The sequence below is a fragment of the uncultured Litoreibacter sp. genome (genome assembly GCF_947487515.1).
GTDB lineage: Bacteria > Pseudomonadota > Alphaproteobacteria > Rhodobacterales > Rhodobacteraceae > Litoreibacter.
In genome coordinates, this window is sequence record NZ_CANKWO010000001.1 from 113,016 (window position 1) to 169,252 (window position 56,237).

Below are 56,237 nucleotides of genomic sequence, written 5' to 3' on the forward strand. Positions count from 1 at the left end.
CTCTCTTCCTGCTCTTCGCTCAGAGCGGGCGCAGACCCTGTTCAAGCGGGTTTTCCCGTCAATTTTGCGCCAGATGGGGCAGGCCAGTAAACCCGTGGAGGCCATGGTTGAGTTCGAACGTTTCTTAACCGGATTGCCCTCAGGGGTGCAGGTGTTTTCCTTGTTTGAAGCCAACCCCTTGTTAACAAAACTGATCGTGGACATCTGTGCGACGTCCCCCGCATTGGCGACCTATCTGTCGCAAAATGCTGGCGTGTTGGACGCCGTAATTGGCGGCGGGTTCTTTGCGCCGTGGCCGACAGAAGAAGGGCTGGCTGAACTTCTGTCCCACCAAATGGCGCGGCTTTCAGATTATGAAGGCCAGCTTGATGCCGCCCGCCGCTGGCAAAAGGAATGGCATTTCCGCATTGGCGTGCATCATCTTCAAGGCTTGCTATCCGCGCAAGATGCCAGCGCCCAGTACAGTGATCTGGCGCGGGCTACATTGGCCGCACTTTTGCCCGTGGTCGAAGCCGAATTCGCCCGCAAGCATGGCGCCGCTCCCGGGCGCGGGGCCATGATTTTGGGAATGGGGTCTGTCGGGGCGGGAAGTCTCACGGCGCAATCCGATCTGGATTTGATCGTGATCTATGACGCGCAAGGAAAAGAGGCCAGCGACGGGCGACGCCCGTTGGAAACCAGAACCTATTTCGCGCGGCTCACTCAGGCCCTTGTGACTGCTCTTTCCGCGCCCATGTCGCAGGGGCGATTGTATGAAGTCGATCTGCGCTTGCGCCCGTCAGGGCAATCGGGGCCGGTGGCCACATCACTGCAGGCCTTTGAAAGCTACCAGCTGAACGATGCGTGGGTTTGGGAACATCTGGCCTTAACGCGGGCCACGGCTTTGGCGGGAAATGTAGAGTTGCAGCAAGACGTCGAAGCCGTGCGCCGCAAGGTCTTGTCTGCATCGTTCAACACCGCCCGCATCAAGGAAGAAACCCAAGAGATGCGCGCCCGTTTGGCAGAGGCCGCCGGAACTTATGATCTGTGGGACGTGAAATCCGGCGCAGGCGGGCGGCAGGACATCGAACTATTGAGCCAAGCCCTCAATCTTATTGGGGCCAGCTCAGATCGCGCCATCGAGGATCAGTTGAACCTCGCCCATAGCAAGGGGCTGTTGCAAAGCGCGCAGCTGCAGCATTTGCAACAGGCCTATAACCTGTTTTCCAACGTACAGATGGCCGCGCGTCTGTTATCCGATAAACCCCTTCGACCTGAGGACATGGGGGCAGGGGCCAAAGCCCTTTTACTGCGAGATTGTGACTGCAGCTCCCTTGACGATTTGGCCAGCCAGATCACCGAATGTCGCAAACTGGCCGCCGAAGTGGTGGAACAGGTTCTGTTGTAGGGCGGGATGCGTGATATGGGGGACAGGACAAGGCACAAGATGAGGAGCTGCGCAAATGGACTTAAGTGATATTGACCGCAGGGGCCTGATACGAGAGGCCTACCGCATTGAAGGCATTACCAAAGGAGAATGCCGGTCAATTTTCTTGGATTGGGCGATCAATCTTCCGCAAGAGCATGACAGTCACGCGGCGATACTTTTGTTGATCGAAACCTATAGTGCGGCGCCAGAGGATCATCCGATGACAACCGTTCTGCGAGACGGGCTTGCGGCCAGACCTGAGGCCAAACGGCGTGGCGGACGCAAGGCGCGGTTGGCTGAGTAGCTCAGCGAGGGCCCTGTCGAATGCAAAAGCGCCGCGGCTCTGAATAAGACCCGCGGCGCTTTGTCTATCGGACGTGATCCGAGGGGATCAGTTTGCTTTGCGTGCGGCCTTTACGGCGTCAAACCCAGCGGTGAACCCTGACAGGGACATTGTCAGCTCAACCTTTTGGTCTGGCGCTTGGGCCGGAACCACAACGATCTTCGCAGAGTTGCCAGCCTTGAAGGCGGAAACATCACCCGAAGTGAACCCCACACGGGAGAAACAACCGATCGTCGTGCAGAAGGTGAACGGGTAGACTTTCGCCTTACCGCCATCAACGCTCAGCAGAACGTTTTGTGTCAGAAGTGTTTCCAGCGGCGTCACGATGGTGGCGCCGGCGGCCAATTTGTCGTCATCAGCCAGATTGAAAAGGTTGATCTCGGCGACAGAATTGCCCTGCTGATCTTCTAAAAGTTGATACAATTGGCATGGATCTTTCTTGCCCTCAGGGGCTTTGATGCAGCGCAGTTCCCAATCACCATGGTCGGATACTTTATAGGTTGCACCAACTTCGACCACGTCTTGGCCTGTGCTCAGCCCGTCATTTCGCGGGGCGTTGCCCTCTGCGGCGGGCGCTTCTTCCTGCGCGGTGGCCTCGGCGGCGGGTTCAGCTGCCGGTTCGGTGGTGGTTTGCGCAAAAGCACCAGTTGCTACAAAAGCGCTGAATGTCGCGCCGATCACTAAAGTTTTCAAAAATTCAGACATTTGGTCCTGCTACTCAATTTGGTGTTGGCAGGGGTTTAGCACGCTATGGCAGGGGTGTCAGGTCGGAAAACGCATCATAGGGGGGCGAAGTGGATGATTTTCGCCGATATATGTTTCAATGAAAAAGGGCCTGCAAAGCAGACCCTTTCCCAAATTATTCTCCCCGTCGAACTAGGCCGACTTATGAAGTTAAGCTAGCCGACAAAAGGGAAGCCGGTCAACATAAACCTGCGACATTTTGTTCACCTCTTTTGAGGCCAAAAAAATGGCCGTGCCAATCCGACACGGCCTAGTCAACAGGGAGGAAGTCATGAGACAGGCAGCCAAGACTTGCCCATCAACATGACGAACATACTGGCACATAAACGTTAACAAGCTATTGTAACCTGAACAAAACTCGAGTGATCGACATTGAGAGGCGAATATGGCGGATAAGGATAGTATTTTTGTAGGCGGCGGCGGCGATGGCTACATCGAGCCCCAAGGGCTTTTACTGAAATATGCCAACCGCCACGGGCTGATTGCAGGGGCCACGGGCACTGGTAAAACCGTGACGCTTCAAATCCTCGCCGAAAGCCTGTCCAATGCGGGCGTCCCCGTGTTTATGTCTGACGTGAAGGGCGATCTGTCGGGCTTGGCGGTGGCTGGAACGCCGACGCATAAATTGCACACTCCCTTCATGGAGCGCGCGGCAAAAATCGGTTTTGACGATTTTGATTACGATTCGTTTCCGGTGACCTTCTGGGACTTATACGGCGAAAACGGACATCCGGTGCGCACCACTGTCAGCGAAATGGGCCCGTTGCTGTTATCGCGATTGTTGGAGCTATCGGAAGCTCAGGAGGGGATTCTAAACATCGCCTTCCGTGTGGCGGATGAGGAAGGCTTGCCGCTTCTGGACCTCAAGGACCTGCAATCGCTGTTGGTTTGGATCGGGCAGAATGCCAAATCCTTGGCCCTGCGGTATGGTTTCGTCTCGTCTAAATCCGTTGGGGCAATCCAGCGTCGCCTGTTGGTCTTGGAAAACCAAGGGGCCAGCGACTTCTTCGGCGAGCCCGCCCTTGATCTGGAAGACATGTTCCATATTGACGCCGACGGCCGTGGCCAGATCAACATTTTGGCCGCCGATAAACTGATGTCTGCGCCAAAACTCTATGCGACTTTCCTTCTTTGGATGCTGTCGGAGTTGTTCGAGACACTCCCCGAAGTGGGGGATCCGTCAAAACCGAAGTTCGTCTTTTTCTTTGACGAAGCGCATTTGCTGTTCGACGGCGCCCCGAAGGCGTTGATCGACAAAGTGGAACAGGTCGCGCGTCTCATTCGGTCCAAAGGGGTTGGGGTGTATTTCATCACTCAAAAACCGGCAGACGTCCCCGAAGACATTTTGGGCCAGTTGGGCAACCGCGTGCAGCACGCTTTGCGCGCCTTTACCCGCAAAGATCAAAAGGATCTGCGATCCGCCGCAGATACCTACCGCGAGAACCCGCGCTTTGACGTCGAGGATGCGATTAAGGAAGTCGGCGTGGGCGAGGCTGTGACCTCGTTCCTGATGAAAAAGGGCATTCCAGGAATGGTGGAGCGCACGCTCATTCGTCCGCCATCCTCGCAATTGGGGCCGATTACATCGAAAGAGCGTCGTGCGGTCATGGCCGCGTCACCCGTCGCAGGCAAATACGACACTGCGATGGACCGAAATTCAGCGTTTGAAATGCTGGCCCAACGCGCTGAGGCCGCTGCCAAAGCTGCACAAGACGCCGAAGCTAGAGAAGAAGAGATGGAATCGCGTGAGCGGGAATATCAAACCGGCCGCCGCTATTCCGGTTCCCGTGTGAAGCGCTCCACATCGAAAAAAACGACCACCCGCAAAAGGCGTGGTGACAGTGCCGGAGAGGCGTTTGCCAAATCGATGATGCGCTCTATCGGCACCAAGGCGGGCACGGCGATTGTGCGTGGCATCATGGGCAGCTTGTTTAAGGCGCGCTAGCGGCGGCTTTCTGCTTTCACCTCGTCCCATAGAACGTCCATTTCTTGGAGGTCTGATTGGGACGGGGTTTTTCCACGCGCGGCCAATTTGGCCTCCACGCCTTCGAAACGGCGGATAAACTTGGCGTTGGCCGCACGCAGCGCGGCTTCGGGGTCGATGTTCAAATGACGGCCCAAATTGGCCATAACGAACAGCAAATCGCCGAATTCTTCCTCGATCTCCACCTGTGACAGGCTTTCGCGCGCCTCTACCAATTCCTGAGATTCTTCGACGATTTTATCCAAGACCTGATCTGTTGAGGGCCAGTCAAACCCCACGCGCGCGGCGCGCTTTTGAAGTTTCATCGCACGCAGCAATGCAGGCAACCCCACGGCCACGCCGTCCAAAGTGCCGCCCTGTTCCTTGCCTGCGCGCTCTGCGGCTTTGATCTGTTCCCAATCCGCCACTTGCTGCTCTGCCGATTTATCGCGGCTTTCGTCGCCGAAGACATGAGGATGGCGCGTGATCATCTTGTCGGATATCGCATTGGCCACGGAGGCAAAGTCAAACACGCCGGCCTCGGTGCCCATCTGCGTGTGATAAACAGTTTGCAACAGCAAATCGCCCAGCTCGCCTTCCAGCTCCTTCATGTCACCGCGCTCAATCGCATCGGCGACCTCATAAGCTTCCTCAATTGTATAGGGGGCGATCGAGGCGAAATCCTGCTCAATGTCCCACGGGCAGCCGGTGGACGGGTCCCGCAAGCGGCGCATGATCTCGATCAGGCGGGGCATCGGTTGGTCGGCGTCGTATACAAGATCAGGCATTGCAGTGTCTTTACGTTTGGGGGATCGTTGCGCCTAGATAACCAGAAGGATCGCCTCCATGCCACCCGTGAACCGCATTGCAGACTACGCCGAAGACATGACCGCTTGGCGCCGCTGGCTGCATCAACATCCCGAGTTGCAGTTTGAATGTCATGAAACTGCGTCCTTCGTGGTGGATCGCCTGAAAGAGTTCGGGATCACCGACATCTCGGAAGGGATCGCAACCAGCGGTGTTGTTGCGATTATTGACGGGCAGGGAGACGGCCCCACGATTGGTCTGCGCGCTGATATGGATGCCCTGCCAATGCAGGAAACCACAGGGGTGGACTACGCCTCAAAGGCCGAAGGAAAAATGCACGCCTGCGGTCATGACGGTCACACAACGATGCTTCTGGGGGCGGCGAAATATTTGGCGGAAACACGGAACTTCAAAGGGCGTGTGGCCTTGATCTTTCAGCCCGCAGAAGAGGGCGGCGGCGGTGCAGGCGTCATGGTCGAGGAAGGCATCATGGAGCGCTTTGACATCAGCGAGGTTTACGCGCTGCACAACAATCCAAGCCTGCCCTTTGGGGTCTTTGAAACCACCGCAGGCCCAATCATGGCCGCGGTCGACACGTTCCATATCCATATAGACGGGATTGGCGGGCATGGGGCTTACCCACATGACACCAAGGACCCGATCGTCGCCACCTTGGGCATTTGCAACGCGATCCAGACGATTGTGTCGCGCAACCACCGTTCAATGGATGACTTGGTGGTCTCGGTGACGCAAATCCATACGGGTTCGGCGGATAATGTCATCCCCGATACGGCCTATATCAACGGAACTGTGCGCAGCTTTGATCCTGTGGTGCAGGACATGGTGGAGGCCCGCCTAACAGAGATTGTCGAAGGGCAGGCGGCCAGCTACGGGGTGAGCGCAAGGCTCTCCTATGAACGCGGCTACCCTGCGACGGTGAACACGCCCGATAATACGGCCTTTGCTGCGGATGTGGCACGCGGTGTTGTGGGGGCGCAGGCGGTCAACGATCAAGCAGGGCGCGAGATGGGGGCAGAGGATTTCTCCTACATGTTGGAAAAACGCCCCGGCGCATATTTGTTCCTTGGCCAAGGTGAAGGGGCAGGGCTGCACAACCCCAACTACAATTTCAACGATGAGGTTGCGCCGATCGGGGCGTCATTCTTTGCCAAATTGGTGGAAGCCGCGCAGCCGCTTTAGGCCAGCTTTTGGTAATCCCTGTCGCCGTAAAGCAAGGGCGACCCATCTCGGCGGGCCACGTCACAGACTGAGCCGATCAAAACGTGATGGGTTCCGATTTGCTCATCCGACAGAAGGGTGCAGTCGAACCGCACAAGCGCCGTGCCAAGGCCCGGTGATCCGGTGTGCATGGGTGCAAATGCCCCTGCGCTGAATTTGTTGTCGCCAGGCGCAGGGGTGCGGCTGGCAAAGACATTGGCGATATCCGCCTGATCAGACCCCAAGACATTGATGCAAAAGCAGCGGTTCTTCAGAATAATCGGTGCTGCAGAGGAAGCATGATGCATGCACACCAGCATTGTTGGGGCATCGCCATCTGCGGACACAGAGGTCATGGCCGATACCGTTGCCCCAGCTCGTCCTGCCACGCCATCGGTCGTGACAATGCAAACCGACGAGACAAGCTGACTCATCGCGTCCAAAAATGTGTCGCGAAGGGGCGAGGTCGGTGTTGGCATCATTGTTCTCAGAGTTGCAGCGTTTTCCTTGTTTGCCTGTCCTTTACCCTAGGCGCAAGTCTTGCAATGCGCGGGCGCCGGAGGCAGGCTGGGTAAATGCGAGTGACGTGCTCAGTTTTAAGTCAGGACCCCAAGTGATGCCAAATCAACCTATTTCCGGAAACGATCTTGCGCGGTTTGCGGGGCAAGGAAGCTTTATGCGTCTGCCTAAGGTCGACACGGCCGCCGGTCTGGATGTGGCCTTTGTTGGTATTCCGATGGATCATGGATCCAGTTGGCGCTCTGGTACGCGGTTTGGGCCGGCTCAGGTGCGCAATGAAAGCTCAATGATCCGGCCTTTCGCGGTGCAAACGGGGGCCGCACCATTTGATGCTTTGCAGTGCGCTGACAGAGGTGATGTGGCAATTAACACCTTCAATTTGCGTGAAAGTATTTCAATAATTACAGACTATTACGACGACCTTTTAAAGAATGACGTCATTCCGATGACCATCGGAGGAGATCACACGATTACCCTGCCGATCCTGCGCGCAATTGCCAAGAAACATGGTCCTGTCGGCCTTGTGCATATCGATGCCCATGCGGATGTGAACGACGAAATGTTCGGAGAGCGCGAATGCCATGGTACCGTCTTTCGCCGCGCCTATGAGGAAGGCCTCTTGCGCCCCAGCGACGTCTATCAAATCGGATTGCGGGGCACGGGCTACACGGCAGAGGATTTCGACGAGCCGCGCGAATGGGGCTTCAACCTGACCTTGGCGCAAGAGTTGTGGCATAAATCCGCGGCTCCGCTGGCTGCACAAATCCGGAAAAATATGGGGGCGGGCCCAGTGTATATCAGCTATGATATCGACAGCCTGGATCCATCCATTGCACCTGGAACCGGCACGCCCGAGATCGGTGGTCTAACCACCCCCCAAGCCTTGGAGCTGATCCGAGGGCTGCACGGCCTGCCGATTGTGGGCTGCGATATGGTGGAGGTGGCACCTCCCTATGATACCACGGGAAATACGGCGCTGACTGCCGCAAATATCATGTTTGAGATGCTGTCGATCCTTCCCGGTGTGCCGTATCGCTAGGGCTGACTTTAACCTTAGGGGGGCACTGGCCCATTGGTGAGAGAGGCCGCAAAACTGCAGTCTGAGGGCCGCTGATGTGTATGCGACTGACCACGGCCTAAGCCGTTTTGCAAAGAGCCGAAAGGTACGATGGACTTTTTGCCAAGATCGACATACGAGTTGTCACCCGAACCTCTATCCGAGCTGGACCGCGGCTTTGACCCAGAGGATCGACGGAAGCAATAGAAAGACGGCGCAGGTTCATGGCAGTAGGCATCTTTGATAGTGGGTTGGGCGGATTGACCGTCTATAACCAAATTGCGGAAGATATGCCGGATCTTCCGGTGTGCTATTTTGCCGATAGTGCCAATACCCCTTACGGCGTGCGCACGGCGGATGACATCTACAAGCTAACCTGCGACGCCACGCAATGCCTGTTTGATGCTGGCTGTGATCTGGTGGTTTTGGCCTGCAACACGGCCTCGGCGGCTGCCTTGCGGCGAATGCAGGAATCATGGGTGCCCTCCGACAAGCGCGTTCTTGGGGTGTTCGTTCCGATGATCGAAGCTCTGACCGAGCGCAACTGGGGGGATAACTCTCCTCCGCGCGAAGTCGATGTGCGCGATGTTGCATTGTTTGCAACGCCTGCGACGGTGGCGTCTCGGGCGTTTCAGCGTGAATTGGCGTTTCGCGCGATTGGCGTTGATGTAGAAACCCAACCTTGCGGCGGTTTGGTTGACGCTTTGGAAGACGGTGACGAGATGCTGGCCGAAGCGCTGGTGCGGTCCCATGTGGATGCGCTCAAGCGCCGGATGCCAAACCCGCAAGCCGCAATACTGGGCTGCACCCATTACCCGCTGATGCAACAGGCGTTTCAAGACGCACTTGGCAGCGACGTGAAGGTGTTTTCTCAGGCCAGTTTGGTGTCCGCCAGTCTGATGGACTATCTTAAACGCCACCCGAATATGTTGGGCGAGGGGACGGAAAACAAGTTTCTGACCACGGGTGACCCCGCGACGGTCTCTGATCGGGCCACGCAGTTCTTGCGACGAAACATCCAGTTTACAGCGGCCTGATTGCTGCGCGCGGATCTTTCTTCTAAACAGCCACAAACTACATGGAGTCTCTCATGACCCACAAAATAGCCATCCTTGGTGCGTCAGGATACACTGGCGCAGAACTCGTTCGGTTGATCTCGTCCCACCCGTCAATGACCATTGCCGCCCTGTCTGCCGACCGGAAAGCCGGAATGGAGATGGCCGATGTCTTTCCGCATCTGCGTCACCTAGAGTTGCCGACACTGATAAAAATCGATGACATCGATTTCGACGGCATTGATCTGTGCTTTTGCGCTTTGCCGCATAAAACCTCGCAAGAGGTGATCTCAAAATTGCCTTCAACGATGAAAATCGTCGATCTGTCTGCCGACTTCCGGTTGCGCAGCGCCGAGGATTACAAAACTTGGTACGGCAATGATCACACGGCGTTGGATATCCAAAAAGAAGCCGTCTACGGCTTGACGGAATTCTACCGTGCGGAAATTTCCAAGGCGCGTTTGGTCGCAGGCACAGGGTGCAACGCGGCCACAGGGCAGTTCGCATTGCGGCCTTTGATCGAAGGTGGTGTGATCGATCTGGATGACATCATTATCGACATGAAGGTGGGGGTGTCCGGTGCTGGGCGCTCGCTTAAGGAAAACCTGTTGCACGCCGAACTTTCCGAAGGGGCGAACGCCTATGCGATCGGTGGTACGCATCGGCATCTGGGTGAGTTCGATCAAGAGTTCTCGAAAATAGCAGGGCGGCCGGTAAAGGTGCAGTTTACGCCACATCTGGTGCCGATGAACCGCGGTATCTTGGCCACCGTATATGTCAAAGGTGATGCTTCAGAGATTCATGCCACTTTGGCCGAAGCCTACAGCGGCGAGCCTTTCATCGAGGTTCTGCCCTTTGGTCAGGCTGGGTCCAGCCACGACACGCGCGGATCCAACTTTGTGCATATCGGGGTCACAAATGACCGGATTGAGGGACGCGCCATTGTCATCACGACTTTAGACAATCTGACGAAAGGTTCATCGGGCCAAGCGTTGCAAAACGCCAATCTGATGCTAGGTGTTGAGGAAACCGAGGGGCTGATGATGGCCCCGCTGTTCCCATAAAGGACGCATCATGAAGGGCTTGAAGAAGCAACGCCGCATCCAAGTCATCGCCGTCGCGGCGGTGGCCTTGATCGTCTCGACGGCATTGATCGGCTACGCTTTGCGCGACGGAATTAACTTTTTCCGCTCTCCAACAGAGGTGTCCGAAAGCCCTCCCACTGAAACGGAGGTCTTTCGCATTGGCGGGTTGGTTGAAGAGGGCAGCCTGTTGGTCAATGCCTCTGATGAAATCACCTTTAACGTGACTGATGGAAACGCCGTCATCGCGGTTGCCTACACGGGAATCCTGCCCGATCTATTTGAAGAAGGGCAAGGCATGGTTGGAACCGGACGCTACATTCAAGGTGTCTTCCAAGCCTCTGAAATATTGGCAAAACATGATGAAAAATACATGCCAAAAGAGGTGATTGATGCCCTGAAGGAGCAAGGCATTTACCAAGAAGCGGACGGTAGCTAGAGGCTCTGTTAACTTAATTGAAGCAGTTTGGTGCCGCGTAGCAGCGGAGGCCGTGATGAAAACTGTTCTCGAAATTTCCCAAGATATCGTGCGTCGTGAAGGCGGATATGTGAATGATCCGGATGATCCCGGTGGCCCTACCAACCATGGTGTGACACTCCATACGATGCGCCGATTGGGGTTAGATCTTAACCAAGACGGCGTTGTGACCGCGTCAGATGTGAAGGCGCTTAGTCAGGCCAAAGCGGTCGAAATTTTTATTGACCACTATTACTTTGCACCGCGCATTGACGCACTCCCCCAACCGATTCAAGCATCAGTTTTTGACATGCATGTGAATGCCGGATCAAATGCAATTCGAATTTTACAACGTCTTTTCAACGACATGGGGCAGGATGTCACGGTCGATGGTACAATCGGCCCGCATACGATCCGCGCCGCATATGCGGCCTTTCGTGATGCGCCTGACTATCTTGCGGATGCCTATGCAATCGCGCGTCGTGATTACTACTATGCCTTGGCCGACCGACGTCCAGCATCACGCAAATATGCTCGTCGTCGGGACGGATCAAAAGGCGGCTGGATCAAGCGCGCAGAGGAGTTCTTGTCCAAGCACTACCATTTATCGTCATCGGATCACCGAAAGCGGGTGGCATCATGGGGTTGATTTCTAGGGTTTTGACGGGGGGCGTAAAGGAAGCCGCAGATGCCGCCGTGGATGTGGCGGAAGTTTTCCGCCCGAATGCAACACGCCAAATGGAGCTGAACCACGACGCATACACAGCAGCCCTGACGCAACACGGAGCAGAGTTTCAATACGCCAAAGAAGGGGTATTTGATCAAGTGCTGAACGGGTTTAACCGCTTGCCGCGCCCGTTGCTGGCATTAGGTACATTGGGCCTTTTTGTGTTTGCGATGGTTGATCCCATCGCTTTTTCCGAGCGTATGCAGGGGCTTACCTATGTTCCAGAACCCTTGTGGTGGTTGTTGGGGGCAATCGTGAGCTTTTATTTCGGCGCACGGGAATTGCATTACAAACGAGTAACCCCAAGAAAGCCCAGACGAAGTCCCACTGGCCGTAGCAGCAATCGCGCCTTGGACGCGTGGCGCGCTGAAAGAGGTGGATAAAATTTGAAATGACGGTGCGTTTCGCTTTTCTAAACTGATTGGTTCGTTATCCTACGCGCAGCAATCGATTTGGAGAATTCCGCATGCAATATGAAACCCTTCGCCTGAGTGTCAGCAACAACGTCGCAATCATTGAATTTACCCGTGATGAGGTGATGAACGCGCTGAACACTCAGATGCGCGCAGAAATATTGCACGCGGTTAAGGACGCCGAGAACCGTGCGCGCGTTTTGGTTTTGACGGGCAAGGGGCGGGCGTTTTGCTCTGGTCAGGATCTAGGGGACCGCACGACCGTGGCCTCGACCGATCTGGAGCGGACGTTGCGCGAAGAATACGTGCCGATGTTGATGGCCATTTACAACTGCCGAATCCCCACGATTTCTGCGGTGAATGGACCTGCGGCGGGGGCGGGGGCTAATCTGGCGCTGGCCGCGGATGTCGTGGTGGCCAAGAAGTCCGCCGTGTTTTTGCAGGCGTTTACGCGTATTGGCTTAATACCCGACGCGGGCGGCAGTTACTTCCTGCCGCGTCAAATGGGGATGGCCAAGGCAATGGGGGCGGCGTTGTTCGCTGAGCCAATGACCGCGGATCAAGCAAGCTCCGCTGGTATGATCTGGGAAGCCATACCAGATGACGAATTCGACCAGCATTGGAAGGATCGCGCGGCCTATCTGGCCAATGGCCCGACAGAGGCCTATGCGCGGGTCAAGAAAATCATCCGCGCCAGTTTTGACAATGACCTTGAGAAGCAGCTTTTGTTGGAAGCCAAGCTGCAAGGCGAATGCGGCAAAACCCATGATTTCCGTGAAGGGGTGATGGCCTTTTTGGACAAGCGCGCTGCAAACTACGAGGGGCGCTAAGGCGGGGTGCGCAGCTGTCCTGAAAAGAAAAAGGCCACCCGCTTTGGGGTGGCCTTTCTTTGTTAGCGCTTTTCGATGTCCACATAGTCGCGGGCGGTTTCGCCTTTGTAGAGTTGGCGAGGGCGGCCGATCTTCAGCTTGGGGTCTGAAATCTGCTCTTTCCACTGCGAAATCCACCCAACCGTCCGTGCCAACGCAAAGATTGGCGTGAACATAGATGTTGGGAAGCCCATCGCTTCCAAGATGATGCCGGAATAGAAATCGACATTCGGGAACAGCTTCTTTTCCGCGAAATACGGGTCAGCCAAGGCCTGTTTTTCCAGCTCCATTGCAACTTGCAACAGCGGATTGTCTTCAACGCCCAGCAGCTCCAGAACTTCATCGGCGGATTGCTTCATCACAGTCGCGCGCGGGTCAAAGTTTTTGTAGACGCGGTGCCCAAAGCCCATCAGGCGGTAGCTGTCATTCTTGTCTTTCGCACGCGCGATGAACTCGGGAATGCGGTCGACCGTGCCAATTTCCTTGAGCATTTCCAAGCAAGCTTGGTTCGCCCCGCCATGAGCAGGGCCCCAAAGACAGGCAATGCCAGCGGCGATACACGCGAAGGGGTTCGCACCCGACGACGATGCAAGACGAACCGTTGAAGTAGATGCGTTTTGCTCGTGATCAGCATGCAGGGTGAAAATACGGTCCATTGCACGTGCAAGGATCGGGTTCACCTCATAGTTTTCCGCCGGAACGGAGAAGCACATGTGCAAGAAGTTCGACGCGTAGTCTAGATCATTGCGCGGGTACACAAAAGGCTGACCGATAGAGTATTTGAACGCCATAGCCGCAATCGTTGGCAGCTTGGCAATGAGGCGAATGGCGGCGACTTCGCGCTGCCACTCATCATTGATGTCGGTGCTGTCATGGTAGAATGCGGACATCGCGCCAACCACGCCCACCAAGGTGGCCATTGGGTGTGCGTCGCGGCGGAACCCGCGGAAGAAGTTGTGCATCTGCTCGTGGACCATCGTGTGGTTGGTCACGCGGGTTTCGAAGTCTTCCAACTCGGTGGCGGATGGCAACTCACCATAGAGCAACAGGTAGCACACTTCGAGGAAATGGGATTTCTCGGCCAATTGGTCGATTGGATAGCCGCGATGCAGCAATTCGCCCTTGTCACCATCGATAAAGGTGATGGTGCTGTCGCAGGCAGCCGTCGAAGTGAAGCCCGGATCATATGTGAACACATCGCCTTGGGCATATAGCTTGGTGATGTCGAGAACATCAGGTCCGGCAGTTGGGGTATAGATTGGCAACTCGATCTCTTTATCGCCAATGGTCAGCTTCGCGGATTTGTTGGACATACATTCACCTTTCATGTGTCTGGAGGCCTGCGCGGTCGCAACCCCCTGTTAAATATGAAAATTATTTCATATCATTCGTAACTTCGATGGTCCTGCAGATCGTAAGCAGGAGTGATTAAGCGGCAACAGCCGCAAGTCTGTTGAGTGTTTCATCACGCCCAATGACCATCATCATGTCAAAGACGCTTGGGGATGTTGCACGGCCCGAAAGCACGACCCGCATGGGGCCAGCAAGTTTCCCAAATTTAAGATCCTGCGCCTCGGCGAACTCCATTACGGTTTGCTCCAGCGCCTCGCGGTTCCAGCTAACAGTTTGCAGCTGCGGCGTCAATTGGTTCAGTATACTACGGGATACCGGATCAAGAAGTTTTTCAGCCTTCTCATCATGCGTGAATGGCGGCTCATCCAGAACAAAGGCAAATTTATCCAGCAATGCGCCAACAGTTTTATCGGCTACGTCCATTTGACCGAATGCATCCGCAAATGCCTTCCCCTTGTCTGACGTCAGCGCAGGTTCACCTGTGGCCCGTAAATAGTTTTGAACATCCTCCAGCATGGTTTCAGAATCGCTCATCCCTATCTGATGACGATTAATGTTTTCCATCTTCTTAAAATCCAGGCGGGCAGGGGCTTTTCCTATGCCATCAAAGTCGAACCAGTCTAGCGCTTGTGCGGTCGTGAAGACTTCATCGTCACCGTGGCTCCAGCCCAAACGCGCCAGATAGTTTCGCATCCCGGCTGGCGTGTAGCCCATGCCCGCATATTCCATTACCCCCAGAGCGCCGTGGCGTTTCGACAGTTTCTTACCATCTGGCCCGTGGATCAGCGGGATATGCGCAAACGTAGGAAGCTCCCAACCCATTGCCCTGTAGATCATCGACTGACGTGCCGCATTGGCTAGGTGATCATCCCCACGGATCACATGGGTCACCCCCATATCATGATCATCTACGACAACGGCCAACATATACACAGGGCTACCGTCCGAGCGTAACAGAACCATGTCATCCAGCGCCTCGGCTTGCCATGTTACATTGCCTTGGACTTGGTCGTTAATGCTGATCTCGCCCTCTTGCGGGGCTTTCAGGCGAACCACATAGGGCAGGTCGGGGTGGTCTGACTCCGCCACATCCCGCCACGGGGAACGGAACAGGGTCGACGTGTTCTTGGCGCGGGCGTCTTCGCGAAAGGATTCAATTTCTTCTTGGGTCGAATAGCATTTATACGCCGCACCAGAGGCAAGCATTTCATGGGCAACAGCCGCATGTCGATCTGCGCTTTCAAATTGGCTGACTGCGTCGCCGTCCCAGTCCAGACCTAACCATGTGAGGCCATCCAAGATCGCTTGGGTGGCTTCCGAGGTGTAGCGCGCGCGGTCGGTGTCTTCGATCCGCAACACGAATTTTCCACCGCGGGCACGGGCGTAAAGCCAGTTGAACAGGGCGGTGCGCGCACCACCGATATGAAGATATCCAGTGGGCGAAGGGGCGAAACGGGTGACTACGGGGGCATCAGACATAGAATATTTAACCTTTTGGAAAGCATGTTCGGGCAGCATCTACCCTTTAAGGCTAGGCCAGACAGGCTGACCCATTTGCGCTCAGGTTTAGGCAATCACGGTGATGGAGACAAGGGCAGGTGACGTGGGGCAACGGCCTCTCTACTTCAAGGTGCTGCACGGCCTTGGTCATGCCATCGACCAGCAAAACACACATCTCTTTCCGTGGGCACCGGTCTTTTTCGGCATCGGCGTTGGTCTGTATTTTGCAATGTTGTTTGATCCCGATTGGGCGCAAGTTGCGGCGGTTATCCTTGCCGTGGGCATGAGCGGTGGCGCGGTTAAGCTGTTCATGCAGCAAAAACCGCAGTGGGTTGTGTTACTGTTGTGGGGGATCAGCCTGTCGCTGGCGGGGTATTGTGCGGCCAATCTGCGGGCGCACTATGTTGCGGCGCCGGTTTTGGGGTTTCGCTACTACGGCCCGATAGAAGGACGTATCGTCGCGATAGACACATCGTCTTCGCAAAAGATGCGATTGACCTTGGATCAAGTGCAGTTGATCAAAATCCCGCCCGCCAGAACGCCGAGAAAGCTGCGGGTGTCGCTCCATGGTCCGCACATTGATATTCCGTATAATCCAGGTGATATCGTGATGACGACCGGACATTTGGGCCCGCCCTCTGGACCGGTTGAGCCGGGGGGATTCGATTTCCAGCGTCACCTTTGGTTTCAGCAGTTGGGAGCCTTGGGCTATACGCGAAACCCGATGGTTCGGCTGGCACCGCGGTCGGATATGGGATGGCGGCTTTGGCTCTATGATCAAAGAATATCGCTGTCCAAGTCGATAAAGTCTCGGATGCCCCCGACAGAGGGTCCTTTTGCTTCGGCTATTGTGACGGGGGATCGATCTGATCTGGATCCGGAGTTGGTCAAAACGCTGCGGGCTTCAAATCTGGCTCATCTGCTGGCAATTTCTGGTCTGCATATGGGGCTGTTGACAGGGGCGGTCTTCGCGATCATGCGCTTGGGGTTGGCCGCACTTCCTGCGGTGTCGTCTCGGTGGTCCATCCGGAAAATCGCGGCAATCGTGTCACTTGGTGCAGCACTTGTGTATCTTGGTGTCTCCGGTGCGAATGTCGCCACGCAGCGGGCTTTCATCATGGTCGGCGTCATGTTGCTGGCAATCTGTGTGGAACGACCGGCTGTGTCTTTGCGCGCCGTTGCAATTGCGGCATTGGTGATTTTGGCCATCTCACCTGAATCCCTTATTGGGCCGGGGTTCCAGATGTCCTTTGCGGCCACTACTGCGCTGGTGGCGACATTCTCGGTGGTCCGCGATCGCGGTCTGTTCCTGTCGCTTCCGAGGTGGATGTCAGGGCCTGTGACCTTGTTGCTTTCTTCCTTCATTGCAGGGGTTGCGACGGCACCGTTCGGGGCTGCGCATTTCAATCAGGTCGCACAATACGGGTTGCTGGCAAATCTGTTGTCGGTTCCGGTGATGGGTTTCTTCGTCATGCCAGGGGCGTTGCTGGCAGCCGCCTTGGCCCCGTTTGGATTGGAAGGCGTGGGGCTGTGGATTATGGAGCAAGGACTGGCGTGGATATTGGGCGTGGCCAGATTTGTCGCGGGTTTGGAGGGCAGTACGCGGGCGATTGCGGCACCGGATCCATTGGTGCTGCCGTTGATCTCTTTGGGTGGATTGATGGTTTGCTTGTGGCAGGGCAAGGGGCGGATCACTGGGGTCATCCCGATCTGCATCGCATTGGCCCTTTGGTCGGGCTCGCAACGTCCTACGGTTCTAATGTCGGAATCCGGTCGGTTGATCGGCATCCTGCAAGGGGACAAACGTGCCTTGAACAAGCCCAAAGGCGACGGGTTCTCTGCGCGGGTCTGGCTGGAAAATGACGGCGATCCAGCGGATCAGAAATTTGCTGCAGCTCGCGGTGGGTTTTCGGCCAATCAGCTTCGCTTTTCGGTTAGGGAAACATCCTTCGCCTTTAACGCCGCACATCCTGACAAGATCGATCTGTCCAAAGCATGCGGTCAGGCAGACTTCGTCATCTTGCCGCGTTTGGAGGCGCCATTGCCAAAAGGATGTTTGGGCTGGAGCGGGCAAGACTTCAAAGCCAAAGGGTCGGTGGCAATCTATGAGGAGGAGGATGGCGTGCGAATTGAAAACAGCCGGTCACGACAAGGCGACCGGCTGTGGAATTCAATATCGCGGAAACCGGCTTGGTGAAACCGAATCAATAGGATCGGATCAGGCCCACCAAACGTCCCTGCACCTTGACCAAATTGTCGGGCAAGACACGGGTTTCATAGGCGGAGTTCGCAGGCTCCAGCGCAATGGACGATCCATGCCTGCGGAACCGTTTGAGGGTGGCCTCTTGATCTTCGACCAATGCGACAACGATATCGCCGTTATTGGCGGTGATCTGTTCTCGGATCACGACGACATCCCCGTCGTTGATGCCCGCCTCAATCATCGAGTCGCCCTTAACTTCAAGCGCGTAGTGATGGCCGTTCCCAGCCATCATCGAGCCCGGCACTGCAACGTGATGAGACACATCGCTGATGGCTTCGATCGGGGTGCCAGCGGCGATCCGGCCCATGACCGGAATTTCCAACGCATGAACGCCTTCCAATGGCATTGCTTTGGGGTTCGCGGCGGGGCGGTCACCTTGAATAACGCGTGGCTTGAAGCCGCCAGCGTCAATCGCGTCGGGCAGTTTCACAATTTCAAGTGCCCGCGCCTTATGCGCCAAACGCTGGATAAACCCGCGTTCCTCCAGCGCCGTAATTAGCCGGTGAATGCCGGATTTGGATCGCAGGTCCAGCGCGTCTTTCATTTCGTCAAAGGAAGGCGGGACGCCGTCACGTTGGATACGCGTGTGAATGAATTTCAACAGGTCCAGCTGTTTTTTGGTCAGCATAGCGAAAAAACTCCGTGATGGCGGCGCCTTCTCTGCGCCATGTTCTCGAATGTTCTACTGCTGTTCTTGCTTTGTGTCAATGCCTATAGGGCGATCACCTCGACCAATGCGCCAATCTTGCGATTGGGGTCATTTGGCGGGCGCACAATTAGGGCGTTGGCGTGTGACAAAACACTCAAAAGCGAGCTGTCTTGGCGGTCAAACACCGTGACTTTGCCGTGCTCCAGACGCGCGCGCATGTAGTGCTCGCGCTCGGCGTTTGCCCCAAGAGGCGTGGCCAGCGGATAGGACTGACGCGCGCGGGGGCCTGCCTCCAATCCAAGATAGCGGTCCAAGAGCGGGCGGATAAACACCTCGCCGCAGACCATGGATGACACAGGGTTGCCCGGCAGGCCAACCATTGCCATGTCGCCGATCCTGCCTGCCATCAACGGCTTTCCCGGGCGCATGGCGACTTTGTAGAACTCGCGTTCCAATCCCATTGATCCGGCAACCTGCGCTACAATATCGTGGTCGCCCACGGAGGCGCCGCCGATGGTCACCAGCAAATCGGCCCCGTCGGACAGCTGCAGCGCCATTTCCAGCGATGACGGAGAATCTTTCGCGATGGGCAGCACCCGAACTGTGGCACCAGCGTTGCGAAACATCGCCGCCAGCCCAAGCGCGTTGGAGGCGATGATCTGGTCGTCGCGCGGGGTCTCGCCAGCGACAACCAATTCGTCGCCGGTTGCGATGATGGCGACAATAGGTTTGCGCCGAACTGGAACATTCGCGATGTTCATTGAGGCCAGCAAGGCGACGTCTGAAGGCGCTAACCTACGGGGTGCCTGCATCTCTGTGCCGATGGTGAAATCACCGCCAGAGGGGCGGATATGCAACCCCGCATCCAAGGAGCCTTGTAAAATGATCTCATCGCCTTTGCGTGTGACATCCTCTTGAATGATGACCCGAGCTGCCCCTTTGGGCAAAGGCGCGCCGGTGAAAATGCGCACCGCGTCTCCATCGGAGACTGACCCTTCAAACCGGTGCCCTGCGGCGGCTTCGCCAATCACCGTAAAGCGGTCACCTTCGGCGGCCTCGATGCTGGAAATGGCATAGCCGTCCATGGCGGAGGCCGAAAAGGGGGGCTGGTCACGGGTCGCGGCAACATTTTGGGCCAAAACGCGGCCATCGGCATCGGCAAGTGGCACCATCTCCATGTCCAGAGGCGCGCCCAGCTCAAGTACGGCGGCCAAGGCCTCGGAGACAGAAATCATCCGCGCGGAGCCTCGAATAACCCCGATTTGCCACCTTCCTTGCGCACCAGTCGAATGTCGCAAATCTCCATGGTCTTTTCGGCGGCTTTCACCATGTCATAGACGGTCAGCGCGGCGGTCGATACGGCTGTAAGCGCTTCCATCTCGACGCCGGTTTGGCCGGTGGTCTTTACTGTCGCTTCGATCCGCACGCCGGGCAATGTTGCGTCCAGCGTCAGTTCAACGGCCACTTTGGTGATCGGCAGCGGGTGGCATAGCGGGATCAAATCGGAACATTTCTTTGCCCCCATAATCCCCGCCAAACGGGCCACGCTTAGCACGTCACCTTTCTTGGCGCGCCCTTCGGCGATCAAGTCATAAGTGTCTGGCTGCATCTTCACGCAGCCTTCTGCGATGGCGACGCGGGAGGTCACGGCCTTGCCGGAGACATCTACCATATGTGCATGGCCGGAATCGTCGAAATGGGTGAGGGCTGGCATCTCAAAATCCGCCCGATTTTGGCTTGTCACTTAGAATATGGCGGGTGGCAGCGGCCACGTCTTCTTGGCGCATCAAGCTTTCCCCGATCAAAAATGACCGTGCGCCATAGCGCGCCAGATCGGACAGATCGCTCGGCTCGAACAAGCCGCTTTCGGCGACGATCAACTTGCCTTCCGGCACCAGTCGGGCCAATTCGCGGGTGGTGTCCAATGTGACGTCAAATGTGTGCAGGTTGCGGTTGTTGATCCCCAGTAGCGGGCTCTCGAGCAACAAAGCGCGCTCCAATTCTTCGGCATTATGGACCTCAACCAAAACATCCATGCCCAATTTGATCGCGGCGGCTTCCAACTCGGCGGCCAAACTGTCGTCCACCGATGCCATGATGATCAAGATGCAATCGGCCCCAAGTGCGCGTGCCTCATAGACCTGATAGGTATCATATAGAAAGTCCTTGCGCAGAACCGGTAGGGAACAGGCCTCGCGGGCCTCTACCAAAAAGGCGTCTGCGCCTTGAAAGGACGGCGTATCGGTCAGCACGCTCAGGCAAGTGGCGCCACCATCGGCATAGGCGCGGGCCAAGGCCGGAACGTCAAAATCGTCGCGGATCACGCCTTTGGAGGGGCTGGCTTTCTTGATCTCGGCGATCAGGCCGTAGCCACTGATTGATGCATCGGTCAGGGCCTTGGCAAATCCGCGTGGGGCAGGGGCCGCCATGGCGTCGGATTCGACGCTTTCAAAGCTGCGTTCCGCTTTGCGTGCAGCGACTTCTTCCAGCTTGTAGGCTTTGATCTTTTCAAGAACGGTTGGGGTGCTCATGCGGCCTCCGTGGTCAATTTGGCCAAGGCGTCAACCTTGGATTTTGCCGCACCACTGTCGATGCTGGCGCGGGCCATTTCTACCCCTTCGGGCAAACTCGAGGCCGTGTCAGCCACCACCAACGCGGCGGCGGAGTTCAAAAGCACGGCGTCGCGGTAGGCGGATTTTTCACCGGCCAGCAAGGCCCGAAAGGCCACCGCATTCTCTGCGGGGGTGCCGCCGATAATTTCTTCAAAGGCCCGCGGCGCAAGGCCTGCGTCTTCGGGGGCCACTTCCATGTCCGTCACGGCCCCGTTTTCCAAAGCGGCAACCTTCGAGGGCGCGGAGATAGATAACTCGTCGGTGCCGTCGCCACCATGCACCAGCCATGCCTTCTCCGAGCCCAAGGCCAGCAAGGTTTCGGCCATGGGGCGGATCAGCTCGGCAGAGAAGGCACCAGTGAGCTGACGCGTCACGCCTGCGGGGTTGGTCAGCGGGCCAAGAATGTTGAAAATCGTACGGGTTCCAAGTTCCGCGCGCGTTGGCATAACATGGGCAATCGCGGGGTGATGCATTGGGGCCATCATGAAGCCGATGCCGATGTCCTTGATGGCCTGTGCCACGACCTCGGCGCCCACCATGACGTTGATGCCCATCTCCCCAAGCGCGTCCGCCGCACCTGATTTGGACGACAGGTTCCGGTTGCCATGTTTGGCCACAACGACGCCAGCCCCAGCGACCACAAAGGCCGTGGCGGTCGAGATGTTCAACGTGCTTTTGCCATCGCCGCCCGTGCCCACAATATCCATAGCGCCGACCGGAGCCTCCACGGCGTTGCACTTCGAGCGCATTACCGCGGCGGCGGCGGCGTATTCATCAACCGTTTCCCCCCGCGTGCGCAGAGCCATCAAAAACCCGCCAATCTGGCTGGGGGTTGCCTCGCCATTGAAAAGGGCCTCGAAGGCCGTTTCCGCCTCGGAGCGGATCAACGGGCGGTCGGCTGCAGTACCGATGAGCGGTTTTAGGGCGTCACTCATGCCGCGACCCCAGGTTGGGCAGGGAGCGTATCAAGGAAGTTTTTCAGCATCTGGTGCCCATGTTGCGAGGCAATGCTTTCAGGGTGAAACTGCACACCATGCATGGGCAATTCACGGTGTTGCAGCCCCATAATGGTGCCGTCCTCCAGTTCTGCCGTGACTTCCAACTCACTTGGCAGGCTCGCGCGGTCCACCACAAGGGAGTGATAGCGCGTCGCTTCAAACGGGGAGGGAAGGCCCTTGAAAACACTTTTGCCCTCATGGATGTAGCTGCCCATCTTTCCGTGCACGATTTCTGTGTGGCGCACGACCTTGCCGCCGAAGGCCTCGCCGATGGTTTGATGTCCAAGGCAGACCCCAAACAATGGCGTCTTGGTTTCTGCGGCGGCGGCCGTCAGGGCCAGACAAATGCCCGCATCGCTGGGAGTCTTGGGCCCAGGGCTAAGTACAATTCCACGGGCGTTCATCGCCATCGCTTCTTGCACGTTGATGGCGTCATTGCGCACAACCTTCACATCTGCACCCAACTCGCCAAAGAAGTGCACCAGATTATAGGTGAAACTGTCGTAATTATCGATCAATAGCAGCATCATCTTACCCTTTGCTCCGAAAGGGCTTTCCAGTCCCTAACGTGTCGCGGTATAAATGCTCAGAGCTACGGGCTGGGGTCAAGGCCGCTTATATCGGTGACCTACAAACAATAAGGGCGAAAAGGCCCAAAGTTTCGCCTATGCTCTGAGGTGACGACACAAATGATCGGGCGAGGGTCAAGAGAATGGCAAATGGAATTGGTGCAGGGGTGGTCTCTGGTGGATTTGTAGGCACTGTGGTGCTGGCAATGCTGTCGCTCTATGCGCCACTGCCGCAAGATCGCATTGATGCCGCGCCGAAACTTGAAGTGGAAACCGCAACGCCTGATGCAGTGTCATCCGAAGACGCGACGAAAGCGGATACAGCCGCGCAAGTAAAAGATGACACCTCCGTTGCCGCGTCGTCCAGCGCGGCGACCGCCGCCAGCGTGGAGCAAAGCGAAACCGCCCCGACTGCGCCGACGTCGACAGCCCCAACATCTGCGGCCGCAGTTGTTCAGCCTGAGGCGCCGCAAGGAGATGTGGCCAGCACAGCAAACACAGACAGCCCAGCAGCCGAAATCGCCAGTACTGACGACCGCGCGGCCAGTTTAGCCCCGCAGGACGCATCGGTCGCTCCGGCACAAACTACAGGCGAGATCGTCGTTGCCAGCGCCGATCCGTCCTCCACAGCTGTAACGCAAGTCGAGGCAGGCGAACAGGCCTTGGCAGCAGATGCCGCCCCGCAGGTTGAAACCGCAGCAGTTGAAACGACCTCTCCCACGGTGCAGCCCGATGAGGTTGCTTCGCCGGTTGTTACGGGAACCGAGAAAACCGAAGACGACGCCCAAACACTGGCTACGGCAGAGCCCGCTACGTCGAAGCCGTCCAATTTGCCGGTCATAACCTCTGCACCGCAAGAGATCGAGCTGGCCTCCGCCGACACGCCGATTACATTGCCGCAAGTTGACTCAGGCGTGATCACCAACCGGTTGCCAAGCGTGGGCGGAGCCGCAGAAGTGGACGCCGAGCCAGAGGCGCCAGCGGATGTGGCGCCCTCGTCAGCCGAAGATTTAGGAGCCTTACGCGCCTTTGCCGCTCCGGTTGAAGGGGTGGAAGATAAGGCGCTCTTTGGGGTTGTGCTGATCGATAGCGGAGAAGACGGAATTCCGCGCAGTGACTTGATGAAACTGGCCGTCCCCGTCACCATTGCGATCGATCCGACCGCCCCCAATGCCAAGCAGATCATGACAGATTACCGTGCCGCAGGTATCGAAGTTGTGGCGATTGCTAATGAGCTGCCCACAGCCTCCTCACCAAGTGATGTGGCGGTCGCGGTAGAGGCCTATTTTGCGCAACTCCCGCAAGCGGTGGGGATCATGGATCCGTTGGATGGCCGCATCCAGTCCAACCGGTCATTGCTACAACCGGTTTTGGGCGCCATTCGAAATTCGGGACATGGGCTGATTACCTATGATCGCGGGTTGAACACCGCGCAACAAGCGGCCCGTCGTGAAGACATTCCAGCCGCCACTGTGTTCCGCGTGCTCGACGCTGATCTGGAGGAAAGCCCCAAGATCAAACGCTATCTGGACCGCGCGGCGTTCAATGCCAATCGCGACGGTGCGGTGGTGGTGGTTGGGCGCAGCTATCCCGAGACAGTCAAAGCCATTGTGGAATGGGTGTTGGAAAAGAAGGAAGCAGGGATCGCCATGGTTCCTGTGTCGGCGGTTATGCTTGCGGATGAGGCCTCCTGAGCGACAGGGGCCTCATCGAGTCTAGCTGTTGTTTCCGTCACGCAGGAACATTCCGGCCTCTTTAGCTGCCATGCGCAAGGCCTTGGATTTATTGACGGTTTCCTCAAATTCAGCTTCGGGATCGCTGTCATATACAACGCCGCCACCAGCTTGAACGTAAAGTTTGTCGTCCTTCACCACGCCCGTGCGCAATGCGATGCAGATATCCATGTCACCATTGGACGAAAAGTAGCCGCAGCCGCCGCCATAAACGCCGCGTTTCTCGGGCTCTAATTCGTCGATGATCTCCATTGCGCGCACCTTTGGCGCACCGGATACGGTTCCCGCAGGCAGGCCCGACAAAAGCGCAGACAGCGCGTCTTGGTCTTCGGCCAACTCGCCCGTGACATTGGAGACGATATGCATCACGTGGCTATAGCGCTCGATGATGAATTTTTCGGTTGGGCTAACCGTGCCGATCTTTGACACTTTGCCCGTGTCATTGCGACCGAGGTCAAGCAGCATCAAATGCTCTGCCAGCTCTTTCTTATCGGCCAGCAGGTCTTGCTCCAACGCGCGGTCTTCCTCAGGGGTGGCCCCGCGTTTGCGGGTGCCCGCGATTGGGCGGATTGTGACCTCTCGGCCAAAGACGCGCACCAGTATTTCTGGGCTGGCCCCAACGATCTGGAAACCCCCCATGTTAAAAAAGAACATGAACGGCGACGGGTTGGTGCGCCGCAACGCGCGGTAGAGCGAAAAGGGCGGCAAAGGGAAATCTTGCGTCCAGCGTTGTGAGGGCACTACCTGAAAGATGTCGCCCGCACGGATGTAGTCTTTGGCCTTTTCGACCGCGTCCAGGTAACCTTGATGGGTGAAGTTGGACACAGGTTCGGCCACTTCGGTTTCTTGGCCCAGATCGCGGGTGTCCGCAGGCATCGGGCGATCCAGATCGCGCACCGCATCCATGACCCGTTCGGCGGCCTGCGCATAAGCTGCACGCGCGGATTGCCCTTCGGATGCCCAAGCAGGGCTGACCACGATGACTTCTCCTTTGACACCGTCCAGCACCACAACCACAGACGGCCGCTGCATAATGGCATCCGGCACGCCCAAGGGATCTGGGTTCACATTGGGAAGATGTTCCACCAGACGGATCATGTCATAGCCAAGGTAGCCGAATAGCCCAGCCGAGGCCGCTGGCAACCCGTCAGGCAGGTCAATGCGGCTTTCGGCCAGAACTTCGCGTAAGGCCGTTAGCGGGTCACTTTTGCAAGGTTCGAAGGCGTCGCGGTCAAATCGGGCGGTGCGGTTCAACTCGCTGGTGTTGCCATGGCAGCGCCAGATCAAATCGGGCTTCATGCCGATGATCGAGTAGCGTCCACGCACCTCTCCGCCGGTCACCGATTCCAGCACAAAGCTGTCCGGTTGCGCAGCGGTGAGTTTCAGCATCAACGACACCGGAGTATCGAGATCCGCCGCCAGCCGTGTGTAGACCACCTGATTTTCGCCCGCATCGAAACGCTTGGCGAACTCGTCATATTCGGGAAACAAAGCCATGGGTTAATGAATGCTCGCGTTCACAGCGTTGATCGAGACTTGGTCAAGGCTTAAGCCGTGGCGCGACAGCACCGACTGACCGAAAAGCTCAAACACATCTGCGGCCAATCCGGCACTTCCTTGCTGGGACAGCTGGCTCAGGAACGCTTGCGCATCCTCTGCTTCCAGATCCGCGTCCGAGATATCGAGAAGCTTGACCAAAATGGCCCCTTCGTCAGATGGCACCAAGGCGGTTTCTCCCGCGGCTTCAAGATCAAACGCGGTAACCAGCAGGGCCACTGGCATGTTCTCGACAAAGTCCGTACGGCCACGATCTGTCTCTGTGCGGCCTTCGAGGCTGAGGGCCTCCATGGTTTCGCCGGCGTCCAGCTTTGCCTTCAGCGCGTCACCCAACTCGGTCAGGCGGCGCTTTGTTTGCGCTGCGTCCCAAGCTGCGGCGACTTCTTCGCGAATGTCCTCCAACGGGGGCAGGGCGGGTGCTACGATCTCGTCCAAACGAGCCGCAAAGATACCGCCATCTGACAGTTCACGGGCCTCCGGAAAATCGCCTTCATTCATCAAGGCGGCTTCTTCGCGGAAGTTGTCATAGCCGGCGATACCGCTGCGTTCTTCATCAAAGAAGTCGATCTGGGCGAAGACAAGATCGGTATCCTTGCCCAATTCTTCCAAGGAGGCACCGCCCGCAAGCAGGTCGTCTACATCGTTCATTTGATCCAGAACCGCACGGCGGGCTTGGTCAGCTGTGGCTTGTTCCACCAGCTCGTCGCGCACCTCTTCGAGGGTGATCTCTCGGGCTTCCAGAACCGCGTTGATACGGTAAAGCGCGGGTCCCAAAGATGTCTCAACAGGGGCCGAGATGCCTGGTTCGGTCAAGGCGAACACAGCCTCTGCAATCGGGCCATCCAGATCATCGCGTGCTACTTCGCCTTGATCCACGTCTTCCAGCGTCAGGCCGCGTTCCTCAACGAGGGCGTCAAATGTTGTCTCACCAGCGTCCAAGGCTGCTTTGGCAGCAGTGGCGGCTGCCGTGTCGATGAAGCTTAGGCGCTCCACCATCCGGCGATCCGGTTGGTTGAACTCGTCCGAGCGCTCGTCATATAGCGCGCGCAACTCATCTTCATTCGGCGTGATCTCGGCGGCCACCATGTCAGGTGTTAGCCAAGCATAGCTGATCTTGCGAATTTCAGGGGTTTCGAATTGCGCAGCATTTTCGCTGTGGAATTCTGCTAACTCGGCGTCTGTTGGGACGGCATTAGGCGTTGTGAGCAAATCGGCCCCCAAGGTGGCCCAGCGGAACGACCGGCGTTGGCCCAAAAACCCATAGAGCGTTTCGGCATAAGCGTCATTCAACGTCAGCCCGCCGGTGACGGATTGCTCCAGAATTTGGCGCGCGGCGGTGCTGCGCAAGCTGTCTTCGAATTCGGCAGGGCGGATATTGCTGCGCTCCAGCGCGAACTCATAAGAGTCGCGATCAAAGGTGCCGGTCGGGCCTTGGAAGGCTTGAACCTGCTGCAATTGGTTCAGCACTTCGCCATCTCCCACCGACAGGCCGATGACGCGGGCTTCTTCGGTCAAGGCTGATACCGCTGCAATCCGTTCACGGACCCGCAGGTCGATGCCTTCACGCAGGGCGGTCTGCATCGACACGGGCTGTTGGCGGCGACGGCTCTCAAAGTTGAGCTCCTGCTGCAGACCGTTTTGATACTCTTGAGCCGTGATGGGGGTATCACCTACACTGCCGATAGTTGTGATGTTGCCGCCAAGCCCGCCGGCCCCAAAGCCCGCTAGACCGAGTACCAACAAGAGCAAAATAACCCACACCGCGAAGCGCGATGCGCTTGATTTGCCTGACTTGGCCATGTCTCACCTTCCTAGAAGAATACCAGTTTCAAACTGTTAGACCGTTGCCCACACAGGGGCAAGGCGATCAAAGGGTTTCCATACGTTCAAATAACTGTGCAATGCCATCTGCGTCGATATTTGCGAAAGCTATGCGCAGTGAATTTGCCCCAGATGCGTCGCCCTCAGGGACAAACATCGTGCCTGGAAGGCATAAAACACTGATCTCGCGCACCATGCGTTGGGCCAATTGATCTGACGGCTCGTCGAAAGGGTGTTTCAGATAGGCAAAATAAGCGCCATTGCCCTGCATCACCCAACCTTTGGCGGCGAGACGGGGGAAATGGGTTTCGATGGCCGCCCGTCGGGCCAGAATTTCGGCCCGCTGCTCACCGAGCCAAGCGCCCAAATGTCGCATTCCCCAAAGGGCGGCGCGTTGACCCAACTGGTTGGGGCAAATCGTGACGGTATCAAGGAACTTCTCGGCTTGTGCCAAACGCGCGACGGAGGCGACCATAGCCCCCACACGGTGTCCGGTCAGCCGGTAGGCCTTGGAAAACGAATAGAGCTGGATCAGCGTTTGATCCCAGTCGGGGCGGGTGAACAGATCATGTGGCGCACCGCTGCGGCTGTCGAAATCGCGGTAGGTTTCATCCACAATCAACGCGATACCGCGTGATTTGCACAGATCATAGAAGGCCCCCAGCAGGTCTGACGGATACTCAACGCCACCAGGATTATTCGGGGATACCAATGTGATGGCGCGTGTTTTTGAAGTAATCAAAGCCGCCGCATCGTCAACCGACGGCAAAAGCTGCGCATCTGTTTTCAAAGCGACCGATGTGATGCCCCCCATATCCAGCCACATCTTGTGGTTGAAATACCAAGGTGTCGGCAAAATCACTTCGTCGCCGGCCGCACAAAGCGTCGAAATCATTGATGCGAAAGCCTGATTGCATCCAGAGGTGATGGCGACATTCTGCGCGCCCAATGTGGCCGAATAGGCGTCATTCCACTGAGTAGCGACCTCTGCACGCAGCTCTGGAAGCCCCAAAACCGGCCCGTAGAGATGGGTCTCATCCTCGTCCAACACGAATTGCGCCATGGCTTCACGCAACGCCGGTGGCGGCGGATCAACAGGCGCCGCTTGCGAGACGTTGATCAACGGGCGATCTTTGGGGAAATCCACCCCGTCGATCCAGCGCCTTGCCTCCATAACAGGGGGCGGAAAAGTGGCGGCCATATTTGGGTTCAGACGCATCTGGGTAATTCCTAACAGGATGGAAAACTAGTCGCCGCGATAGGGCTTCACATATTGCATCGCCATATCCCATGGGAAGAAAATCCACGTATCTTGAGACACTTCGGTGATGAATGTATCCACCTGAGCGCGCCCCTTGGGCTTGGCATAGACCGTGGCGAAATGGGCCTTGGGATAGAGACCGCGCACGATCTCAAGAGTTTTGCCGCTGTCGACCAGATCGTCGATAATCAAGATGCCAGTGCCGTCGCCCATCAAAGTGTCGTCCGGCTTTTTCAGCACCGAGGCCTCGGATTGGGTCTGGTTGTCGTAGGATTTCACCGAAATCGTATCGACCGTGCGAATGTCCAGTTCACGCGCTGCAATCATCGCAGGTGCCATGCCCCCACGGGTGATCGCCACAACTGCGCGCCACGCGCCATCCTCAGGGCCATGTCCGTCCAAACGCCAAGCCAATGCCCGACTGTCACGATGGATTTGATCCCAGCTGATGTGAAATCCTTTTTCGTGCGGTAAGCGGTCGGTCATTTTTTGGGGCTCCGTATAGGTGGTCGCGATTTAGGTGGCGGCGATTTTCACGCCCAGAAGGGCAAGTAACCCGCCAAAGCAGCGGTCGAGGTGGGATTTGAGGCCAAGATAGGCCCGACGACTGCGATCAAAAGAGAACAGCCGTGCAACAAAGACATTCCACAATGTGTCATTGAGGAAGACCAACGTCAGGATCACCACATAGACCCAAACAGGGGCCGATGGTGGTACAGTCCCAAGAAAAATGGCGCTGAACATGATCGCCGGCTTGGGGTTGGCCAATTGTGTGATCATCCCAAGGCGCAGGGCTGACCAGTCGCTTCGGGGCAGGGCGCCGTCTTGGGCTTGCTCTAGCGGGGTGTCCGCGCTTTTCCACATTTTCCACCCGAGCCAGACAAGATAGATGCCCCCCAATATCTTCAAGGACCAAAGCAGCGCTGGTGCGGCCTCAAAGATGATCGCCAGTCCAAACAAGGCCGCCGCCGCCCAGATGACCGCGCTGATCCCTATGCCGATTGAGACAAATGTGCCCGCTCTCATACCCTGCATGACGCCAATTCGGGCTGACATCAAAACAGAAGGGCCAGGGCTGATTGCCGCAAAGAGATGCAGCAGCCAAATCGCAAATAGGGCGGTGAAGCTCATATGTGGCTACTTTTCGATGTCGGGGGCGTCGACGGCCTTCATCCCGACTACATGGTAGCCCGCGTCAACGTGCAAAACTTCACCCGTCACGGCAGAGCCGAGGTCAGACAACAAGTAGAGCGCCGACTTGCCGACTTCTTCTTGTGTCACGGTGCGGCGCAGCGGCGCGTTATACTCGTTCCATTTCATAATGTAGCGGAAATCGCCAATGCCCGAAGCCGCAAGCGTTTTGATTGTGCCAGCTGAAATGGCGTTGACGCGAATGTTGTCCTTGCCCAAATCCTCGGCCAGATATTTGACCGACGCCTCAAGGGCCGCCTTGGCAACCCCCATGACGTTGTAATGTGGCATGACTTTTTCCGCGCCGTAATAGGTGAGGGTCAGCATTGAGCCGCCATCGGTCATCATCTTCTCGGCGCGTTGCGCCACGGCTGTAAAGGAATAGACGGAAATATCCATCGACATCCGGAAGTTTTCGGCGCTGGTGTCGACATAGCGACCGCGCAACTCGTTTTTGTCAGAAAAACCAATGGCATGAACTACAAAGTCCAAGGAACCCCAGTCTTCTTTCAACGTGTCAAACAAAGCGTCAATCGACGCGCCGTCACCAACATCACACGGAAGCACATGTTTGGCCCCGATGCTGTCGGCCAAGGGACGCACCCGTTTGAGCAGCGCATCACCCTGATAGGAAAACGCAATTTCCGCACCTTGATCAGCGCAGGCTTTCGCAATTCCCCAAGCGATGGACTTGTCGTTCGCCACCCCCATGATCAGGCCACGTTTGCCCGCCATCAATCCATTTGACATATAGTCCCCCAACGCGACTTCTTATTTGTGTTTAGGCTGGTGTATGCCAAAGCATTCCCTGCTTCAAGCCACGGCTAAACAATGTGTTAACTCGCAAAGCGGTCCAACAATCTGCTAACATGCAAAACGCGCGATGATGCGCGGCCCTAAATCAGGGGCAATCATACGTGGCGTAACTTCGAAACCCGCCTAACACTGTATTGAGCAGGCAGAAAATGAACGATACAGTTTTCCTCGTAATACATGGGAAAGCAGACGATGGCAGACAGGACAGGGAAGTTCGCGGGTGAAGATCCGTTCGAGATTTCCAGACAATGGCTACAAGAAGCCGAACACAGCGAGATAAACGATCCCAATGCCGTAGCTTTGGCCACTGTTGACAGCAACAACATGCCGAATGTGCGAATGGTTCTCCTTAAAGATATCGAAGCAGATGCTTTCGTCTTCTATACAAATTACGAAAGTACAAAGGCGCAGGAACTCGACAGCATCCAGAATGCGGCCTTCGTGATGCATTGGAAATCGCTCCGCCGGCAGATTCGCGTTCGTGGCCATGTGAGCCGTGAGGATGGCCCGAAGGCGGATGAATATTATAAATCTCGGTCGCTCAAGAGCCGTTTGGGGGCTTGGGCGTCAAAACAATCGGCCCCGTTGGCGTCCCGAAGTGCTTTGGTCGCCGAAGTCGCAAAAGTGACTGCAAGCAAAGGCTTGAACCCTGCGCGCCCCAGTTTTTGGGGTGGTTTTCGAATAGAACCGCTTGAGTTTGAGTTCTGGGCGGATGGTCCAGCCCGTTTACATGACCGATTCCGTTGGGTAAGAGCAGGAATTGATACACCATGGAAGATCGAGAGATTAAATCCATAACTATGTCAAAAACAACGATAATTGACGTACACGGAAACTAGTAGGGGGCAGGAAACCCTTACCTATCTTGAATCCTCTCTTTATGAGAACGTGGGGCCAACACAAGTTGGGAGTACTCCATGGGAAGTCTTGGAGGCGTCGAAACATTCGATGCAATTTTGATGACACAGAATGACGAAGCAATCGTAGCTGACGACACGAAACAAATTGTCGGTCAGGTTAAATGGTTCGATGCGGTAAAGGGCTTTGGCTTTGTCGTCTCCAACGAAGGTGGGCCTGACATTTTGCTCCATGCAAATGTTCTGCGGAACTTCGGGCAGGGGTCCGTTGCGGACGCCAGTGTCGTTGAGTTGCGCGTTCAGCAAACAGAGCGCGGGCTTCAAGCGGTTGAGGTTGTCTCGATTGTGCCACCGGCCAGTGACCCCGAAAACGGCCAGATCGATGCGTCTTTGCAAGACGTAGCGTTGATCCCTGCGCGGGTGAAATGGTTTGACAAAGGCAAGGGCTTCGGCTTTGCAAATGCCTATGGATCAGACGAAGACATCTTCCTTCACATCGAGGTTCTACAGCGATGTGGGCTTGCGGACGTTCTTGCGGGCGAGGCTGTCTGTCTGCGTGTCGTGGATGGGGAACGCGGCAAAATGGCTGCTGAAATCCACGCATGGGATCATGCAATCGACCGCGTTTAGTCGCAGTCTCGCGGGGCTTTGCGCCGCAACATTGCTATGCACGGCCAGTTTTGCTGATGATTGCTCTTTCGATCAGGTCAGCATCAAAGGAGACTTCGGCGAGATGAATTTCCGCGTCGAAATCGCGGATGATCCTCAGGAACGCGCCACCGGATTGATGAACCGCGAGAGCATGCCGACGCTTTCTGGGATGCTATTCGTCTACGAGACACCGCAGTCTTTGGCCTTTTGGATGCGGAACACGCTGATTCCCTTGGATATGATCTTCGTCGATGAGCGCGGCAAAATAGCCAAGATTCACCCAAATGCGATTCCACTGGACGAATCTCCGATCCATGGCGGCGATGATTTGACCCATGTGCTAGAGATTGGTGGCGGTTTGGCCGCTAAATTTGGCATCAAAAAGGGCGATATACTCAGACATTCCAGCTTTATTCAAAATGAAGCGCATTGGCCCTGCGGTTAGGGGTTTTCAATTCCGAAAACTGGGGTTAGGAAGCGCACAAGATAGTCGGGGCGTGGCGCAGCCTGGTAGCGCACCTGTTTTGGGTACAGGGGGTCGGAGGTTCGAATCCTCTCGCCCCGACCATCTTAAACCAGTCACAGATTGGTTCCTTTCCCTTCGAATTTGTCGTCACAGAGTCATGCCGCTGCAAGGGCATCTGGCCCGTGTGAAATCTGCAAACCACATATAGTATTTCGCCTCGCCGAGCGATTCTGCGCAGGGGGGCGTGGTCCGCGGTATTCTGAGGCATTTTGAGGCAACAGGTCTCAATTATCTAGATTTAGACGGTAAGAGTGAAAAAAATCGCTACATGTTGCGTTTTGACTTGGAACTCTCTGGATAAACCTGTGGATAACCTGTGTGCGGTTCACCTGAAGCCGTAGCTTTTCAAGGTAAGCCAGCCGTTTAGTTTAATTTTTCACGATCCGCTGTGCTGTGAATGGATTTGGACTGCTTGGGCCAAAGGAATCGCGCAAGAGTGAGTTGCAGCTTGGTCAACCAATTTTTGATCAATTATGTGGTAAAAAATTCGTTGACCAAACGGGGTTTGATACGTCACTTAGTACAGGCCGACAGACAAGCCACCACATATAGTGGCAGCGAGCGGCGACGGGACTGGGACACACTCCAAAAAGGAAGTGGCGCTATTTGCGCTCACTCATGCCGCAGCGTGAGACCGATATCTTTGTCTTTAAACGACTTTCACGACCCGCATGAGGCAGGTCAAACTTAAATTTGTGGCGCATTCTTTGTTGCGCGCCAGGGTAATCGGGGAACACACGAATGAAGATCGACCGTAAACTGACGAAAGCCGGACAAGACGCCTATGCAGCGTTGGAATTTACTTCTACCGCGTCCGAAATTCGCAACCCTGACGGCACGATCGTGTTCAAACTTGATAGCGTCGAAGTTCCCGCAGGTTGGAGCCAAGTGGCCTCTGACGTGATTGCGCAGAAATACTTCCGCAAAGCTGGCGTGCCAGCCGCGACCAAACCGGTGAAAGAGAAGGGCGTTCCAGAATTCTTGTGGCGCTCTGTACCCGATGAAGCCGCCTTGAAGAAACTGCCCGAAGATCAACGCTTTACTGGCGAGACCTCGTCTAAGCAGGTGTTCGATCGCCTCGCCGGCGCTTGGTGCTACTGGGGCTGGAAAGGCGGCTACTTCACCACCGAGGCCGACGCATTGGCATACTATGACGAAATGCGCGTGATGCTGGCCAAGCAAATGGCCGCTCCGAATTCACCTCAGTGGTTCAACACTGGTCTGCATTGGGCTTATGGCATTGATGGTCCGGCCCAAGGTCACCACTATGTCGACTTTGAGACCGGCAAATTGACCAAATCCAAATCTTCCTATGAGCACCCGCAGCCACATGCGTGCTTTATTCAATCAGTCTCTGACGATCTGGTGAACGACGGCGGGATCATGGACCTTTGGGTTCGCGAAGCACGCCTGTTCAAATACGGCTCCGGCACGGGCACGAACTTCTCCTCCCTGCGTGCTGCCGGCGAGAGCCTGTCAGGCGGGGGGAAGTCCTCCGGCCTGATGGGTTTCCTAAAGATCGGTGACCGTGCTGCAGGGGCGATTAAATCGGGCGGCACAACCCGCCGCGCCGCGAAAATGGTGATTGTTGACGCGGATCACCCTGACATCGAAGAATTCATCAACTGGAAGGTTCTGGAAGAGCAAAAAGTGGCGTCCATCGTCGCGGGCTCCAAGATGCACGAACAGAAGCTCAACACAATCTTCCAAGCCATCAAAGCTTGGGACGGCAAGATCGAAGACGCGGTTGATCCGAAGTCCAACGAGCAGCTTAAAGACGCCATCCGCGAGGCAAAGAAAGTTGCGATCCCAGAGACTTACGTCAAACGGGTGTTGGATTACGCAAAGCAGGGCTACACCTCCATTGAGTTCCCGACCTACGACACCGATTGGGACTCTGAGGCTTACAACTCTGTCTCGGGCCAGAACTCCAACAACTCCATCCGCGTCACCGACGCCTTTTTGAAAGCCGTAGAGGCTGACGCCGATTGGGATTTGGTGAACCGCAAGGACAATAAAGTCTGCAAAACCATCAAGGCCCGTGATCTGTGGGAACAAGTGGGCCACGCTGCATGGGCCTGTGCCGATCCCGGCATCCAGTACCACGACACCGTCAACGCTTGGCACACGTGCCCAGAAGACGGCGAAATCCGCGGCTCCAACCCGTGTTCCGAATACATGTTCTTGGATGACACGGCTTGTAACCTCGCCTCGATGAACCTGCTGACCTACCAAAAGGATCAGAAGTTTGACGCGGAACTCTACATGCACGCCAGCCGTCTGTGGACGCTGACGCTGGAGATCTCGGTCACTATGGCGCAATTCCCGTCCAAGGAGATCGCGCAGCGCTCCTACGACTTCCGCACCTTGGGGCTGGGCTACGCCAACATCGGCGGTCTGCTGATGAACATGGGTCTGGGCTACGACAGTAAGGAAGGCCGCGCGATGTGTGGCGCCCTGACTGCGCTGATGACCGGTGTGTCTTACGCCACATCCGCCGAGATCGCCAAAGAGCTGGGCCCATTCCCGGGCTACGCCAAGAACTCCGAGCATATGCTCAAGGTTATCCGCAACCACCGCAACGCGGCCCACGGCAATGACGACGGCTATGAGAAGCTGGACATCAAGCCACTGGCGCTCGACCACGCCAATTGCCCAGACCAAGATCTCGTAAGCCTCGCGATGGCTGCTTGGGACGAAGCCTTGGCATTGGGTGAAAAGCACGGCTACCGCAACGCCCAATCCACCGTGATCGCACCAACAGGCACAATCGGTCTGGTTATGGACTGTGACACAACCGGCATTGAGCCCGACTTCGCACTTGTGAAATTCAAGAAGCTTGCGGGCGGGGGCTACTTCAAAATCATCAACCGCGGCGTTCCAGGTGCATTGGAAAACCTCGGCTATGCCAGCAACCAGATCGAAGAGATCGTCTCCTACGCAGTGGGTCACGGCACGATCGGCAATGCGCCTGGCATCAATCACACCGCACTTGTGGGCCACGGCTTCGGCGAAGCTGAACTGGCCAAGATCGAAGCCGCACTGCCAAGTGCCTTCGACATCCGCTTCGTGTTCAACCAATGGACTTTGGGCGAAGAGTTCTGCACCGGCACGCTGGGCATCCCAGCGGCTGAGCTGAACAACCCAAGCTTCGACATGTTGCGCCATCTCGGCTTCTCTAAGGAGCAGATCGAGACCGCCAACGACCACGTCTGCGGCACCATGACCTTGGAGGGTGCACCGCACCTGAAAGAAGAGCACTACTCTGTGTTCGATTGCGCCAACCCATGCGGCAAGAAAGGCAAACGCTTCTTGTCAGTGGACAGCCATATTTACATGATGGCGGCGGCGCAGTCCTTCATCTCTGGCGCAATCTCCAAGACGATCAACATGCCAAATGATGCGGACATCCAAGACTGCCAGAAAGCCTATGAGCTGTCTTGGTCCTTGGGCATCAAGGCCAATGCTTTGTACCGTGACGGCTCGAAACTGTCGCAACCTCTGGCCGCGGCTTTGGTCGAGGATGACGATGAGGCGGCAGAAATTCTGGAAAGCGGCTCTAACGAGCAAAAGGCAGCCGTCTTGGCCGAGAAGGTGATCGAGAAGATCATCATCAAAGAGGTCGAGAAAGCCACCGCACGCACAAAAATGCCAGAACGCCGCAAAGGCTATACCCAAAAGGCTGTCGTGGGCGGGCACAAAGTGTACCTGCGCACGGGCGAATACCAAGACGGCCAATTGGGTGAAATCTTCATCGACATGCACAAAGAGGGCGCAGGCTTCCGCGCCATGATGAACAACTTCGCCATCGCGGTGTCGGTTGGTCTGCAATACGGCGTGCCGTTGGAAGAATTCGTCGACGCGTTTACATTTACCAAGTTCGAGCCTGCGGGCATGGTTCAAGGCAACGACAGCATCAAAAACGCCACGTCGATCTTGGATTACATCTTCCGCGAGCTGGCCGTGTCCTACTTGGACCGCACCGATCTGGCCCATGTGAAACCAACAGGCGCCACCTTCGACGATCTTGGTCGCGGCGAGGAAGAGAACCTGCAAAACATCGACGATCTGTCGGAAACTGCGGCCTCTAAGTCATTGGAAGTGCTGAAGCAAATCAGCTCCACCGGCTACCTGCGCAAGCGCGTTCCCCAAGAATTGAAAGTGCTTCAAGGAGGCATGGCCTCCATGGGTGCGACGGCATTGGATGGTGCGGCTGATCCGGTTGTGGCGCTGCAAACCTTGGTGCCAGAAACAACATCGTCCAGCACTGCACTTAGCTCCGGCTCGGTGGCCATGGACGCACGCACCAAGGCCAAGATGCAAGGCTACGAGGGTGAGGCCTGCAATGAATGCGGCAACTACACGCTCGTGCGCAACGGAACGTGCATGAAGTGCAACACCTGCGGCGGGACATCCGGCTGTAGCTAAACAAGATACCGATGGTGCTCCTGCGGAGCACCGTTCGGGTTCCGGGGTGGGTGCGCTCGCCCTTGACGCAGATCAGGCCGCAGGCAAAAAAACTTGAGCGGTATAATTACGAGCCTGATCAGTGAAACTCGGCCCCTTCAGTAGAAGGGGCCTTTTTCTTGTCTCGGTGTGAAAGAGGGCTGCAACCTGTATTGGGGTCCGCTGGCGCATTTTGCGCGCATACCCATAGCGCAGGCATTCCACCTCTAGACCGCAACTTCACCATCAAGATTCGACGAGTTCATCCAATGGGCGATGGGCCAGTTCTATGAGATGTGCGGTGGGAGAAGGCCTAAACCGCTGTAATTTATCTATAATATAGATGCATTGAAAACGGGTGGACAGATACTCTTTGTCTCGTCATGTTGTATGCAAACTGTATGCAATGAGTCTAATGCGTGTTTGCTTTTACCTTGGGGGTGGAAAACACATGACTGAAACCAAGTCTTATCAACGTGGCTCGGCTGCGACTGAGATTTGCAATGAGCTGCGTCGTGAGATTCTAACGCTCGCGTTGGAGCCAGGTACGCCACTGGATGAAACGGGGCTTTCCAAGCGTTTCAACGTTTCTCGCTCCCCCATTCGCGAAGTTCTAAATCGGCTATTGGCGGAACGTTTGGTGGAAGCTTTGCCAAACCGTACGACCATCGTAGCCCCAGTTGATCTGATGAATTTCTCAAATTTCATTGAGGCGCTGGATTTGCAGCAGCGCTATGCAACCCGCCTTGCAGCGCGCAATCGCAGCGCTGAGGACTTGATCAACCTGCGCAAGTTGTCGGACCAATATCGCGACGCCGTTCATTCTGCAAAGGCGTTTGAAACGCTTCAGGCCAACTTCGAGTTCCACAACGCCGTCGCTCTGGCGGGGAAGAACCCCTATGTCGTGCGCCAATATGGCGAGCTTTTGTCAGAAGCGCGTCGGTTGCTGCACATCCACATTAACTTTTTGGATGCACAGGGGCGTTGGGATGTCTTGGACGATCAACACGACGACTTTGTCGATGCCATCGAAGCGCAAGACGTTGCTTTGGCGGACCGCCTTGCGCATGACCACACGGTTCAGTTCCACGACCGGTTCCTGAAGGCGTTGCAATATAGAACTGACGATGACTTTCAGTTCGAAACGACAGATTTCCTTGGCGCAGGGGCGCGCGCGTGACCACGATCCGCCAAATACGTGTTTTGTCTCATTGCAATGATCTGGGTGGAAAAATCTGGAATCCTGCGATCCGCTGGACCCAAAAATATGCGGTCTTTGTCGAGATCGTTGATAGCAAAGGGCAGGTGGGCTTGGGGGAGTGTTGGTGCTTTGACACTGCCCCCGACGCGCTGATGGCCTTCTTGCGCACAGAGGTTATCCCTCACTTCATTGGCATTCCGGTTGAAGACGCATTTGATGTGGCACAGCGCCAAATTGTCCGCGCCACTTTGACAGCGCGGCATGGCATATTGATGTCTGCATTGTCGGGCATAGATATCGCGGTCTGGGACCTGAAAGCGCAAAGCTCTGACGTTCCCCTTTGGCAAGCCATTGACCCGAGTGCTGCTGGAAAGTTCCAGCTGTATGGGAGTGGCGGCCTCTATGGGCAGCAGAAAACCTTGCAGGATCTACAGGCCGAAATGCTGTCTATGGCGGATGCAGGCTTTCAGATTTTGAAGATGAAGGTTGGCGCACTTTCTATCGAGGATGACGTGCAACGGGTGATGGCTGCGCTGGCGGCGCTGCCGGAGCCTTACAAGCTGATTGTCGATGGGGTTTACAAATACTCTGCTGACCAAGCTTTGCAGCTCTTTGATGCGTTGCCACGTGATCGCATCGAGGCATTCCAGTCGCCTGTTGCGGCACATGACTACGCGGGCATGGCAAGGCTGGTGAAACATGGTGTGCCGGTTATGGCCACCGAGGCTGAATACCGTGATGAACTACACCAAAAACTGGTAGAGGACGTGCGGGTTCCGTTTCTTCAAACCGCACCGGTTGCTGCCGGTGGAATTTCCCGTGTTCTGGAGCTTCAGCGCCTCATCGCAACGAGCGAAACCCGCTTAACGCTTGAAGTTTCGTCAACCTCAATCGCGCTGGTCGCGGCCTGTCACTTGGCCGCGGCGAGCACAAGCATTGCGCATGTTGAACGTCACTACGTTCACCAAGTGTTTTTCGAGCAGCTCAACTTTGTATCGTCCCCTGATACGCCTGGTCAGTTTTCTCTCCCGAAAGTTTCAGGGCTTGGGTGCTTCTTGCCCAAGGATCAGGTGACGATGCATTTCGAATCCACCCAATGACAATTTGTCCAAGAGCCAACAAGGCCATCCCTAAATTCAAAGTACCAACGGAGAGTTACATGCTTACTAAACTAATGAAACTTGCAACGGTTGCATCGCTGGCATTTGCCACTGCGACCTCTGCTCAGGCACAAGATGAAGGTGTGTTGGGCGAGATCAAAGCACGCGACAGCCTGCTTTGCACGGGCCACAACGGCAGCTATCTTGGCTTTGCCGAAGTTGACGCGCAGGGCGAATGGCAGGGCTTTGACATCGAAATGTGTCGCGCATTGGCAACCGCCATCTTGGGCAGCCCTGACAAAGCACAGATCATTCCAATCAGCTGGGCACAGCGTTTCCCCGCGATCCAGTCCGGCGATATTGATGTCATCATCAAGGTGACCGGTTGGACAATGACCCGCGATACCGAGCTGGGCTTGCAATACTCGCGCCCATATTTCATCGGCCCATTCTATGTGATGTCCCGGTCTGATCTGGGGGCGCAAAGCATCTCTGATCTCGATGGGGGCGTATTCTGCGTCAACGCGGGCACAACGGTCGAGCGCGTTCTGGCAGACTACATGGAAACCAACGGCATCGAGTATCAGCCACTGGCGTTCGAGAAAGGCGAAGAGCTGCGCGCGGCACTTTACGCTGGACGGTGTGACGCGATTGCAGGCTTTGGCCCGTTTCTGTCCTCCACCCGCGTCAACGCGCCAAACCCAGATGATTTCACCATTATCGGCGATGTGATCAAGCTTGAGCCAGAAGGCATTGTTGTGCGTCAGGGCGAAGATGACTTCCTTGATGTCATCAACTGGATGGTCACAGCCCTGTTGCTAGCAGAAGAGAACGGGATCACTTCTGAAAACGTTGATGAAATCAAAGCCAACCCACCATCCGCAACGGTTGAGCGTCTGCTGGGTGTAACACCTGGTGTGGGCACACGCCTTGGTCTGCAAGATGACTGGGCCTACAACGTGATCAAAACCGTCGGAAACTATGGTCAAATCTACGACCGTACGATCGGTGACGGTTCCCGCTACAAGCTGCCACGTGGCTTGAACAACCTATGGAACAATGGCGGCCTGCTATATCCGCTGGTTCTTGACTAAATCCCCGATAGGGCGCGCATTCTGCGCGCCCTTTTGTCCAAACAAGGGGGCATCATGACCAAGCTCTTTACGTCACAGAAATTCAGAAGAACTGCAGTGCAGGTTCTATTCGTTGCAGTTGTGGCAATGTTTATCCTCGCAACGATCATCGTTGGGCGCACCAATATTGCCGATCAAGGCATAGCAACTGGTTTTGGGTTTCTAAACCAAACCACAGGTTGGCCCGTTAGCTTTTCCCTCACTGATGTCGGACCTAGGTCCACCTACACGCAGGTGCTTTTTGCGGGTCTGCTGAATACGATGCTGGTGGGGTTCATGACCCTTATCTTTGCAACGGTTCTTGGCTTGTTGCTGGCGTTGATGCGCATCTCGAGCAACAGCTTGATGAAACTGGTTGGCACCACCTACGTTGAGGTGTTCCGCAATGTGCCCGTTATTCTGCAAGTCTTTTTCTGGTATGCGATCCTCACGCATTTTCCGGGGCCACGTCAGGCATATTCCCTTGCCGACATGGCCTTCTTTTCCAACCGCGGTTTGATGTTGCCCGCCCCAAGCCTGTCCGGTTTGGATGTCGCGATATTCTTGATCGGCTGCGTGGCCATCGGATTTGGTCTGAAGTCATTTAAACCCAAGAAATCGGGATTGCGCCTGCCGCTTGCGATATTGGCCGCTGTCGCGCTGTTTGGGGTTTTGCTGCTGACCGGACGAGAGGCAGATGTGCCTTTGTGGTCTGTACCAGAACTCAAGGGCCTGCGGTTTGTAGGGGGCGTGTCCCTGAAGCCCGAGTTCTCCGCGCTATTGATTGGGCTGACTTTGTTTGGTGCATCCTACATTGGAGAAATCATCCGAGGCGGGCTTATCTCTGTCGATAAAGGAAAGTTGGAAGCCGGATCGGCGCTTGGGATGTCTCCTTTCCAGATCAACCGCTACATTCGAATTCCGCTGGCCTTCCGAGCAATGCTGCCGTCGCTTTCCAACCAGTACATTTGGCTGATGAAGGGGACGACCGTTGGCATCGCCATCGGGTATCCAGACTATTTTGCTATCGTGTCTACGTCGATCAACCAGTCCGGCCAAACAATGGAACTTTTGGCGCTGTTGATGGGGGGCTTCATTGTCGTGAACTACTCCATCGGGTTTGCAATGAACTTGTTGAATACGCGCTTAAAACTCAAAGGGAGAAGCTAGTATGACGACTTCAGTTGTCCCGCCGGTCCCAAAACGGGGTTTTGGTTACTGGTTGAAGAAACACTTCTTCTCCACTTGGCTCAACTCGGTGATCACCGTTCTTTTTGGCGCTTTGCTGATATGGATGTGTGTCAAGCTTTCCAATTGGGCGATTTTCGATGCCATTTGGACTGTCGATAACAAAGAGCATTGCGGCCATGGCGCTGGCGCCTGCTGGGCGGTGATCCAAGACCGTGGCCGTCTGATCTTGTTTGGCCTCTACCCATACGAAGAACAGTGGCGTTCAACATTGGCCTGCCTGATCGTTATCCTGACCATTGGCCTGTCGTGCTTGCCGTCTTTGTGGTCGATCAAAAAGCTGCCAACCCTTTGGGTGATCGGTTTTGGTGCGTTTGTATTGCTGATGCGTGGCGGGTTTGCGGGCTTGCCATTGGTAACCTCAGAACAGTGGGGGGGATTGTCACTCACGATCTTCATCTTCTCTGCGGTGTTCGTCCTCGGCATGCCCCTTGCGGTTGTCTTTGCATTGGCGCGGCGTTCTAGCCTGCCTGTGATCGCAAAGGGAACTGGGTTGTTCATCGATTTGGTGCGCTCGCTGCCGCTTTTGACCATTCTGTTTGCAGCGGCGGTCGTTGTGCCGTTGCTCGTGCCAGACTGGCTTGAGGGCAATAAACTGGGGCGCGTTGTCGTGGCCTTTGCGGTGTTCTTTGCAGTCTACCAAGCCGAGATCATTCGCGCCGGTTTGCAGTCAACCTCGCAGGGGCAAAATGAGGCCGCAGCTGCCTTGGGCATGCCCTATTGGTCGTTGGTTGTGGACATCCTCCTGCCGCAAGCCTTTCGCAACACGCTGCCATCAACCATCAATCAGGCAGTGATCACCTTCAAAGAAACGTCGATCGTCACAATCATCGGGTTCTTTGAGGTTATGGCATCGGGCAACGCCGCTATTGGGGGCGGGGAATGGACCGAGCAATTTGTCGAGGTCTATGTCTTCTTGGCCTTGGTGTATTTCGTCTTTGTCTTTGGCCTGTCGCGCTATGGCGCATGGTTGGAAAACAGAATGAGGGTTGGTCATGCGTGAGACAGCAATTTCGGTTAAATCCGTTGATAAATACTATGGCGCATATCATGCCTTGAAGGGGATCAACCTAGAGGTTCCAACAGGTCAAACTCTGGTGATTTGCGGGCCTTCTGGGTCCGGAAAATCCACCCTGATCCGGACGATGAACGGCTTGGAGAGCATCGCGTCGGGCCAGCTTGAAGTGCTGGGCTTGGACATCTCTGACGATACCAGAAACCTTGATGCGGTGCGCAAAAGGGTCGGCATGGTGTTTCAGAACTTCAATCTGTTCCCGCATATGACAATTCTGGAGAACTGCACGCTTCCTCAAATCCGGTCAGTGGGGCGCGACAGGGCAGCCGCCACAGTTGAGGCGATGGATCAGCTGAAAAAGATGCATGTCGATATTCATGCTGAAAAATACCCCGATCAATTGTCGGGTGGGCAAAAGCAACGCGTGGCTTTGGCGCGCGCACTTTGCCTGAAGCCAGAAGTGATGCTGTTTGACGAGCCAACCTCGGCGCTTGATCCCGAAATGATTTCCGAAGTTCTGGATGTCATGCAAGAGTTGGCCAAAGAAAACATGACCATTGTTTGCGTGACCCATGAAATGGGGTTTGCCCAAGCCGTTGCAGATTCCGTTTTGCTAATGGCCGATGGTGAAATCGTAGAACAGGGCACGCCGGACCAAATGTTCAACAACCCCCAAAGCGCGATCACGCGTCAGTTCATGGATGTGGTGAAGAAATGACCAAGCTCGACCAACCCCGCTTTATCTCACGTGCAGATTTTGGCGCGCCTGTAAATTGGTTGAATTTGACCGAGGCGCTGAAGGCAGGGCACCATTTGCCCAAAGCGCAGGTCGAGGATGTGTTCATGGGCCCGCATGGCAGCTCGCTGCTCAGCCGATCAGCGTGGATCGAGGGCCTTGGCTACGGCGTGAAAAGTGTGACGATTTTTGCCGAGAACCCCGCGCAGGGCTTGCCGTCGGTCCAAGGGGCCATGCTGTTGTTTGATCACGCCAACGGCAGCCTTCGCGCCGTGATCGATAGCGCTCTGGTCACCGATTTGAAAACTGCTGCCGATAGCGCACTTGGCGCACGGTATTTGGCGCGCCCAGACAGTGAGACGTTACTGGTGCTTGGCGCAGGTGCTGTGGCGGGCAATGTGATCTCGGCCTATTCACAGCTGTTTCCGTCCTTGCGGCAGGTATTTATTTGGAACCGCACCTTCACCAAAGCCGAGGCGCTGGCGCAGTCTTTTGAAACGGATCAGGTGAACGTGAAGGCGGTCAAGGATCTGCCCGAAGCGGCGGCGCAGGCTGACATCATTGTCACTGCGACCATGTCCAGCACGCCTGTTTTGAACGGGGAGTGGGTGCAGCCCGGAACACATGTTGATCTGATTGGTGCCTTTCGCGCCGAGATGCGCGAGGCCGATGATGAATTGCTCCAGAAGGGGCGCATATTTGTGGACAGCCGCGAGACAACTCTTCACCACATCGGCGAATTGATGATCCCGATTGCAGCGGGTGTCATCTCGGAAGCAGATGTTCTCGCGGACTTTTACGACTTTGCAGCGGGTCATGCCGGACGAACCTCTGATCATGAAATTACCGTCTTCAAGAACGGGGGCGGCGCGCATCTTGATGTCATGACAGCCGACGCCATCCTCAACGCGATCTGAAGGAAGCAATTATGTCCGAAAATTCTCAACAAGAACTCGCCGTGAAGATTGCTGGAATGCACAAGTTCTACGGCACATTTCACGCGCTCAAAGATATCAACCTTAATGTCGCCAAAGGCGAACGTTTGGTGATCTGCGGGCCGTCAGGCTCGGGTAAATCCACGCTCATCCGCTGTATCAATGCACTCGAAGAGTTTCAGGTTGGCTCCGTCAACGTGCTGGGCACAGAACTTGACGACGATCTGGAAAACATCGAAGCGATCCGGCGCGAAGCGGGGATGGTCTTTCAGCATTTTAACCTGTTTCCCCATATGTCGATCTTGGAAAACTGCGTACTTGCCCCAATGATCGTGCGCGACATTCCACGTGCCGAGGCCGAGGCGACCGCGCTTAAGCATCTGGAAAAAGTGCGCATTCTGGACCAAGCCCAAAAATATCCGGGCGAGCTGTCGGGCGGTCAGCAGCAACGTGTTGCCATCGCCCGTGCGCTTTGCATGGATCCAGAAATCCTGTTGTTTGACGAGCCGACATCGGCCCTTGATCCCGAGATGATCGCAGAAGTTCTTGACGTGATGGTGAGCCTTGCCGAGGAAGGGATCACAATGCTTTGCGTGACCCATGAAATGGGCTTCGCCCGAGAAGTCGCAGACCGCGTCATCTTTATGGCTGACGGGGAAATCCTCGAAGAGGCAAAACCCGACATCTTTTTTGACACCCCCCAGCATGACCGCGCCAAGACATTCCTTGAGCAAGTCATCGGGCACTAGCTGAACGTGAGAACCGCATGACTGAAGACCAAGCCCCGAGCCATTCGACACATGACGCCGAAGAAGACGCGCGCAATGACGCGATCAAAATCTACGTGAATGGGCAAATCGTGCCCAAGGCCGAAGCGGTTGTATCGGTGTATGACAGCGGCTTTATGCTGGGCGATGGCATGTGGGAAGGGATGCGGCTTTATAACGGGCAGTGGGCGTTCTTTGATGAACATATGGACCGCTTGTTTAACTCCCTGAAATCGGTGTCGATCCAATTGGACATGACGCCTGACGATATCAAAGATCTGCTGAACCGCACCGCCGCCGCGAATGACATGACGTCAGATGCGCATTGCCGGTTGATGATCACCCGCGGCCGCAAAACCAAGCCTTTCCAACATCCAGGTCTTAGCAAATTTGGCCCAACCGTGGTGGCGATAATCGAACACTCAAAGCCTGCCGAAACGCTGCTGAACAGCGGCATTCGCTTGGCGTCTGTTCCGCAGGTGCGCGGTCTGCCGATGAGCCAAGACGCCAAGTACAACAGCCACTCCAAGTTGAACTGCGTGATCGGGTGCCTTCAGGCCGAACAAGCCGGCGCGGATGAGGCGCTGATGTTGGACCCGCATGGTTTTGTGAATACCACGAATGCGTGCAATTTCTTCATCGTGCGTCGCGGCGAGGTTTGGACCTCGACGGGGGACTATTGCATGAACGGAGTAACCCGCCAAAAGGTCATCGATCTGTGTCTAGCAAACGGTATTCCCGTCAAAGAAAAGAACTATTCCCTCTATGAAGCCTATGGCGCGGATGAGGCGTTTTTGACCGGAACCTTCGGCGCGCAAACGCCTGTGGCAGAGATCGATGGCAAGCCCATCGGCGCCAAGGTTGGGGCAGGGCCGGTGACGCTGAAAATTCGCGCACTTTACAAAAAGCTGGTCGCTGAAAACGTAGCTGCGCAAAAGGCAGCAGGGGCGTAAATCTACGCCGCGGGGGCGCCTGACTTTTGAGGGGGGCAGGCCAAATCAGTCAAAGCCTGCCTTGCGCATGTAGTTCTTGCGCCAACCGCTGGGCTCTGGGGTCTCCGGCTTCCAAGGCAAAGACGTAGGCATGTGTCAGGTAGAACCCTTTGGCGACCTCCGTCTCCGCTTCCTCAGAGGCCAGAGTGTACAACCCGATCAACGCCGAGATGTCCCCCGCCGCATGGGCCGCAAGCAGCTCTGCATCGAGGCTCATTCCGCCGCCGCCACCTGCGATCCAAAGTGATCTAGAATCCGTTGTGCCACCCACGCATGGAAGCAATGCGTCGGGCCGTCCATCGCTGGGCTAAAGCGCCCCCCGTCAAAGCCCGGCCCGTAGCGCCCGCGTTGCATGCCCTCAACCACAAAGATGTCTTCCTCAAACACCTCTTTCCACAGCGCAGTGTTCTTTGCGCGCATGGCATCATCAACCGTCTCTGCCGCGTAGTAGATATGGACGTGCTCCAGCGTTTCATTGATCGATTTGGGCTCGAGGATGATGGCATAAGCATGGTCTCGCTGGGCTGCCAGCAGGACATTTGGATAGACCGCAATATATTCCGCACCTTCGTCCCACTTGTCGCTGAGGCCCTGAAAATCCGGAAATCGTGCTCCATCAGCGCCCTCAAACTGGCGATACACCAAGGTGCCTTGACCAGAATATTTGTCTGGCTCGATAATGTTGTAGTGGTCTTCCAGCCGCGAGTAGCTGTTCAACCCTGGATGCACCCAAGGAAGGTGGTAGCTTTCGCAGTAGTTTTCCACGGCCAGTTTATAGTTGGTCTTTGCCGATAGCTGAAAGCAGCTGTCAGCCCCTCCGTGGTACATGGGTTGGTCGAATTCGGACCAACGGGCCATCAGCTCTGCGTGAACCTGCTCAAAGGGGGCGGCATTGCCAAGAATGTTCACAAAGACCACATCGCGCCAGATGTAGGAGGGCACCTCGATCAACCCCATGGTGGTGTTTTCCAATGCGGCGTGATGGTTCATTCCCGGCCCCCCGACATGAGGCGTGGCCACCAGTTTGCCTTTGGTGGAGTAACACCAAGAATGATAGGGGCAGCGGATCGCGCCTTCGATCTTGCGAGGGGCGTCGACCAAAATCATCCCGCGGTGACGGCAGGTGTTTTGAAAGACCCGCAGGATGCCGTCCGTGCCACGGATCAGCAGCAAAGGCAGGCCCAGAAACTCAACTGGTTTGGCATCGCCATTTTCTGGAACATCCGCGCTGACTGCCAATCCTGCCCATGTGCCAAACAGAACGGCTTTGTTTTCTTCCGCAAAGCGCGCCTCATCCGTGTAATGCGCATTTGGAAGGCCTTTGGCTTGCTCAATCGGTGCTGTAACGACGTTCAGGTCTGAAAACATGTGGTCCTCCATCGGTTAGAATTTCCAACAGGGTTCCACATTCGGGGCCTCGCCACTTGTATCACCGCGACACAGAATGCCTTACCGCGACGAAGCCGCGGAATGGTGCCGAATGCGCCAATAACGATAGGAGGGATCTTGCCATTCCCAATATCAGGGGCTTTTTCGGCGGAGGCGTGCTGGTGATTTATTCAGCAACCGGCAGTGTTTAGCCCGAAGTGAGCGTTCCTCAACAACATGCTGCATCCGGTAAGCCGGTCGTTCATCACAGGCTCAAGGTCCGCAAATAGGCGACCTTGGCTTCAATAAATGAAGTCAAATTTTGAAACGACCAAATGGAGAGACTTCAATGAAAACTGCTCTTATTGCACTGGCAACTGCTGCGACCGTAACCGGAACACTGGCATCCGCAGCGGTGGCGGATCTGGACAGCGACGGCGATGGTGTTGTGTCCTTCACCGAGATGCTAGCGGTCTATCCAACCTTGACCGAAGAAGGCTTCAGCGCAGTAGACACCAACGGTGACGGTGTTGTTGACGCGGAAGAATTCACCGCAGCTACAGAAGGCGGCCTAATCCCCGAGGCCTAAGCACGCCGCAAACATTCATCCGCCGCAAAATCCCAACCCACGCGGTAGATGAAGCGCGCCCCTGTGACATGTCGATCTGCCTTGATGCACAGGGGCGCGCGTTTCTGGTGGGTTATTCTTTGCCGCGCGACAAGGCCGCAACGCCTGTGCGGGCTTGCTCGATCAAACCAAGTGGGCGCATCAGATCGGCGAAGGCGTCGATCTTTTCGGAATGTCCGGTCATCTCAAACACAAAGCTTTCCAAAGTGCTGTCCACGACATTTGCACGGAAAATTTCAGCAAGTCGCAGGGCTTCGATACGGTCATTTCCGGTACCTGCAACTTTGAACAAGGCCAATTCGCGCTCCACGCTGGCGCCTTCCTCGGTCAGGTCATGGACGCGGTAAACAGGAACCATCCGCTCCAACTGCGACTTGATCTGCGCGATGACAGCGGGGGTGCCCGTCGTTACCACCGTTATGCGAGAGCGGTGGCCTTCATGATCAACCTCCGCCACGGTCAAGCTTTCAATGTTGTACCCGCGTCCCGAGAACAGCCCAATAACGCGCGCCAGAACACCGGCCTCATTGTCGACAACACAGGCCAGTGTATGGCGCTCGATGTAATCGCCGTTCGGGTCTTTGAGGTCATAGGCAGAGTGCTTCGATGTGCCTTTTTTGATCTTCAGCGGGGACATGGCGGTCTCTCTTTCTACTTCTATCGTATGTCGATCACAGGAGTGCCGGAGCTGGCCGGATACCCTGCGGATGTTAGCAATGTAAGGCGCGTCGGGTCTTGCGCCTGTTTGGTGAGGCAGGTGCGGGACGGCTTGATCGTCACCGGTGCACCTTCAATTCGGGTTTCTTGGGCGAAATGAAGAACCAATGCGTGCCCATCGGCATTTGTGGCTGTCACGGTGTAACTTTCGTCCAAAGGTTCCACACAAACCTCAGCGGCCTGTGTGAAACGCAATTCTTGTTGCCAGACGTCCTTGTTCAGATCGAAGTCCGGCACCATAGCAGGGGGCAAACTGGCCGCGAAAAGTGAGGTGACCCACTCCCACATGGGTTACACCATGACCGCACCAGAGGACCCAATGGCGTCTTCGCCGGTGTCCTCGCCCATCAACATCTCATTATGCGGGGCGCCTGAGGGGATCATCGGGTAGCAGTTTTCGTGCTTCTCAACGCCGCAATCAAAGACCACGGGGCCGTCAAACTTGATCATCTCCATGATCGCGTCATCCAGATCGGACGGGTCTGTGCATTTGATGCCTTTTGCTCCGAACGCCTGCGCCAAAACAACGAAGTCGGGCAGGGCTTCGGACCATGAATGGCTGTAGCGGTTGCCATGGAGCAGTTGCTGCCACTGGCGGACCATGCCCAAGCGCTCGTTGTTCAAGATGAACTGCTTGATCGGCAGGTTATACTGACGTGCGGTGCCCATTTCTTGCATATTCATCAACCAAGAGGCCTCACCAGCCACGTTGATCACCAAAGCATCGGGATGAGCCACTTGCACACCCACAGAGGCAGGCAGACCGTAGCCCATCGTGCCCAAGCCGCCAGAGGTCATCCAGTGGTTCGGCTCCTCAAAACCCAAATACTGAGCGGCCCACATTTGGTGCTGCCCGACCTCGGTGGTGATGAAACGGTCTTTGCGATCTTTGGTCAGGGCTTCCAACCGCTGCAACGCATATTGCGGCTTGATGATGGTTTCAGAGTTTTTGTAAGAAAGGCAACGCTTTGCGCGCCATTCTTCAATCTTCTTCGACCATTTGGCCAAGCCTTCTTTATCTGTCTTGCGACCACGGGATTTCCAGATGCGCAACAGGTCTTCCAACACATGGGCGACATCCCCGACAATCGGCACATCCACATGGATGATCTTATTGATCGACGAGGGGTCAATATCGATATGCGCCTTCTTCGAGTGGGGTGAAAACGCGTCAACGCGACCAGTGATCCGGTCATCAAAGCGTGCCCCGATGTTGATCATCAGGTCGCAATCATGCATCGCCATATTGGCTTCATATAGCCCGTGCATGCCCAACATACCCAGCCATTGCGGGCCGGACGCAGGGTAGGCACCCAATCCCATCAGCGTCGAGGTTACCGGAAATCCGGTTTCTTTGGCCAGCTCACGCAGCAAAGCCGTTGCACTGTCACCTGAGTTGATCACCCCGCCGCCGGTATACAGGATCGGGCGCTCGGCCTTTTCCATCAGCTCGGCCAATTCGGTGATGCGCTCAATGTCGCCCTTTACCTTAGGGGAATAATGCTTGGTGTGGGCTTCCTTCTTCGGGGTGTAGGTCCCTTTGGCGAATTGCACATCCTTTGGAATATCGATCAACACCGGACCCGGGCGGCCACTGGTGGCCACGTGGAACGCCTGATGGATCACGTCAGACAGCTGGTCGGTATCCTTTACCAGCCAGTTGTGCTTGGAACAGGGGCGCGTGATGCCAACTGTATCCGCCTCTTGGAAGGCGTCATTGCCGATCATGAATGTCGGAACCTGACCGGTCAAAACGATCATCGGGATGCTGTCCAAAAGGGCATCCGTCATACCCGTTACGGCATTCGTGGCCCCGGGGCCGGAGGTCACAAGAACAACACCGGGCTTGCCGGTGGAGCGTGCGTAGCCTTCGGCGGCATGTGTGGCGCCTTGCTCGTGGCGCACAAGGATGTGGTTGATCTTGGATTGCTGAAAAATCTCGTCGTAAATCGGTAGAACAGCGCCACCGGGGTATCCGAATACTGTGTCCACGCCTTGATCAATCAGGGCTTGAACCACCATCTCCGCGCCGGTCATTTGCTTGTTTGCCATCGTGCTGTCCTTAACTAATCCGTCTTTACATCTGCTCACAAAAAAGCCCCCGATCTTGGCGGGGGCGCATGGTTCCTATTATGGAGTGTCGCTATCGACCCATGCACCGTTTGACTAGAATGACGACTACATCGGCCATGCCGCTGCTCCTTCGTGAGTATTTGGTGACATTACCAGTCGATTCAGGGGGGTCAACAGGCAATCGGGTGAATTTTATGTCTCTGGACGTATTTATCTTGTATTTATGTTGCGCCAAACCGCAAAATGACGACATGAAGCAAAATTGGAGGGCTGAAATGGCCGAAATGCCCCAAATCACACCCTTCGTTATGTGTGCCGACCTGAAGGAAGAGATCGCGTTCTTTGAAAACCGGCTGGGATTCACTACCGGATTTGTGGCGCAAGACGGGTTTGGATATGCGTTTCTTCGGCGTGATAACGTGGCTGTCCGACTGCTGACGAAACAAGCGAACCTACACGACGAGAGGCGCCAGCAGATGGTTTATATTGACGTCGACGACGTGGATGCGCTGTGGGCGGAGCTTGAGCCAAGGCTCGCCGATCTGCCAGAGGGACGGATGCGCGCGCCGTTTAACCAGACGTATAATCAACGCGAGTTTCACGTGATTGACGAAGGGGCTTGCCTTTTGATGTTTGGCATGGCCCATCCTTACCCAGATTACAACTAAGAGAGAACCATGGCAAAAACACGCATGATTCACGAGTTCGGCATGGGGACATCGCTGCGCAGGCGCGACTATACCGAAGCCGCGTCGCGCGCCATTCGCGATGCGCTTTGGCATAATTCCGTAAGTCTGGCCGAGGCTTTCGGGTTCGAGAAATCCGACATGATTATTGATGTGGAGATCGGCGCACAGATGCCGGACGCAGTTGATACTGATGCTCTTTTGGAGATTTTCCCATATGGCCAACCTTCCATTACAGTCACCCATGGCGGCCTTGATATACCCAAGCCTGATGGCTCTGGGGTGACGGTGGTGGTCAATGCGGCGATTGTGGTCAGCTTCGATATGGAGGCCGCATGATGGAGCACCGCATTATTTTGGAAATGGGGACGGGCAATGACCTCTATGGTCAGGATTACACCAAAGCCGCCAAGCGGGCGATACAGGATGCTTTGCATCACTCCTCAATCGTGATGTTCAAATCGCTCAACATTCCACATGAAGACATGCGCGTTCAGGTCACGATCGCCGTACAAAAGCCCGAGCTTTTGGACATCGAAGCGCTCACTGCAGAATTGCCGCGGGGCAGGGCGCAGGTCACCGGAGTGTTGGGAGGACTGGATGTTCATGACAGCGACAACGACCAAACCCATGTGATCGCCACGGCTGCAATTGAGGCTTTCGTGCCAATAGACGCCTCGAAGTGGACGTTATCAACGTCAAGCTAAGGCTCGGCTTGATGTGATTTAGAAATTGAATAGCCAACAAAGAGGTCACCATGCCCACCCCAAAACCCGAAGCCGGACACATTCTTGAACCCTTGACCTTTCCTAAACTTGGAGGCGGTGATCTGACAGTTGGCGGGCCAAGCGAACGCTGGACGCTGCTAGTTGTCTACCGCGGCAAACATTGCCCCAAGTGCAAGACCTATCTCAACATATTAGAGGGCATGCGCGACCAATGGGACGATGCGGGCTTTGAGATTGCAGTGGTTTCCGCCGATCCGCTTGAGAAAGCCTCCGCAGATGCCGCAGAATTTGGCTGGGGGTTCGATTTGGGCTACGGCCTGACCGAAGACCAGATGGCCTCCCTTGGGCTATATGTCTCGGAGCCCCTGTCGGCAGCCGAGACATATAGCCGGTTTGCGGAGCCGGGGACATTCGTTCTTCGCCCCGATGGCAGCTTGCTGCTGGTTGCAATTTCAAACGGGCCAGCTGCGCGACCGGATCTTCCGGTTCTGCTGGACGGTATGATCTTCACCAAAGAGAACGACCGCCCCCCGCGAGGCACTGTTTAGAACGCCCCCCCAGCTGATCCACCAGATGCGCACCGCCCGACGTTTGGGCGGTGCGCAATTCATTTCAGCCTAGGTCAGGACGCGCCGAATTTTTGGCAAGCGCGACAAGATCAATACATCCAAGCTCAGCACTGCCAGAAGCGCCAGTCCAGCCAATGGAAACGCCATTGAAACGGCCAGCCCAACCACAACCGCGCCTTGCCACAACGGAAGTTCTTTCGGCAGTGGCGGGGCCGACAGGCGGCCTGCGCGCGACGGGCGACGCTTCCACCAAAGCACCAGCGAGCTGACGCAAAGGAACAAGACCGAAAGGCAGACGATGGTGTTGCCAGCACGCTCCATAGCCCCAAGGTTCCCATATGCAATGCAATGCCAACCGCCATTGCCTTGCCCGCCAGCGAGTAATCCGCATAGCGCACATCCGCGAGTATTTTGCCGCTATACTGATCGACGTGAACCGTGCGGTCGGACATCGGATCAGTGCTATCGGTATTCATGGAGTCGCGGCTGAGCGTCCAGACACCCGACTCGCCTTTCGGGACATTGAGCTGATATCGCCCGTCAAAACCAATGGATCGCGCAAGGGCATCGATTGTGTCCATTGTCACCACTCCCGTCGTCACACCAGTGGACCCCGCATCGCTGCCCGAGGCAGGCATCGGTGTTTGCTCCAACGCCCATGGCACCTCGCGCTGGTCATGGTTCATGCTGGCATGTATGTCTTTGGACAAGGGAACGTCAGACCACTTTTGCGCGGGAAACTGGCTCCAAGCTTGCACAAACTTGCCGCCCCAAACGCCGGCCCACGCAAGACCAGAGATCAAGAACAGCACCAGAAAGAAGGACAACCAAATGCCGACAACCCCGTGAAGCGATTTCCACATCGCCCGACCTTGGCCGAAACGCGGGATCAACGCCATGCGCCAGCCGGATTGGCGAGGCCACCACATATACAATCCCGTGGCGACAAGAACCAAAGACAAAGACGCCGCGACTTCGATCATCCGGTCACCGGTCACCCCGAGCATCAGGTCGCTATGGATAGCATCTGCAAAGTCGTACCAGCCGGTGCGGCGCGGGTAGGTTTCGATCACGGTTGCTGTGTAGGGGTCCACCGCGACCATTGTGGCTTCGCCGTCGTGATCAACACGAAACAAGGCGGCGACATCGGGCGTTCTGGGGGCGACTATTGCTTCAATGTGCCATCAGCTATGGCGGCCACTGCGGCGTCAGCCTGCATTGATACGGGTGTCAAACTCTCTTGGAGGGTGACTTCGGTGCGCTCTCCGTCGCGCCCGTCAATCCACGCGATCCATAGCATCAACATGCCGGTGATCGCCAAAATGGCCAAAAAGGGGATCACGAATAATCCAGTGTAGAAATGCCACCGCCACGCGGCGAAATAGAGTTTATTGACGCTGCCCGCAGGCGGCGTGTTGCTGTCTTGAATTGTCATCTGATGGCTCCAAGCCGATGTGCCCCGCCTATAATTTAGGGGGGAGATAGAGGTTGATTTCGAAAGAGGGAGATCAGGCTTGGAGAGGGGGCGCGCGTGACAGGCGGTTCGGATCAAGCGAGGTGGAGTTTCTGAGCAATTTGGCGACAAACGACAGTTTGCGCGTTTGACCAGTGACGACTTCGGGCAAACATGAAGAATGGCCCACATCAATCATGGAAGCGTTTAGCCGGCAGGTCTCGCATTTGACGAGATGGGGTTGGTTTGGATCACCATTCGCCCCGCAAATGTCACTCAGAACACCCCCATTGGCCAGATAAAGCGCAAGCTCCGGTGACTGTGGGCTTTGGCCATTGTTATGCGTAAAGCCGGAGCTCGCGAAGGCAATGATCAGCGCAAGCGTCGTCAGCAGTCGGCCAAATATGGACAATTGGAATCGCATAAGCCGATCGATAGGCGAAAACACCACGCAGGGCGAGAGGACAGATTGCGCCGGTCGACGGAAACCAGTTCAGCTAGAATTCGACGCCCGTTCCCTGCAAGACCCCATGCTCCATCGCATAGCGTGTCAGCCCAGCAGTGGAGCTAATACCCAGCTTTCGTTTGACGTTTTTGCGATGGGTTTCAACGGTATGGACCGAAATCTCCAGCTCCATCGCGACCTCTTTGTTGGACTTTCCTTGCGCCAGTTGCAGCAAGATCGTTTGCTCGCGGGCGGTCAGGGATTCGCGCCCGTCACGGCTTTTGGGATTAAGCGACGCGGAGGCCCCGTTGCACAAGAATGTCTCGCCGCGCATGACAGCTTGAATAGCGTCATATATCTTTTCTGTCGGGACATCCTTTAGCAAATACCCCCGCGCACCATGCGCCATCGCGGTCGAGACATATTCCGGTGCATCATGCATGGAGAGGATCAAGATGCGGATATCGGGGTTCTGCTCCAACAGTATCTCGGTCGCGGAGAGCCCGCCCAATGTGGGCATGTTTAGATCCAACAAGATCACATCAGGGGACAACTCGGCCACGCGGTCTACGATCTGCTGACCGTTGCACAGCTTGTCCAACACCTCGATGTCGTCATAGCTGCTGAGAATGGCGCAAATACCGTCGGCGACCATCGGGTGGTCATCGACAACGACCACTTTTACTACATCATTCATGCGGATTTCCTCAAGTTACGGCCTTCGGTGGTGGAATTGCCCTTAATGGACAGCAGGTGGTTGAGCGGCACAGATGCCTCAATGATGGTTCCACTGGCGTTGGACGTGATTTTCAGCGTCCCATTGAGTTGATCCAGCCGTTCTTGCATATTGCGCAGCCCAAGCCCACCAATGGCTTCGTTGGATTTTTGGTCGGACAGGCCCACACCATTGTCTTGAACTCTCATTGTTGCGCCATTGCGGTGGCTGAAGACATCGATGGAGACATGCGTGGCCTTTGCGTGGCGCTCGGTGTTGGTGAG

56 protein-coding genes, 1 tRNA gene and 1 pseudogene (2 of these 58 cut by a window edge) are annotated in these 56,237 nt (G+C 55.9%); 32 read left to right on the forward strand and 26 right to left on the reverse strand.

Features of this window, described 5'->3' with window-relative positions; all coding sequences use genetic code 11:
- Together Q0746_RS00575 and Q0746_RS00580 are read left to right on the forward strand one after the other, a co-directional pair.
- Positions 1-1,387: the final stretch of a glutamine-synthetase adenylyltransferase gene (locus Q0746_RS00575; RefSeq protein WP_298256165.1), read on the forward strand. The gene continues 1,388 nt to the left of window position 1, outside the view; 1,387 of the gene's 2,775 nt are visible here — the last part of the coding sequence; its start codon lies beyond the left edge, outside the window; it ends in the stop codon at positions 1,385-1,387.
- Between the two features lie 55 nt (positions 1,388-1,442).
- Positions 1,443-1,712 carry a hypothetical protein gene (locus Q0746_RS00580; protein WP_298256167.1) on the forward strand — a complete coding sequence of 90 codons (270 nt, stop codon included), beginning with the start codon at positions 1,443-1,445 and terminating at the stop codon, positions 1,710-1,712.
- An 87-nt stretch (positions 1,713-1,799) separates the two neighbouring features.
- On the opposite strand, the gene Q0746_RS00585 is transcribed toward Q0746_RS00580, so the two are convergent.
- Positions 1,800-2,456 (reverse strand): invasion associated locus B family protein, encoded by a 657-nt coding sequence (locus Q0746_RS00585; RefSeq protein WP_298256169.1) that lies wholly within the window; start codon positions 2,454-2,456, stop codon positions 1,800-1,802.
- A gap of 424 nt (positions 2,457-2,880) precedes the next feature.
- Here Q0746_RS00585 and Q0746_RS00590 point away from each other — a divergent pair, with 424 nt between their 5' ends.
- Positions 2,881-4,440 (forward strand): helicase HerA-like domain-containing protein, encoded by a 1,560-nt coding sequence (locus tag Q0746_RS00590; RefSeq protein WP_298256171.1) that lies wholly within the window; start codon positions 2,881-2,883, stop codon positions 4,438-4,440.
- On the opposite strand, the gene mazG is transcribed toward Q0746_RS00590, so the two are convergent.
- On the reverse strand, positions 4,437-5,246 hold the full coding sequence (mazG, locus tag Q0746_RS00595; protein WP_298256173.1) for a nucleoside triphosphate pyrophosphohydrolase: 810 nt from the start codon (positions 5,244-5,246) through the stop codon (positions 4,437-4,439). The genes Q0746_RS00590 and mazG overlap by 4 nt on opposite strands.
- A 58-nt stretch (positions 5,247-5,304) precedes the next feature.
- Here mazG and Q0746_RS00600 point away from each other — a divergent pair, with 58 nt between their 5' ends.
- Entirely contained in the window at positions 5,305-6,465 is a 1,161-nt protein-coding gene (locus Q0746_RS00600; protein WP_298256175.1) for a M20 aminoacylase family protein, read from the forward strand.
- Here Q0746_RS00600 and Q0746_RS00605 read toward each other — a convergent pair.
- Positions 6,462-6,962, reverse strand: a complete 501-nt coding sequence (locus tag Q0746_RS00605; RefSeq protein ID WP_298256176.1) for a flavin reductase family protein — start codon at positions 6,960-6,962, stop codon at positions 6,462-6,464. The two genes, Q0746_RS00600 and Q0746_RS00605, sit on opposite strands and share 4 nt — an antisense overlap.
- Before the next feature lie 137 nt (positions 6,963-7,099).
- Here Q0746_RS00605 and speB point away from each other — a divergent pair, with 137 nt between their 5' ends.
- The 7 genes from speB to Q0746_RS00640 all read left to right on the forward strand — a co-directional run bounded on the left by speB (position 7,100) and on the right by Q0746_RS00640 (position 12,623).
- Positions 7,100-8,041 (forward strand): agmatinase, encoded by a 942-nt coding sequence (gene speB, locus Q0746_RS00610; RefSeq protein WP_298256178.1) that lies wholly within the window; start codon positions 7,100-7,102, stop codon positions 8,039-8,041.
- 242 nt (positions 8,042-8,283) lie between these two features.
- Positions 8,284-9,096: an aspartate/glutamate racemase family protein gene (locus Q0746_RS00615; RefSeq protein ID WP_298256180.1), complete on the forward strand. Its 813-nt coding sequence runs from the start codon at positions 8,284-8,286 to the stop codon at positions 9,094-9,096.
- Positions 9,097-9,149: 53 nt separating this feature from the next.
- The gene (gene argC / locus Q0746_RS00620) at positions 9,150-10,178 is read left to right on the forward strand and encodes an N-acetyl-gamma-glutamyl-phosphate reductase (RefSeq protein WP_298256182.1); all 1,029 of its coding nucleotides are present in this window, start codon (positions 9,150-9,152) and stop codon (positions 10,176-10,178) included.
- A gap of 10 nt (positions 10,179-10,188) precedes the next feature.
- Positions 10,189-10,635 (forward strand): cytochrome c maturation protein CcmE, encoded by a 447-nt coding sequence (gene ccmE / locus Q0746_RS00625; RefSeq protein WP_298256184.1) that lies wholly within the window; start codon positions 10,189-10,191, stop codon positions 10,633-10,635.
- Positions 10,636-10,690: 55 nt separating this feature from the next.
- Positions 10,691-11,302, forward strand: a complete 612-nt coding sequence (locus Q0746_RS00630; RefSeq protein WP_298256186.1) for a holin-associated N-acetylmuramidase — start codon at positions 10,691-10,693, stop codon at positions 11,300-11,302.
- Positions 11,293-11,763 (forward strand): holin family protein, encoded by a 471-nt coding sequence (locus Q0746_RS00635; RefSeq protein ID WP_298256188.1) that lies wholly within the window; start codon positions 11,293-11,295, stop codon positions 11,761-11,763. The genes Q0746_RS00630 and Q0746_RS00635 overlap by 10 nt, the downstream gene beginning before the upstream one ends.
- Before the next feature lie 83 nt (positions 11,764-11,846).
- Complete coding sequence (locus Q0746_RS00640; protein ID WP_298256190.1) at positions 11,847-12,623, forward strand: enoyl-CoA hydratase-related protein; 777 nt, start codon at positions 11,847-11,849, stop codon at positions 12,621-12,623.
- 62 nt (positions 12,624-12,685) lie between these two features.
- Here Q0746_RS00640 and Q0746_RS00645 read toward each other — a convergent pair whose 3' ends face one another.
- Positions 12,686-13,975 carry a citrate synthase gene (locus tag Q0746_RS00645; RefSeq protein ID WP_298256192.1) on the reverse strand — a complete coding sequence of 430 codons (1,290 nt, stop codon included), beginning with the start codon at positions 13,973-13,975 and terminating at the stop codon, positions 12,686-12,688.
- A 115-nt stretch (positions 13,976-14,090) separates the two neighbouring features.
- Entirely contained in the window at positions 14,091-15,494 is a 1,404-nt protein-coding gene (gene gltX / locus Q0746_RS00650; RefSeq protein WP_298256194.1) for a glutamate--tRNA ligase, read from the reverse strand.
- Between the two features lie 103 nt (positions 15,495-15,597).
- On the opposite strand from gltX, the gene Q0746_RS00655 reads away from it, so the two are divergent.
- A complete protein-coding gene (locus Q0746_RS00655; protein WP_298256196.1) occupies positions 15,598-17,712 on the forward strand; it encodes a ComEC/Rec2 family competence protein in 2,115 nt (704 codons plus the stop codon).
- Positions 17,713-17,719: 7 nt separating this feature from the next.
- On the opposite strand, the gene lexA is transcribed toward Q0746_RS00655, so the two are convergent.
- From lexA to Q0746_RS00685, 6 genes are all read right to left on the reverse strand, one after another.
- On the reverse strand, positions 17,720-18,406 hold the full coding sequence (lexA, locus tag Q0746_RS00660; RefSeq protein ID WP_298256198.1) for a transcriptional repressor LexA: 687 nt from the start codon (positions 18,404-18,406) through the stop codon (positions 17,720-17,722).
- Between the two features lie 83 nt (positions 18,407-18,489).
- Positions 18,490-19,662, reverse strand: a complete 1,173-nt coding sequence (glp, locus tag Q0746_RS00665) for a gephyrin-like molybdotransferase Glp (protein WP_298256200.1) — start codon at positions 19,660-19,662, stop codon at positions 18,490-18,492.
- Entirely contained in the window at positions 19,659-20,141 is a 483-nt protein-coding gene (gene moaC, locus Q0746_RS00670) for a cyclic pyranopterin monophosphate synthase MoaC (RefSeq protein ID WP_298256202.1), read from the reverse strand. Before moaC ends, glp begins: the two co-directional genes overlap by 4 nt.
- A 1-nt stretch (position 20,142) precedes the next feature.
- Complete coding sequence (trpC, locus tag Q0746_RS00675; protein WP_298256204.1) at positions 20,143-20,958, reverse strand: indole-3-glycerol phosphate synthase TrpC; 816 nt, start codon at positions 20,956-20,958, stop codon at positions 20,143-20,145.
- Positions 20,955-21,974: an anthranilate phosphoribosyltransferase gene (gene trpD, locus Q0746_RS00680; RefSeq protein ID WP_298256206.1), complete on the reverse strand. Its 1,020-nt coding sequence runs from the start codon at positions 21,972-21,974 to the stop codon at positions 20,955-20,957. Before trpD ends, trpC begins: the two co-directional genes overlap by 4 nt.
- Positions 21,971-22,564, reverse strand: coding sequence for an aminodeoxychorismate/anthranilate synthase component II (locus Q0746_RS00685; RefSeq protein ID WP_298257999.1), 594 nt, complete (start codon positions 22,562-22,564; stop codon positions 21,971-21,973). Before Q0746_RS00685 ends, trpD begins: the two co-directional genes overlap by 4 nt.
- A 185-nt stretch (positions 22,565-22,749) precedes the next feature.
- On the opposite strand from Q0746_RS00685, the gene Q0746_RS00690 reads away from it, so the two are divergent.
- Positions 22,750-24,300, forward strand: a complete 1,551-nt coding sequence (locus Q0746_RS00690; RefSeq protein WP_298256208.1) for a polysaccharide deacteylase family 2 protein — start codon at positions 22,750-22,752, stop codon at positions 24,298-24,300.
- A 21-nt stretch (positions 24,301-24,321) separates the two neighbouring features.
- On the opposite strand, the gene trpE is transcribed toward Q0746_RS00690, so the two are convergent.
- The 6 genes from trpE to fabI all read right to left on the reverse strand — a co-directional run bounded on the left by trpE (position 24,322) and on the right by fabI (position 30,919).
- Positions 24,322-25,836 (reverse strand): anthranilate synthase component I, encoded by a 1,515-nt coding sequence (trpE, locus tag Q0746_RS00695; protein WP_298256210.1) that lies wholly within the window; start codon positions 25,834-25,836, stop codon positions 24,322-24,324.
- A 3-nt stretch (positions 25,837-25,839) separates the two neighbouring features.
- Positions 25,840-27,696 (reverse strand): peptidyl-prolyl cis-trans isomerase, encoded by a 1,857-nt coding sequence (locus Q0746_RS00700; protein ID WP_298256212.1) that lies wholly within the window; start codon positions 27,694-27,696, stop codon positions 25,840-25,842.
- A gap of 67 nt (positions 27,697-27,763) precedes the next feature.
- A complete protein-coding gene (locus Q0746_RS00705; protein ID WP_298256214.1) occupies positions 27,764-28,936 on the reverse strand; it encodes an aminotransferase in 1,173 nt (390 codons plus the stop codon).
- A 27-nt stretch (positions 28,937-28,963) separates the two neighbouring features.
- On the reverse strand, positions 28,964-29,464 hold the full coding sequence (gene gpt, locus Q0746_RS00710; protein WP_298256216.1) for a xanthine phosphoribosyltransferase: 501 nt from the start codon (positions 29,462-29,464) through the stop codon (positions 28,964-28,966).
- Positions 29,465-29,494: 30 nt separating this feature from the next.
- Complete coding sequence (locus Q0746_RS00715) at positions 29,495-30,109, reverse strand: LysE family translocator (RefSeq protein ID WP_298256218.1); 615 nt, start codon at positions 30,107-30,109, stop codon at positions 29,495-29,497.
- Positions 30,110-30,115: 6 nt separating this feature from the next.
- Positions 30,116-30,919, reverse strand: a complete 804-nt coding sequence (gene fabI / locus Q0746_RS00720) for an enoyl-ACP reductase FabI (RefSeq protein ID WP_298256220.1) — start codon at positions 30,917-30,919, stop codon at positions 30,116-30,118.
- Between the two features lie 258 nt (positions 30,920-31,177).
- Between fabI and pdxH the strand changes: the two genes are divergently transcribed.
- The 14 genes from pdxH (at position 31,178) to Q0746_RS00790 (ending at position 46,532) form a co-directional block, all read left to right on the forward strand.
- Positions 31,178-31,783: a pyridoxamine 5'-phosphate oxidase gene (pdxH, locus tag Q0746_RS00725; RefSeq protein WP_298256222.1), complete on the forward strand. Its 606-nt coding sequence runs from the start codon at positions 31,178-31,180 to the stop codon at positions 31,781-31,783.
- 161 nt (positions 31,784-31,944) lie between these two features.
- Entirely contained in the window at positions 31,945-32,472 is a 528-nt protein-coding gene (locus tag Q0746_RS00730) for a cold shock protein (protein WP_298258001.1), read from the forward strand.
- The gene (locus tag Q0746_RS00735; RefSeq protein ID WP_298256223.1) at positions 32,453-32,938 is read left to right on the forward strand and encodes a DUF192 domain-containing protein; all 486 of its coding nucleotides are present in this window, start codon (positions 32,453-32,455) and stop codon (positions 32,936-32,938) included. Before Q0746_RS00730 ends, Q0746_RS00735 begins: the two co-directional genes overlap by 20 nt.
- 46 nt (positions 32,939-32,984) lie before the next feature.
- Positions 32,985-33,061 (forward strand) — tRNA-Pro (locus tag Q0746_RS00740).
- 699 nt (positions 33,062-33,760) lie between these two features.
- Positions 33,761-37,447: a vitamin B12-dependent ribonucleotide reductase gene (locus Q0746_RS00745; protein ID WP_298256225.1), complete on the forward strand. Its 3,687-nt coding sequence runs from the start codon at positions 33,761-33,763 to the stop codon at positions 37,445-37,447.
- Positions 37,448-37,916: 469 nt separating this feature from the next.
- Positions 37,917-38,645, forward strand: a complete 729-nt coding sequence (locus tag Q0746_RS00750; protein WP_298256227.1) for a GntR family transcriptional regulator — start codon at positions 37,917-37,919, stop codon at positions 38,643-38,645.
- Positions 38,642-39,766, forward strand: a complete 1,125-nt coding sequence (locus tag Q0746_RS00755) for an enolase C-terminal domain-like protein (RefSeq protein WP_298256229.1) — start codon at positions 38,642-38,644, stop codon at positions 39,764-39,766. Before Q0746_RS00750 ends, Q0746_RS00755 begins: the two co-directional genes overlap by 4 nt.
- A 59-nt stretch (positions 39,767-39,825) precedes the next feature.
- Positions 39,826-40,860, forward strand: a complete 1,035-nt coding sequence (locus tag Q0746_RS00760; RefSeq protein ID WP_298256231.1) for a transporter substrate-binding domain-containing protein — start codon at positions 39,826-39,828, stop codon at positions 40,858-40,860.
- A 54-nt stretch (positions 40,861-40,914) separates the two neighbouring features.
- Positions 40,915-42,048, forward strand: coding sequence for an ABC transporter permease subunit (locus tag Q0746_RS00765; protein WP_298256233.1), 1,134 nt, complete (start codon positions 40,915-40,917; stop codon positions 42,046-42,048).
- Between the two features lies 1 nt (position 42,049).
- Positions 42,050-43,129, forward strand: a complete 1,080-nt coding sequence (locus tag Q0746_RS00770) for an amino acid ABC transporter permease (protein WP_298256235.1) — start codon at positions 42,050-42,052, stop codon at positions 43,127-43,129.
- On the forward strand, positions 43,122-43,859 hold the full coding sequence (locus Q0746_RS00775) for an amino acid ABC transporter ATP-binding protein (RefSeq protein WP_298256237.1): 738 nt from the start codon (positions 43,122-43,124) through the stop codon (positions 43,857-43,859). The genes Q0746_RS00770 and Q0746_RS00775 overlap by 8 nt, the downstream gene beginning before the upstream one ends.
- The gene (locus Q0746_RS00780) at positions 43,856-44,794 is read left to right on the forward strand and encodes a saccharopine dehydrogenase NADP-binding domain-containing protein (RefSeq protein WP_298256239.1); all 939 of its coding nucleotides are present in this window, start codon (positions 43,856-43,858) and stop codon (positions 44,792-44,794) included. Before Q0746_RS00775 ends, Q0746_RS00780 begins: the two co-directional genes overlap by 4 nt.
- An 11-nt stretch (positions 44,795-44,805) precedes the next feature.
- Entirely contained in the window at positions 44,806-45,561 is a 756-nt protein-coding gene (locus Q0746_RS00785) for an amino acid ABC transporter ATP-binding protein (RefSeq protein ID WP_298256241.1), read from the forward strand.
- A gap of 17 nt (positions 45,562-45,578) precedes the next feature.
- A complete protein-coding gene (locus Q0746_RS00790; RefSeq protein ID WP_298256243.1) occupies positions 45,579-46,532 on the forward strand; it encodes an aminotransferase class IV in 954 nt (317 codons plus the stop codon).
- Between the two features lie 49 nt (positions 46,533-46,581).
- Here Q0746_RS00790 and Q0746_RS00795 read toward each other — a convergent pair whose 3' ends face one another.
- Both Q0746_RS00795 and Q0746_RS00800 read right to left on the reverse strand, forming a co-directional pair.
- Positions 46,582-46,788: a hypothetical protein gene (locus Q0746_RS00795; RefSeq protein ID WP_298256245.1), complete on the reverse strand. Its 207-nt coding sequence runs from the start codon at positions 46,786-46,788 to the stop codon at positions 46,582-46,584.
- Positions 46,785-47,939 carry an aromatic ring-hydroxylating dioxygenase subunit alpha gene (locus Q0746_RS00800; protein WP_298256247.1) on the reverse strand — a complete coding sequence of 385 codons (1,155 nt, stop codon included), beginning with the start codon at positions 47,937-47,939 and terminating at the stop codon, positions 46,785-46,787. Before Q0746_RS00800 ends, Q0746_RS00795 begins: the two co-directional genes overlap by 4 nt.
- A 349-nt stretch (positions 47,940-48,288) precedes the next feature.
- On the opposite strand from Q0746_RS00800, the gene Q0746_RS00805 reads away from it, so the two are divergent.
- Positions 48,289-48,528, forward strand: a complete 240-nt coding sequence (locus Q0746_RS00805; RefSeq protein ID WP_298256249.1) for an EF-hand domain-containing protein — start codon at positions 48,289-48,291, stop codon at positions 48,526-48,528.
- Between the two features lie 112 nt (positions 48,529-48,640).
- Here the strand turns inward: Q0746_RS00805 and ilvN are convergent, their stop codons facing one another.
- The 3 genes from ilvN to Q0746_RS00820 are packed head-to-tail and all read right to left on the reverse strand — an operon-like array spanning position 48,641 to position 51,336.
- On the reverse strand, positions 48,641-49,204 hold the full coding sequence (ilvN, locus tag Q0746_RS00810) for an acetolactate synthase small subunit (protein ID WP_298256251.1): 564 nt from the start codon (positions 49,202-49,204) through the stop codon (positions 48,641-48,643).
- A gap of 20 nt (positions 49,205-49,224) precedes the next feature.
- Complete coding sequence (locus Q0746_RS00815; protein ID WP_298256253.1) at positions 49,225-49,572, reverse strand: hypothetical protein; 348 nt, start codon at positions 49,570-49,572, stop codon at positions 49,225-49,227.
- 3 nt (positions 49,573-49,575) lie between these two features.
- Positions 49,576-51,336 carry an acetolactate synthase 3 large subunit gene (locus Q0746_RS00820; protein WP_298256255.1) on the reverse strand — a complete coding sequence of 587 codons (1,761 nt, stop codon included), beginning with the start codon at positions 51,334-51,336 and terminating at the stop codon, positions 49,576-49,578.
- Between the two features lie 215 nt (positions 51,337-51,551).
- Between Q0746_RS00820 and Q0746_RS00825 the strand changes: the two genes are divergently transcribed.
- The 4 genes from Q0746_RS00825 to Q0746_RS00840 are packed head-to-tail and all read left to right on the forward strand — an operon-like array spanning position 51,552 to position 53,319.
- On the forward strand, positions 51,552-52,025 hold the full coding sequence (locus tag Q0746_RS00825) for a VOC family protein (protein WP_298256257.1): 474 nt from the start codon (positions 51,552-51,554) through the stop codon (positions 52,023-52,025).
- A gap of 9 nt (positions 52,026-52,034) precedes the next feature.
- Positions 52,035-52,382, forward strand: a complete 348-nt coding sequence (locus tag Q0746_RS00830) for a Lin0512 family protein (protein WP_298256259.1) — start codon at positions 52,035-52,037, stop codon at positions 52,380-52,382.
- The gene (locus Q0746_RS00835; protein WP_298256262.1) at positions 52,379-52,750 is read left to right on the forward strand and encodes a Lin0512 family protein; all 372 of its coding nucleotides are present in this window, start codon (positions 52,379-52,381) and stop codon (positions 52,748-52,750) included. Before Q0746_RS00830 ends, Q0746_RS00835 begins: the two co-directional genes overlap by 4 nt.
- A 50-nt stretch (positions 52,751-52,800) precedes the next feature.
- Positions 52,801-53,319 carry a redoxin domain-containing protein gene (locus tag Q0746_RS00840; protein ID WP_298256264.1) on the forward strand — a complete coding sequence of 173 codons (519 nt, stop codon included), beginning with the start codon at positions 52,801-52,803 and terminating at the stop codon, positions 53,317-53,319.
- A gap of 69 nt (positions 53,320-53,388) precedes the next feature.
- Here the strand turns inward: Q0746_RS00840 and Q0746_RS00845 are convergent.
- The 4 genes and pseudogenes from Q0746_RS00845 to Q0746_RS00860 form a co-directional block, all read right to left on the reverse strand.
- Positions 53,389-54,775, reverse strand: a pseudogene (locus Q0746_RS00845) (PepSY domain-containing protein).
- A gap of 73 nt (positions 54,776-54,848) precedes the next feature.
- Entirely contained in the window at positions 54,849-55,217 is a 369-nt protein-coding gene (locus tag Q0746_RS00850; RefSeq protein WP_298256266.1) for a hypothetical protein, read from the reverse strand.
- A 73-nt stretch (positions 55,218-55,290) separates the two neighbouring features.
- Positions 55,291-55,935 (reverse strand): response regulator transcription factor, encoded by a 645-nt coding sequence (locus tag Q0746_RS00855; RefSeq protein WP_298256268.1) that lies wholly within the window; start codon positions 55,933-55,935, stop codon positions 55,291-55,293.
- Positions 55,932-56,237, reverse strand: partial view of a cache domain-containing protein gene (locus Q0746_RS00860; protein ID WP_298258003.1) — the 3' end only. 1,140 nt of this gene lie beyond the right edge of the window; only the last 306 of its 1,446 coding nucleotides appear in the window; its start codon lies off the right edge, out of view; its stop codon occupies positions 55,932-55,934. The genes Q0746_RS00855 and Q0746_RS00860 overlap by 4 nt, the downstream gene beginning before the upstream one ends.

Excerpts from the sequence above, each read along its gene's own strand:
- Q0746_RS00790 (WP_298256243.1), top strand. The coding sequence starts at position 45,579 with ATGACTGAAGACCAAGCCCCGAGCCATTCGACACATGACGCCGAAGAA.
- Q0746_RS00585 (WP_298256169.1), bottom strand. The coding sequence starts at position 2,456 with ATGTCTGAATTTTTGAAAACTTTAGTGATCGGCGCGACATTCAGCGCT.
- Q0746_RS00640 (WP_298256190.1), top strand. The coding sequence starts at position 11,847 with ATGCAATATGAAACCCTTCGCCTGAGTGTCAGCAACAACGTCGCAATC.
- Q0746_RS00685 (WP_298257999.1), bottom strand. The coding sequence starts at position 22,564 with ATGCTGCTATTGATCGATAATTACGACAGTTTCACCTATAATCTGGTG.
- Q0746_RS00765 (WP_298256233.1), top strand. The coding sequence starts at position 40,915 with ATGACCAAGCTCTTTACGTCACAGAAATTCAGAAGAACTGCAGTGCAG.
- Q0746_RS00840 (WP_298256264.1), top strand. The coding sequence starts at position 52,801 with ATGCCCACCCCAAAACCCGAAGCCGGACACATTCTTGAACCCTTGACC.
- Q0746_RS00600 (WP_298256175.1), top strand. The coding sequence starts at position 5,305 with ATGCCACCCGTGAACCGCATTGCAGACTACGCCGAAGACATGACCGCT.
- Q0746_RS00820 (WP_298256255.1), bottom strand. The coding sequence starts at position 51,336 with ATGGCAAACAAGCAAATGACCGGCGCGGAGATGGTGGTTCAAGCCCTG.
- Q0746_RS00750 (WP_298256227.1), top strand. The coding sequence starts at position 37,917 with ATGACTGAAACCAAGTCTTATCAACGTGGCTCGGCTGCGACTGAGATT.
- Q0746_RS00850 (WP_298256266.1), bottom strand. The coding sequence starts at position 55,217 with ATGCGATTCCAATTGTCCATATTTGGCCGACTGCTGACGACGCTTGCG.
- Q0746_RS00645 (WP_298256192.1), bottom strand. The coding sequence starts at position 13,975 with ATGTCCAACAAATCCGCGAAGCTGACCATTGGCGATAAAGAGATCGAG.
- Q0746_RS00780 (WP_298256239.1), top strand. The coding sequence starts at position 43,856 with ATGACCAAGCTCGACCAACCCCGCTTTATCTCACGTGCAGATTTTGGC.
- pdxH (WP_298256222.1), top strand. The coding sequence starts at position 31,178 with ATGGCAGACAGGACAGGGAAGTTCGCGGGTGAAGATCCGTTCGAGATT.
- Q0746_RS00815 (WP_298256253.1), bottom strand. The coding sequence starts at position 49,572 with ATGTGGGAGTGGGTCACCTCACTTTTCGCGGCCAGTTTGCCCCCTGCT.
- Q0746_RS00785 (WP_298256241.1), top strand. The coding sequence starts at position 44,806 with ATGTCCGAAAATTCTCAACAAGAACTCGCCGTGAAGATTGCTGGAATG.
- glp (WP_298256200.1), bottom strand. The coding sequence starts at position 19,662 with ATGATTTCTGTCTCCGAGGCCTTGGCCGCCGTACTTGAGCTGGGCGCG.
- Q0746_RS00630 (WP_298256186.1), top strand. The coding sequence starts at position 10,691 with ATGAAAACTGTTCTCGAAATTTCCCAAGATATCGTGCGTCGTGAAGGC.
- Q0746_RS00745 (WP_298256225.1), top strand. The coding sequence starts at position 33,761 with ATGAAGATCGACCGTAAACTGACGAAAGCCGGACAAGACGCCTATGCA.
- Q0746_RS00705 (WP_298256214.1), bottom strand. The coding sequence starts at position 28,936 with ATGCGTCTGAACCCAAATATGGCCGCCACTTTTCCGCCCCCTGTTATG.
- trpE (WP_298256210.1), bottom strand. The coding sequence starts at position 25,836 with ATGGCTTTGTTTCCCGAATATGACGAGTTCGCCAAGCGTTTCGATGCG.
- trpC (WP_298256204.1), bottom strand. The coding sequence starts at position 20,958 with ATGAGCACCCCAACCGTTCTTGAAAAGATCAAAGCCTACAAGCTGGAA.
- speB (WP_298256178.1), top strand. The coding sequence starts at position 7,100 with ATGCCAAATCAACCTATTTCCGGAAACGATCTTGCGCGGTTTGCGGGG.
- Q0746_RS00835 (WP_298256262.1), top strand. The coding sequence starts at position 52,379 with ATGATGGAGCACCGCATTATTTTGGAAATGGGGACGGGCAATGACCTC.
- Q0746_RS00795 (WP_298256245.1), bottom strand. The coding sequence starts at position 46,788 with ATGAGCCTCGATGCAGAGCTGCTTGCGGCCCATGCGGCGGGGGACATC.
- Q0746_RS00700 (WP_298256212.1), bottom strand. The coding sequence starts at position 27,696 with ATGGCCAAGTCAGGCAAATCAAGCGCATCGCGCTTCGCGGTGTGGGTT.
- fabI (WP_298256220.1), bottom strand. The coding sequence starts at position 30,919 with ATGTCAAATGGATTGATGGCGGGCAAACGTGGCCTGATCATGGGGGTG.
- lexA (WP_298256198.1), bottom strand. The coding sequence starts at position 18,406 with ATGCTGACCAAAAAACAGCTGGACCTGTTGAAATTCATTCACACGCGT.
- Q0746_RS00715 (WP_298256218.1), bottom strand. The coding sequence starts at position 30,109 with ATGAGCTTCACCGCCCTATTTGCGATTTGGCTGCTGCATCTCTTTGCG.
- ccmE (WP_298256184.1), top strand. The coding sequence starts at position 10,189 with ATGAAGGGCTTGAAGAAGCAACGCCGCATCCAAGTCATCGCCGTCGCG.
- Q0746_RS00770 (WP_298256235.1), top strand. The coding sequence starts at position 42,050 with ATGACGACTTCAGTTGTCCCGCCGGTCCCAAAACGGGGTTTTGGTTAC.
- gpt (WP_298256216.1), bottom strand. The coding sequence starts at position 29,464 with ATGACCGACCGCTTACCGCACGAAAAAGGATTTCACATCAGCTGGGAT.
- Q0746_RS00690 (WP_298256208.1), top strand. The coding sequence starts at position 22,750 with ATGGCAAATGGAATTGGTGCAGGGGTGGTCTCTGGTGGATTTGTAGGC.
- moaC (WP_298256202.1), bottom strand. The coding sequence starts at position 20,141 with ATGCCAGCCCTCACCCATTTCGACGATTCCGGCCATGCACATATGGTA.
- Q0746_RS00615 (WP_298256180.1), top strand. The coding sequence starts at position 8,284 with ATGGCAGTAGGCATCTTTGATAGTGGGTTGGGCGGATTGACCGTCTAT.
- Q0746_RS00805 (WP_298256249.1), top strand. The coding sequence starts at position 48,289 with ATGAAAACTGCTCTTATTGCACTGGCAACTGCTGCGACCGTAACCGGA.
- trpD (WP_298256206.1), bottom strand. The coding sequence starts at position 21,974 with ATGAGTGACGCCCTAAAACCGCTCATCGGTACTGCAGCCGACCGCCCG.
- Q0746_RS00760 (WP_298256231.1), top strand. The coding sequence starts at position 39,826 with ATGCTTACTAAACTAATGAAACTTGCAACGGTTGCATCGCTGGCATTT.
- Q0746_RS00730 (WP_298258001.1), top strand. The coding sequence starts at position 31,945 with ATGACACAGAATGACGAAGCAATCGTAGCTGACGACACGAAACAAATT.
- argC (WP_298256182.1), top strand. The coding sequence starts at position 9,150 with ATGACCCACAAAATAGCCATCCTTGGTGCGTCAGGATACACTGGCGCA.
- Q0746_RS00800 (WP_298256247.1), bottom strand. The coding sequence starts at position 47,939 with ATGTTTTCAGACCTGAACGTCGTTACAGCACCGATTGAGCAAGCCAAA.
- Q0746_RS00580 (WP_298256167.1), top strand. The coding sequence starts at position 1,443 with ATGGACTTAAGTGATATTGACCGCAGGGGCCTGATACGAGAGGCCTAC.
- Q0746_RS00775 (WP_298256237.1), top strand. The coding sequence starts at position 43,122 with ATGCGTGAGACAGCAATTTCGGTTAAATCCGTTGATAAATACTATGGC.
- Q0746_RS00655 (WP_298256196.1), top strand. The coding sequence starts at position 15,598 with ATGGAGACAAGGGCAGGTGACGTGGGGCAACGGCCTCTCTACTTCAAG.
- Q0746_RS00830 (WP_298256259.1), top strand. The coding sequence starts at position 52,035 with ATGGCAAAAACACGCATGATTCACGAGTTCGGCATGGGGACATCGCTG.
- Q0746_RS00735 (WP_298256223.1), top strand. The coding sequence starts at position 32,453 with ATGCAATCGACCGCGTTTAGTCGCAGTCTCGCGGGGCTTTGCGCCGCA.
- Q0746_RS00825 (WP_298256257.1), top strand. The coding sequence starts at position 51,552 with ATGTCTCTGGACGTATTTATCTTGTATTTATGTTGCGCCAAACCGCAA.
- Q0746_RS00635 (WP_298256188.1), top strand. The coding sequence starts at position 11,293 with ATGGGGTTGATTTCTAGGGTTTTGACGGGGGGCGTAAAGGAAGCCGCA.
- Q0746_RS00605 (WP_298256176.1), bottom strand. The coding sequence starts at position 6,962 with ATGCCAACACCGACCTCGCCCCTTCGCGACACATTTTTGGACGCGATG.
- mazG (WP_298256173.1), bottom strand. The coding sequence starts at position 5,246 with ATGCCTGATCTTGTATACGACGCCGACCAACCGATGCCCCGCCTGATC.
- gltX (WP_298256194.1), bottom strand. The coding sequence starts at position 15,494 with ATGTCTGATGCCCCCGTAGTCACCCGTTTCGCCCCTTCGCCCACTGGA.
- Q0746_RS00590 (WP_298256171.1), top strand. The coding sequence starts at position 2,881 with ATGGCGGATAAGGATAGTATTTTTGTAGGCGGCGGCGGCGATGGCTAC.
- Q0746_RS00855 (WP_298256268.1), bottom strand. The coding sequence starts at position 55,935 with ATGAATGATGTAGTAAAAGTGGTCGTTGTCGATGACCACCCGATGGTC.
- ilvN (WP_298256251.1), bottom strand. The coding sequence starts at position 49,204 with ATGTCCCCGCTGAAGATCAAAAAAGGCACATCGAAGCACTCTGCCTAT.